Here is a 56,365-nt window from a genome sequence, read left to right as displayed (position 1 = left end):
GACCACGCGCTGCGCGGGTCCGGCATCGCCGCCCTCGCCGCTCATCGACACGCCCAGATCGTTCGCCACGACCTTGGCACCGGCTGCAGCCATGCCCAGCGCAATACCGCGCCCGATGCCACCACCGGCGCCCGTCACCACCACTACCTTGCCTGCCATCATTCCACTCATTGCTGCCTCCTTGGCTGCCAGTTTTCCGGATTCGGGAACGTACCCGTTCTATTGCATGGCCGCATAAGATAAATTGGCGCCCGAGATTTTGGAATTCATGAATGACAAAAGTGGGCTTCGCGCTCACTGAACCCATGCACTACGACCTGACCGACCTGCGCCTTTTTCTAAACGTCGGTGAAACCGAAAACCTTACCCGCGCTGCGGAACGCACGTTCCTTTCGCTGCCCGCCGCCAGTTCGCGCATCAAGCAGCTCGAGGAAGCGTTCCAGACCCAACTCCTGATCCGTCAGGTCAAAGGCGTGCGGCTGACGCCGGCCGGCGATGAACTGCTGCGCCACGCGCGTGAAGTGTTCCGCCAGCTGGAATGCCTGCATTCGGACCTGCGGCCCTATGCCAAGGGCGTCAAGGGCCGCGTGCGGCTGCTGGCCAATACCACGGCCACCAATTCCTTCCTGGCCAACGCGCTTTCGCATTTCCTGTCCGAAAACCCGGACGTGGACGTCGAGCTTGAAGAACACCTGTCGGCCGATATCGTGTCGGCCATCGGCAGCGGTGCTGCGGACCTTGGCATCGTGGCCGGAGAGGTTGCCACCGCGGACCTCGACACCATGCAGTTGTGCAGCGACGAGCTGATCGTGATCGCGCCGGTCAATCACCCGCTGCCCGCGTTCAAGGCGCTGCATTTTGCCGATCTGCTCGACACCTGCCGCTTCGTCGGCCTGAACCAGTCCTCGGCGATTCAGACGTTTCTGGACCGCATTGCCAGCGGCATGGGCAAGCGCATCAGCCTGCGCATACAGGTGGGCAGCTTCGACGCGGTGTGCCGCATGGTGGAGGCCGGCGCGGGCATCGCCATCGTGCCCAACAGCTGCGCGCGCCGCTACGCCAGCCGCAAGGTGCTGCGCTTCATCCGGCTCGAAGACGACTGGGCCCGGCGCGAACTGCGGCTCGTGCGCCGGCCCGGCCGGGAGTTGCCCCAGTTTGCCGAGACGCTGATCCAGTACCTGGTCGACGCGGCGCGGCAGCCAGTGTAGGCGGCGCCAGCGCACTCTAGAACGTCAATCGGCCTTCACGCCGGCTGCCTTGATGATCGGCGACCACTTGTCGATTTCCGACGACAGCCACGTGCGCAGCCCTTCCGGCGTTTGCTTGTCTTCGGGCACGATCACCGCGCCCAGGTCCTTCATGCGGGCCACCACGGCAGGATCCTTCAGGGCCACACGCAGCGCGCCGTTGAGCTTGTCGATCACGGCGGGCGGGGTGCCCTTGGGCGCATAGATGCCGTGCCACACCTTGACCTCGAAGCCCTTCAGGCCGCCCTCGCGCAGCGTCGGCGTGTTGGGCAGCGCCGCAATGCGCTCGGCCGTGGTCACGCCGTAAAGCTTGACCTTTTCCGCCTTGATATGGGGTAGCGTCTGCGTGGTCTGGTCGCACAGGATATCGACCTGACCACCGAGCAGCGCCGTCATCGCCGGGGCGGTGCCCTGATAGGGAATGGTCTGCAGGTCCACGCCGATTGCCTTCTGGAACAGCATCCCGCAAAGCTGAGAGACCGCGCCGAGGCCGGCATTGGCCAGATTCACCTTGGCCTGGTTCTTCTGGATGTAGCTGACCAGCTCGGCCAGGTTGTTGGCCGGCAGGTCATGACGGCCAAGCAGCGTCATCGGCACGTCCGCCACCTGGCCGACAAACGTGAAATCGGTGAGCGGCTTGTACGGCAGTTTCGAATACAGCGCCGGCGCGGTGGCCATGCCGTTATGGTGGATCAGGATCGTATAGCCATCGGGCGCGGCTTTGGCCACGTACGCGGCGGACACGGTGCCGCCCGCGCCTAGCCGGTTCTCCACCACCACGCTCTGCCCCAGCGATTTCGACATGGCCGCCGCCACCGAGCGCGCCACCACATCCGTAGGCCCACCCGCCGCAAAAGGCACCACCATGGCGATCGGCCGCGACGGATAGGCGTCCGATGCGTGCGCGCGCCCTGGCAAGGCCGTCATGGCGGCCACCGCCAGCGCGGTGCAGGACATCGAGAGCGCGGCGTGGCGAAGACGGGCGGCAATGGGATGGGAAAGCCGGGATGCGGTCATGCGTGGTCTCCTGTTGGCGCGTGTGTCACGCGTCCGGTTATGGGTGGAATCGGCGGGAAATCATTCGGGTTCATCCCGTGATGCGCAGCGTGAAAGCAATCGCCCCGGCGCACAATTCCGATTTGCCGAAGGCTGGACAAGGCGCCAGAAAAGTCGCGGGATAACCCTGAGCCAGGCTGGCGCCACGTCCCTATGCCGGCACGAAAGCCGCGCTTCGGCAAAAGCGAATGTTGCTGCCGCGGCGGCTCGGGAATAATGGCCTCACCCCGACATTCATGGACATTGCCATGCCCGCAGCACAGGACCAAGACCAGATTTACCCGGAAATCCGCGAGGCCGTACGGGACCTCTGCCAGCAATTCGATTCGGCCTATTGGCAACGCATCGAGGAACAGAACGCCTTTCCGGAGCAGTTTGTGCAGGCGCTGACCCAGGCCGGCTGGCTCTCCGCGCTGATCCCGGAGTCCTACGGCGGCTCCGGCCTGCCGCTGACCGCCGCGTCGGTGATCATGGAAACCATCAACCACAGCGGCGGCAACTCCGGCGCATGCCATGGCCAGATGTACGTGATGGGCTGCCTGCTGCGCCACGGCTCCGACGCGCAGAAAGAGCGCTGGCTGCCGGGCATCGCCTCGGGAGAGCTGCGCATGCAGTCGATGGCGGTGACCGAGCCCACCACGGGCACCGACACCACCAAGCTCAAGACCACGGCCGTGCGCAAAGGCGACAAGTACATCATCAACGGGCAGAAGGTGTGGATCTCGCGCGTGCAGCATTCCGACCTGATGCTGCTGCTGGCGCGCACCACACCGCTGGATCAGGTGAAAAGAAAGTCCGAAGGCTTGTCGGTCTTCGTGGTCGATCTGCGCCAGGCCATCGGCAACGGCCTGACCGTGCAGCCGATCCGCAACATGGTCAATCACGAGACCAACGAGCTGTTCTTCGACAACCTGGAAATTCCCGCGGAAAACCTGATCGGCGAGGAAGGCAAAGGGCTCAAGTACATTCTCGACGGGCTCAACGCCGAGCGCATCCTGATCGCCGCCGAGTGCATCGGCGACGGCTACTGGTTTGTCGACCGCGCCAGCAGCTATGCGCGCGAGCGCATCGTATTCGACCGGCCGATCGGCCAGAACCAGGGCGTGCAATTCCCGATCGCGCGCTCGTTCGTCAACGTGGAAGCGGCCAGCCTGATGCGCTACAAGGCCGCGCAATTGTTCGATGCGGGCAAGCCGTGCGGCAAGGAAGCCAACATGGCCAAGCTGCTGGCGGCCGATGCATCGTGGGAAGCAGCCAACGTGTGCCTGCAGACGCATGGCGGCTTCGGCTTCGCCGCCGAATACGACATCGAACGCAAGTTCCGCGAAACGCGCCTCTATCAAGTCGCGCCGATTTCCACCAACCTGATTCTGTCCTACGTGGCCGAGCACGTGCTGGAACTGCCGCGCTCGTTCTGATACGCCCGACATCCCCATGCCCAACGATACCTACCCGACCCGGCAGCTCTGCGACTTCATCGCGCAACTGAAGCTGGACGATGTGCCCGCGCCCGTCATCGAGCGCACCAAGGACCTGTTCCTGGACTGGATCGCCTCGGCCATCGCCGGCAAGGACGCCCCGGCCGTGCGCCGCATCCAGGAGTTTGCCGCCGCGATGGGCCCGAACGGCGGCGATGCGGAAGTGCTGGTGGACCGCCGCCGCACCTCGCCCTACTTTGCTGCGCTGATCAATGGCGCGTCGTCGCACGTGGTGGAACAGGACGACGTGCATAACGGTTCGGTGCTGCATCCGGCCGCGGTGGTATTCCCGGCCGTGATGGCCGCCGCGCAGGCCGAAGGAAAATCCGGCGCCGATGTGCTGCTGGCCTCGATCGCCGGCTACGAAGCAGGCATCCGGATCGGCGAATTCATGGGCCGTTCGCACTATCGCGTGTTCCACACCACGGGCACGGTCGGCACGCTGGCCGCCGCCGCGGCCGTGGCCAAGCTGTTCGGCCTCGATGCGCAAGGCATCAACCAGGCGCTCGGTTCCGCCGGCACCCAAGCGGCCGGCTTGTGGGAATTCCTGCGCGATGCCGCCGATTCCAAACAGCTGCACACGGCGAAGGCCGCGGCCGACGGCCTGCAGTCGGCATGGCTCGCGCGCGCCGGCTTCACCGGTGCGAAACAGATTCTCGAAGGCAAGCAGGGCATGGCCGCCGGAATGTCCAGCGACGCAAACCCGGCCGCGCTGACCGATCGTCTTGGCACGCGTTGGGCCACCGCCGAAACGTCATTCAAGTTCTTCGCCTCGTGCCGCCACACGCATCCGGCGGCCGATGCGCTGAAGGCGCTGATGCAGCGCGAATCGCTGCATGCAGACCAGATCGCTGCGGTGACGGCCCACGTGCACCAGGGCGCCATCGACGTGCTGGGCCCGGTAGTCAATCCCGTCACGATCCATCAGGCCAAGTTTTCGATGGGCACGGTGCTGGGGCTGGTGGCCGTGCACGCCCATGCCGGGCTGGCAGAGTTCGAGCAGCACGCCTTGCAGGACACCCGCATCGCCGCGTTCTGCAATAAGGTCACGATGGTGCTGGACGAGGAAATCAACAACGCATATCCGCGTCAGTGGATTGGCCGCGTGACCGTGCAGACCACCGACGGCCGCACGCTCGAAGCCCGCGTCGACGTGCCGAAGGGCGACCCGGACAACACGCTGTCGCGCCCCGAACTGGAAGCCAAGGCGATCCAGCTGGGTGCATTCCGGCACGGCGCCAGCGAAGCGGAGATGCGCGCCATCATCGCCCGCGTATGGCGGCTGGAGCAGGAACGCGACGTCACCAACTGGCTGCCCGCGGGCCGCTGAACGATCCATGGAATCACGATGAGCACACCCACTCTGGAACAACTGCGCGAATGGATCGGCCGTTCGGAAACGCGCACCGAGACGCTGGCCCCCGAGCCCGTGCACGCGCTGGCCGCCACCTTCGATCTGGACGGCAACGCCATCGCCGCGCAGCCGCTGCCGCCGCTGTGGCACTGGCTGTATTTTCTGCCGCGCGCGCCGCAGCACACACTGGGCCAGGACGGCCATCCGGCGCTGGGCGGATTCCTGCCGCCGGTGCCGCTGCCGCGCCGCATGTGGGCCGGCGGCGAGTTGAGCTTCCAGCGCGGCCTGCGCGTCGGTGAAACCGTGACCAAGACGTCTACCATCACCGATGTACAGCACAAGAGCGGCCGCACCGGCGAGTTGTGGTTCGTGACGGTCACGCACGACTACAGCGTGCAGGGCGAGACGCGCCTCAGCGAGCGGCACGACATCGTCTACCGCGCGATGCCCGAGAAAGGCCAGCCGCAACCGCCGCGCCCGCGTATGGAACACACCGCGCAGTTCGGCCGTGCGCTGCAGGCCGATCCGGTGCTGTTGTTCCGCTTTTCCGCGCTGACTTTCAACGGCCACCGCATCCACTATGACCTCGATTACGTGCGCGATGTGGAGGGCTATCCAGGACTGATCGTGCATGGCCCGTTGCAGGCCATGCTGACGCTCGAATTACTGCGGCAGGAACGGCCCGACGTGCGCGTCAAGCGCTTTGGCTTCCGCGGTCTGGCGCCGCTGTTCCACCAGGACACGGTCACCGTCGGCGGCAGGGACGATCCCGACAACGCTGCGCGCGTGATGCTCTGGACCGGCGACGACGCGGGCGGTCAGGCCATGACCGCCTGGGCCGAAATCGAACGCTAAGCGGTGCAGCGCGCGGGCCGCGGGTGCTCGGCATACCCTCTTCCGACGCGCGACATGCACGCGCCGGAAGAGGCACCGCGCCTCAGATCACCAGTTCGATCAGGAACGGGCCCTTGCGCTGGTTGGCCGTGCGGAACAGGTCGTTGAACGCTTCCATGTTGTCGGCGCGCGCGGCTTCCACGCCCATGCCGTTGGCCAGCTTGACCCAATCCAGGTCGGGATTGCCGAGGTCGAGCATGTCGAGCGCGGTCTTGCCCGGATTGGCGCCCACGCCGGCCAGTTCACCCAGCAGGATCGCGTACTTGCGGTTGGCCAGCAGCACGATGGTGACGTCGAGACGTTCCCGCGCCATGGTCCACAGCGATTGCAGCGTGTACATGCCCGACCCATCGGCCTGCAGCGCCACCACGCGACGATCGGGCGCGGCGATGGCCGCGCCGGTTGCCAGCGGCAAGCCGGCACCGATCGCGCCGCCAGTCAGCTGCAGCCAGTCGTGCGGCGCGGCATGCACGGTGCCTGGATAGAACGCCCGGCCGAAGCTCACGCTCTCTTCCACCACCACAGCGTGCTCGGGCAGCAACGCGGTCAGCGATTGCGCCACGGCTTCGGACGTCACCGCGCCGCGCGCGGTCTCGGCCGGGGCAGATGTCGAACCGGAAGCCGGCAGCGCGGCATTGCGTGCGCCAAGTTCATCGGCCAGTCGCGCCAGCGCTTCGCCCAGATCTTCTTCGGCGCGCGCCAGCACGTGGATCGCCGCATCCTCGGGATACGGCCGCGGCGACTTGCCCGGATAGGCAAAGAACGTGACCGGGGCGGGCGCACCCACCAGGATGACGTTACGAATGCCGGCGAGCTTCTGGCGCGCAGCGTCGCCCGAATACGGAATGCGGTCGACGGCCAGGCGTCCGCGCCCGCGCGACACGCGCGAGTTCGACATCGGCGTAATAAGGCGCGCATCGGTCGCCGCGGCAATGCGATGCGCGTCGGCCAGCGCGGCTTCGCGCAGCGCACTGCCAGCCAGCACGATCAGCGTCGGCTGCCCGCTGCGCAGGATGCGCGCGGCGTTCTGCACCGCGTCGGGCGACACCTTCGGCACGGGCAGGTCTGGCAGACGCGCCGCAACCTTGCCACCGGCATCCCAGCACACGTCGGACGGCAGGATCAGGCTGGCCACGCCGCCCGGTGCCGAACGCGCAGCCTGCACGGCCACCGCGGCATCCGCGCCGACGGAGGCGGCATGCGTCGCGGTGCGCGTCCACACCGAAACCGGCCGCGCCCAGCCTTCGGTGTCGGCGGTCAGCGGCGCATCGAGCGGCCGGTGGTAGGTCGCCTGGTCGCCGATGATATTGACCACCGGCGTCTGCGCACGGCGCGCGTTGTGCAGATTGGCCAGGCCGTTGGCCAGGCCCGGGCCGCAATGCAGCAACGTGGCGGCGGGCTTGTCGGCCATGCGCGCGTAGCCGTCGGCCGCGCCGGTCACCACACCCTCGAACAAACCCAGCACGCAGCGCATGCCGGGAATGCGATCGAGCGCGGCGACAAAGTGCATTTCGCTGGTGCCGGGATTGGCAAAGCAGGTGTCCACGCCGCAGGCAAGCAGTGTCTTGACCAGGCTCTCCGCACCGTTCATCGATTCTTGTGTCTCCATCTTGGGGTTCCGTGTGGTTGGCGGTTGTCAGGAAAGTGGGGCTAGCAGATCGAAATCCAGGCACACGTACTCGGTCGGAAATTCGATCCGCGCGTAATAGACGATCACGTTGTCGACGCAGGCGAAGCGGCGCAGCTCCGCGACGGGCGCGCCCACGGCAAGCTCCAGCGCGCCGGCCGATTGCGCGCCCGCGGCGACGATCGACAGGCGCTGGCGCGCAGCGTTGACCTTGAGGCCCGGAAAGCGATCCAGCACCGGCACCGATGCGCCCTGCCGGAACGCCTCGGGCTCGCGTGCAAAGACGTCGGCGGCGATATAGACCTCGCCGACCGCGAATGGGCGTCCCGCCGAGCGATGCGCGCGCCGCAGAAAGTGATAGGCGGGGGCTGGTTGGCCTTCGCACGGCATGCCCAGATCCTGTGGCAGTGCCACGTCGGCGGTGGATTCCACCATTGCTTCGGTGGAAAGCTGGTCGCCGACGGCGACGGCCTGATCCCAACTGACCGGCAGCGACAGTTGCCGCCGTTCGCGCCCGGCGGCCTTGACGAACGTGCCGCGCCCGCGCGAACGCGCCACAAGCCCTTCGGCATCTAGCTGGGATATCGCGTGATGCATGGTCATGCGCGCCACGCCGTACTGGCGGCATAGCACATCGAGCGACGGAATCCGCTCGCCTAGGCGCCATGCGCCGCTCTCGATCTGGCGGCGAAATATCGTGGCGAGTTGCAGGTAAACCGGCTCGCGGCTGCGGGAAAGTAATGCGGTGGCGTCCAGCATGCACAGGCGCGCTCATGCCGGGCATGAAGCGCGATCTAGGTCGATACCGGACTCTAGTGAAAGTCTAGGTGGCTAGACTACTAGGGTTTACCGCCGCATCGTTCTGTCGTGCAGACAGCACATGGCGTGTATGACGTCTCTCATGGCTGCGCGCGGGTGGTGCGCGACCCCTTCACGCCGCCGCGTAGACCATCGGTGGCGATGCCGCGTCGTTGCGCGCCGGCTCGCTGTCGGCTTGCAGGGCGTGACGCACGGTCGCCTGGATCGATTCGGCCCTGGCCTGCTTGCGCCGCCATGCCGAACGCTTCTTCGACGCGATCTCGGCGATGTCGCGCTGCGGCTGATGCACGGGCACATCGACATTGCCGTCGGGCCGCACCGTACCGTGGTATTCCTGCCAGAAGCCTTCGTAGTCCGCGTGGATCTCGCGCGGCGTACGCCGCTGGCGGCCAACATGATTGGCGCGCGACACCGCGACAATGCGCCGCGCACCGATCTGCCCGGCCAGCGCAAGCAACGCTTCCATCGCCGCATCCTTGGGACGAAGACCGTCGCAGGCCTTGGTGGCCGCGCGAATCCACTCGCGGCTGTCTTCGTTCATCGGTCCCTGCAGGCCGCCGATGAAGATCTCCGGACCGTGCGCGCCACGACGCAGATAGAAGCTCAACTGCGTCAGGCTTGCGCCCGTTGCCGTGTCGATCCAATAGAACGCCAGTTCGCCTTCCTTCGGATTAGGGCCGGAATCTGCCAGGCGCAGCGCGTAGCGCCCATCGGCGAACGCCCAGTCGATACCGCCGGATAGATAGATGCGGTCACACACGCAAACCGGCAGCGCGGCGTGCATGGTGGCGTAGTGCTCCATCACCAGCCGCGCGCGCTCGGCAAAGCCCATGCCCAGCGCGCCAAGCGGCCGGAATGGCTTTTCCAGCACCAACGGGCGCGCGGTCACCACGCGCTGCAGCAGCGCACATGATGCCGCGGCCCGCAGCCATGGCTGCGCGGCGTCGGCTTGCAGCGCCGATAGTGCAACCAGCTTGGCGCGGCGCGGCAACCACTTGCGGCTGCCCGCCGGGTAACAGAACGTTGAAACCGACGCGACCGTCGCCAGATAGCGCACGTAATGCGACGGAAAAAAATCGAAAAGCCCCCCTGCGCGGGCGTGAAGAAGCGCTTGCAGACAAGCGATTGGTCCTGGCACGACTTGATGCTCCCCTGGATGGCGCGCCTGTTCTCTAGTGGAACATGGTCGCGCAGATAACCCTTTTCCGGCATTCGCGCCCGCGGCGCGCCGGCTGGCCTGCCCGTCTTGTCATGTGCGTGGGGATGCGGGCGAGGCTCGTAATATTCCGTAACGCTTTGAAATAATACTGGTTGACACCGGTTGGCAATATGCACGGAATCCCGGATTTCCCGGGCGTTTCCCAGACATTTTTTTTAAATTGTCGACGCGGTTTTGTAACAGGGAACGGATATGCCAGTACGTCTGCGGCCGCAACGCCTACATGAGGGGTTGACAATGGGGAATCTACCAAGGACGCAGCAGGATCCCGTCATATCGGCCTGAGCACAGACAAAAAAACGGCGGAGCCGAAGCTCCGCCGCCGTCCGTCACGCGTGTCCGCGCATGACGCGTGTGTGGACCCGATCGCCGGCGTGACGCCGGCTTGCCGATCGGGCCCGATACGCCGGGTTACCAGCGCGTATCGCGCTCCCAGGCCTTCATTTCTTCCTCAGCCCGTTCCTTGGTATAGCCATAGCGTTCCTGAATCCGGCCCGCCAGTTGGTCGCGCTTGCCGTTGATGACAGTGATGTCGTCGTCGGTCAGCTTGCCCCATTTTTCCTTGATCTTGCCCTTCGCCTGATCCCACTTGCCTTCGATCTGATCCCAGTTCATATGTGGCTCCTGATTTCGGGTGAGTGCTGGTCCACGCGGTGCGCAGACCAGCCGGTGCATTACCTATATCGAGATCGTGCTGCGCACGGATCCCATTACTTGGCGTACTTGGCCTTTACGTTGGCCTGGCACTTGTCCTTGGCATCGCCGGACATTGCGTCGCACTTTTCCTTGTCGGCCTTGTAGGCGGCGTCGACCGTGTCCTTGCGCGCGTCGGCGCGGGCTTCGGCCACATCGGTGCTGGTGCCGGTGGCGGCAGCCTTTTCGACCTTGGCGGAGCCCAGAGCGCGTTCATGCGAAGCCTTGGCTTCCTTCACGCACACGTCCTTGTCGTTGCCCTTCTTGTCATCGCACATTTCCTTGGCCACGTCATAGTCGCGGTCGGCCTTGGTCTTCATGGCTTTGGCATGGGCCTTCTCGGTGCCGTCGCGCTTGGCTTCGGCGTTGGCCTTGGCCACGTCGCGGTCGCGCTTGGCTTCTGCCTTGCACACGTCCTTGGCGTTACCGGACATGCCGTCGCACTTGGCGGCGGCCGTCTTGTAGTCGGCGTCGGCCTGCTTCACGGCAGCGTCGTAGTCGGCCTTGGAACCGGCCTGCGCGTAGGCGAAGCCCGCCGGCGCTGCTACCATCATCGAACACACTGCGGCGGTCAGCCATTTCTTTGCGATCATGTCGTGCTCCTTCTCTTGAAGTGGATTATGGTCAGGCCCGCGACTGCCGGCTTGCCCTTCACAAGCCGGTTTGCGTTGTGGCCTTGCTGTAGTTGAAGGTTACGTTTTTGCCCCTGACCCGAGCAGAAGACCCCTGCTGAAACATTCGTAAGACAATTCCCACAACGTCACTTTTTGTCCCGGCAGGTGCGTCGAACTGTGCGCCCCAATGAAAAAGGGCCGGCAATCACGCCGGCCCCGAGCAGGACCCCACCGCAAAAAATCGCACGGTCGATAAAGCCGCCGCTACGGCTGGCGTACGCCACCGCACCACGGCCGCACCGTAACGCGCAATCAGTTCGATACGGAATCGAGTCCCGTGTCGCGCACCACTGGCTGTGCCGCCGGCGACGCGAGATAGTCGAGCAGCGCCTTGGCCTGCGCTGGATGTGCGGCATGGATCGGCACACCGCCGGCAAAGCGCGTGACCGACTGCACTTCTTCGGGAATCCGCCCAACAAACGTCACGCCCTTCACGGGCAACAGTTCCGCCACCTGCTGAAAGCCGATTTCGTACTGGCCATCGGCCACCACCGATGCCACGGGAATTTTCTGGATCTTGCGCGCCTTGGCAGCGAGCGCATCGGGCTCGCCCAGCTTCTTGAACAGTTCACGCTCCACATAGACGCCGCTGGCGCTATCTGAATAGGCGATCGATTTCGCCTGCGTCAGCGTGCGGCGCAGCGCGTCGACGGTGCGAATGTCTGGCACGGTCGCCCCCGCGCGCACCACCATGCCGATCCGCGAATCGGCCAGCTCAACCCGCGATCTGGCATCGACCACGCCCTTGCGAATCAGATCGTCCAGCGCATAGCCGACCATGATGACCACATCGGCCGGCTCGCCGCGCGCCAGGCGATTGGGGATGGCCTCGGGCGACTGCCCCATCGACGGCCCATGCTCGGTGGCGAGCTTGTTGCCGGTCTCATCGGCGAAGCGCGGCGCCAACGTCTGATACGCCGCGGTGAAACCGCCTGAAATCATGACGTGGACAGCATCGTCCTGCGCGAACGCCGTCGACGCCAGCAAGGATGCCGCGACGGCCCCCGCCACCACCCAGTTTTTTGTCATCGTTTGGATCTCCCGTGTCCCGCCGGAGCGACGCCCGGCCCCGCACGACTATAGATAGCGCCACGCGGTGCAGCCAAGTCATATTGAGTGAATGCGCCTTCACTGACCGTGAAGTGAAAGCCGCGCGCCGTGTGATGGCGTAGAGCTGGCCGTGGCGTTCGCAGCCGATTTCGTCGTGCGGCAGCGCTGAGCCAGGCCGCGCCCGCCGCCGGCTCACGCGCCGTCAGTAAATTTGCGCAGCAAGCGCACGAAATCGGCGAATTCTTCCGCGCTGAAATGGCGCAGGCGATGGTTGAGCACATCGGGCGCGATCTGCGGCAACTGCATGGCGATGTCCCGCCCCTTGTCGGTCAGCACCAGATGCACGACGCGCCGGTCCTCGGCGCTGCGCTGGCGCTGCAGCAAGTCCTTTCTTTCCAGCTTGTCGAGCATGCGGGTCATCAGCCCGGTGTCGATGCCCAGCAGCTTGCTGATCTCCAGCGGCGTGCTTGCCGCGCCGCGCGCCAGCGACAGCAGGACGCCCATCTGCTGCGCGGTGATATCGAGATGACGCAACGCCGCATCCATCTCCATCAGCAGGCCGCTGCGCGCACGGTTCAGATGGAAACCGACACTTTGCGTGAGCTCGAAGTTTTCGCGTGTGTAGTGTTTCACGGCATCTCTGGCAGATCGTGACATCGCAATGTATCGGATGCATCCGGAAATGAAAAGCGGGTGATCTGCCGCACGCCGTGGCGCGTGCAAGAATCCGGTTGGCCGCCAAGCACCGGCGGCCCTACACTGGCGTCCATGAATTCCCGCACCGATCCCGATTCCGCACGCGACGCCCTGACCTCGTATTTCTGGAGCACGCTGGCCGATGACACGCTGCGCAGCCGAAGCGTCAGCGATATCGTGCTGAGCGGCACGCTCGACATCCCCGCCGCAAGCGCGCGGCTAAACGCCGACTGGGCGCGCGAAATAGCCACCCATCTTGCGCTGGGCCCCGGCGACGTCGAGCAAATGCCGCTGGCGCGCGCGCGTGCGCGCTGGCCCGAGTATTCGCGCTGCGTGAAAGCGGCGTCCGATTGGGCGGCCGCGCGTGGGCTGCCCAATCTGCTGGCTGGCAGCGACGTTGCGTTGATGGCGTGTCGCGGCGCGCGCTATCACCACGACGGCGAACAGTACGGCGAATCGGCGTTCTGCAATCTCTTCGTCAGCGAAGACAAAGGGCAAGTGGTGCATTTTCCGGCACTGGATCTGCGCATTCCGCTGACGCGCGGCACGGTACTGATTTTCGACACCTGCCAGCCGCACGCGGTGATTCCGCGCGACGGCACGGGTTTCCATGCCGGCGACTTTCCGGTCGATCAGGATGGCACGCAGCTATTTCTGACGTGGGAGCTTCCCGTCGAAGACCCGCGCGTCGCGCAGGCGTTGCGGATCGCATTCGACGTCGAACCGCCCGCGCATGACGACGCCGGCCTGCTGCGCGGCGGCGCGCCGGCCAGCGTGGACCCGGAATCCGGTTGCTGGCGCGACGCGGCGCGCGAAGGCGCATGAAGCATGCATACCGCCAGAAATGAGACCTGCCACGCACCGGCGTGTCGACCGGCACGTGACCTGCGGCCCGGCTGATTTCGGCGGCTGATTTCGACGACTTACCGCGCAGGCGGCAGCATCGACACCGACGCAGCAGGCGTGGTGGCCGGCCCGGCCGCGGGAGCGGCGGGTGCGGGCGTAGCGGCGGGTGCACCCGATGCGCCGCTGGCCTTGCCGTCGCCGCCGTCCTTGCCTGCCGCGCGCTGGGCGTTGCCCTCAGCCACCTCGAACTTCGCCACGTTCGGATCCTGCTCCGTGGCATCGGAGATGGCGACGATCTTGCGGTCGAAGATGTTGACGCCCGTGAACACGACCACATCGCCAAGACGCGGCGTGAAGGCGATGTATTCGCCTTCGTCGAGCACGAGGTTGCCTTTGACCTTCAACGGCTGCTTGACGAAGGCGTACTGGCCGCCCACGTACATCCACTTGGCGGGATCGCGCAAGGTCTTGCCAGCCACGTCGCGCAACATCACGTCGACGCTGCGCCTGAGCGACTGCTCCAGGGCCTGCTTCAGCGGCTGGCCTGAATCGCTGAGCCAGCCGTTGTCGCCGGCGAATGGCCGCGCCTGCGCGCTGGCCGAGATATAGCGGCTGCTCCAGACTTGCGCACCGGTCGCGTCCTTGAGCGTGGTCTTCACCACCACGTAGGGACGCACGTCGGTGTCGTTCACATAGCTGAGCACCACGAATGGCAGCAGCGTCAGTTGCGGCGTGCCCGCGATACCCGGGCCAAACTTCAGCTTGCTTTGCGCGTCCGCGGCGATACCGTCCTTCACGAGCTGCTCGGTGGCCGACACCAGATCGTGACTGCCCAGCGCTTTGTCGTCGCCCAGCATCGACTTGCCTCGCTCGGCGTTGATCGCGCTACCCACAAGTACGCCTAGTGGCCCGAACAGCATCGACGCACGCGCCAACGTGTGGAGGGTCGTCCGGAAGTGGGGTATGTCGCCGCGACGCAACGCTGTGCAGCGGAGCTGAACAAGGCTCGTAAGATCCAGCCGGCAAAAACGTATGGCGACGGGGGATCGATCCACCGCCACTGGCAAGGGCACCGCGCTAGCGGTCTTCGCCAGCCGCCATGACCGCTTCCGCCGCATCGTCGTCGGCGTTGGCCACGGAGCGATCGGGCATCCAGGCGCGACCGCGCGTGCGATCGATCACGGGCAAGCGCTGCTGGATCGCGGCCTTGGCCAGCATGTGCGCGCTGATCGGCGCTGTCAGGAACAGGAACGCCGTCACCAGGATCTCGTGCAGACTCAGGCCGCTGCCGCGCGTGCTGAAATAGACCACCGAAGCCAGCACCACGCCGCCGACGCCAAGCGTGGTGGATTTGGTCGGTCCATGCAGGCGCATGTAGAAGTCGGGCAGGCGTGCCAGACCGATGGCGCCAATCAGCGTGAAGGCACTGCCGATCAGCAGCAGCGCACATACGATGGTTTCGGCTACGGGATGCATGTCCATGCTCCTACTTCAGCTCGATGATGTCGCCGCGCTGCAGGTATTTGGTCAGCGCCACGGTGCCGATAAAGCCGGTCACCGCGATCAGCAGTGCGATCTCGAAGAACAGCGTCGAATCGATCACCATGCCGTACAGCACCAGCAGCGCGATCGCGTTGATCGACAGCGTGTCGAGCGCAATGATGCGGTCGGGCAGGCCCGGCCCGCGCAGCAGGCGGTACAGCGTCAGCACAAAGGCAAGGCCCAGCATCGTCAGTGCAATCGGAATCACGACGGCAAGCATACGAATATCTCCTTCAATGGCGCTTCATAGCGCGACTTGATCGTGTCGACCAGCGCCGCTTCATCGCGCAAATGCAGCACGTGGATCAGCAGCGTGCGACGGTCGTCGCTCAATTCAGCGCATAGCGTGCCAGGACTGAGCGATACGATGCTGATCAGCGCGGTCAGCGCCATCTCGTGCTCCACGTCCAGCGGCAACTGGATAAAGGCCGGACGCAGGCGCCCGATTGGCCCCAGAACAAGCATCGCCACCTCGATATTGGCGTGCACGATATCGAACAGCACATGCGCGGCCAGCCGCGCCATCAGGTCCGGGCGACGCAGCGATACGGGACGCAGCCACAGCCGCTGCCCCACCATCAGCGCGATGCCCCACCCGAGCAGCGCGCCCAGCAGCAGTTGCGCGACCGAGAGATCGTTGACCAGCAGCAGCCAGATAATCAACAGCACCAGGCTCAGCCACGGATGCGGGAACCATCGTTTCAGCATCGCTCAGTCTCCCCTGCCCGATTGCGCCGCGTCGCCAGCCCCGGCATGGTCCGCACTGCCCACGTGGCCCGCTCCGAGCACAGCCTTGCGATAGGCGGCGATATCGAACAACTGGCCCACGGTGGCGTCGAGATAGCGTTCCATCGGCTTGGCAAACACCACCAACGCCACGTTGCCAGCCAGCAGCAACACCACGCATGCCAGTTTCCATCTGCGCAGCACCAGCCGGCGCGTGGGAGAACGCACGCCGTGATAAACGTGCGGCGCGCTCCAGACCTGCCGGCTGCCCGTGCGGCTCACTGCGATCAGCAACAGCAGGCTCGATACCAGCACCGCCGGCCACAACACCGGCGCCAGGGGGCCGACGGTGGCGCGCAGCAGCATCGCCTTGCCCAGAAATCCCGAGAGCGGCGGCAAACCGGCCGCGGCCACAGCCGCCACCATGAACAGCGCGCCTTCGAGCCGAATGCCGGGACGCCGCCCCGCCGCGCGATCCGCCGCGACGGAATCGGCCGCTGCCGCGGCGGCGGCCCGCGCGGCGCGACTGTCGGGCTCGCCTTGCGTATCGAGTGCTTCCGACAACAGGAACAAGGCGGCCGTGCACAACGTGGTGCTCTGCAGGTAGTACAGCGCAGCGCTCCACGCCGGCGCACTTTGCACGCTGATGCCCGCCAGCAGCAGACCGACGGAGGTCAGCACCAGATACGCGGTCAGCACCCGGACCTCGCGCGCGCCCAGCGTGCCGATTGCGCCGATCGCCAAGGTGGCGAGCGCCATCCACCAGAGCCAGTCGTGCATGAAGCCCGCCAGCGGCCCGGCGTCCAGCGCAAAGATCAGCGCCTGCGTGCGCACGATCGCGTACAGGCCTACCTTGGTCATGATCGCGAACAGCGCCGCCACCGCGCCCGTGGCGCCCGCATAGGCACGCGGCAGCCAAAAGTACAGCGGAAATGCCGCCGCCTTGAGCAGGAACACCAGTTGCAGCATGGTTCCGGCCGCGGCCACCAGGTGCGCCACATCGGCATCAAGCGTGCCGAGCCGGGCGCCCATATCGACCATGTTCAGCGTGCCCGTCACGCCGTACAACACGCCGATTGCGATCAGGAAGAAGCTTGACCCGACCAGATTGATCAGCACGTAATGCAGGCCCGGCACGATGCGCCGCTCGCCGCCGCCATGGACCAGCAGCGCATACGAGGCGATCAGCAGGATCTCGAAGAAGACGAACAGGTTGAACAGATCCCCCGCCAGAAACGCGCCATTCAGGCCCATCAGCTGGAACTGGAACAGCGCATCGAAATGCCGGCCCAGGCGCGCGTCGCCACAACTGGCATAGACCGAGGTGGCCAATGCCAGCACGGCGGTCAAGGTCAGCATCAGCGCGCCAAGACGGTCCAGCTGGAAGACGATGCCGAACGGCGCCGGCCAGTTGCCCATCGCAGCCACCGGAATGACGCCGCTATCAGCCACGCGAAGCAGCACGATGGCCAGTGGCAGCAACGCCAGGGCGGCAGCAATCGACAAGCTGCGCTGCCGGCGTTGCCAGCGCGCCGGCATCATCGCCAGCAGCGCCCCGGCAAACATCGGCACCAGTACCGGCAGCAACAGCAAATGCGTCACCGTCATGCGCGCTCCTTCGCCGTGCCTGCACCGGGCTCCGCGCCGTCAACGTGATCGCTGCCGGACTGGCCCAGCGAGCGCAACGACAGCACGACGGCGAACGCGGTCATCGCAAAACTGATGACGATAGCGGTCAGCACCAACGCCTGCGGCACCGGATCCGCATAGCTTGCGCCGGCGGCAATCACCGGCGGCCGCGCCGTCGCCAGCCGCCCCATCGACAGCAAAAACAGCGTCACCGCATACGAAAGCAGCGTCAGTCCAAGCACCAGCGTAAAGGTGCGCGGACGCAGCAGCAGATAAATGCCGCAAGCGGCGAGCACGCCAATGGCAATGGCGAAAGCGGCTTCCATCACCGGTCCTCCTGCGATTCGGCCACGCGCGCGGCAATGCGTTTGTCGCGCACGCCAAGGTGCGACACGATCAGCAGCGTAGTGCCGACCACCGTGAAATAGACGCCAAGGTCGAACACCATCGCCGTGGCCAGTTCGATCTCGCCGATCCACGGGAGATGGAAATGCCCGAACGCGGTGGTCAGGAACGGATAGCCGAACAACCAGCTGCCCGCACCGGTCAGGCCCGCCACCAAGATGCCCGCGCCTGCCAGCACCCGATAGTTGACCGTGATGCGCGCTTCGGTCCATAGCACGCCGCTGGCCACGTATTGAAGCAACAGCGCGATCGACGTCACCAGCGCCGCGACGAAGCCGCCGCCGGGCAGGTTGTGCCCACGCAGCAGGATGAACACCGCCACCAGCATCGTGAGCGGCAGCATCAGGCGCGCCAGGATCGACAACAACAGCGGATGGCTCTGACTAGCCCATGGCGCTCCGTTGGGATCGAGATCGGGCGCAGCCAGCCGCAAACCCTTGAGCATCGCCTGCACGCCGAGCCCGGCCACCAGCAACACGCAGATCTCGCCGAAGGTGTCGAAGCCGCGGAAATCGACGAGGATCACGTTGACGATGTTATGACCGCCGCCGCCACTGAGCGCATTTTCGACAAAGAAATCGCCAATCGACGCATAGGGGCGCGTCATCACCGCGAATGCCGCACCGGCCGCCAATGCGCCGCCGGCCACCGCCAGGGCGACGTCGCGCACGCGGCGCACGACGCCCACGCGCTCGCCCGCATCGACGGGCAGGAAATACAACCCCAGCACCAGCAGCAGGATCGTCACCACTTCCACCGAGATCTGCGTCAGCGCCAGATCTGGCGCGGAAAAGCGCGTAAACAGCAAGGCCACCATCAAGCCGCAGGTACTGAGCAGCGCGAGCGCCACCACGCGGCGACGGCGGTTGAACACCACCAGCAGCGCGCCCAGCGACAGGATGGCCAGCGCCAGCGCCGTCATCGCATCGAGCGGCGACTGCGGCAGCGGTCCGCGCAGCGCGCGCACCGCGTCGGCGCCTTGCAGTGCGCCCGCCCCGAGCAGATACCAGCCCGGCAGCAGCACCATCGCTGCGAGCAGCATGGCCACGTACCGCTGCAGCGAACCGTTTTCCATCCACGCGGTAAAACGGCGCGCCAGCCACGTCATGGCCTGCATCACGTCCTCGAAACGGTCGCGCGCATTGAGGATCGCCAGCGTGGCGTGGTGGCGATGAAACGCCTCGCGCCGGAAGCGGAACAGCAAGGCGCCCGCGACCATCGACACCAGGCTCATCAGCAACGGCAGGTTCACGCCATGCCAGAGGCTCAGGCTGTATGCGGGCGGCGGTCCGTTCAGCGTGGCACGCGCGGTGACATCGAGCAGCGCACCGACCGTGACGTTGGGCACCAGACCCACCACCAGGCAGATCACCACCAGGATCTCCACCGGCAGTTTCATCAGGCGCGGCGGCTCATGCGGCGGATAGTTGGGCAGGTCGTTCGGGGTGCCGTCGAAGAACACGCCGTAGATGAAGCGCAGCGAATAGGCGACGCTAAGCGCGCCGGCCAGCGTCGCCATCGCCGGGACCATCCAGTTGAAATGGCCGAACAGTCCCTGCGCCAGCGTTTCGCCGAAGAACATTTCCTTGCTCAGGAAGCCGTTCAGCAGCGGCACGCCAGCCATCGACAGCGACGCCACGATCGCCAGCGCGCCGGTGTGCGGCATATAGCGCCACAACCCATGCAGGCGCGTCAGGTCGCGCGTGCCGGTTTCATGGTCGATGATGCCCGCCGCCATGAACAGCGACGCCTTGAACACCGCGTGGTTGATGATGTGGAACAGCGCCGCCACCGTGCTCAGTTGCGTGTCGAGCCCGAACAGCAGCGTGATGAGGCCCAGATGGCTGATGGTGGAATACGCCAAAAGCCCCTTGAGGTCACGCTGCAGCAACGCCATGCCCGCGCCACCCACCAGCGTGATCAGACCCGACAGGCTGACCAGGTAGAACCACCAGTCGGTGCCGTCCAGCACCGGATACAGCCGCGCCAGCAGAAACACACCGGCCTTGACCATCGTGGCCGAATGCAGATACGCCGAAACCGGCGTGGGCGCCGACATCGCGTGCGGCAACCAGAAGAAGAACGGAAACTGGGCGGACTTGGTAAACGCGCCGACCAGCACCAGCACCAGCATCAGGGGATACAGCGGATGGCGCTGCACCGCGCCCGCCTGCGCCAGGATGTCGTTCAATTCCAGGCTGCCGCAGATATGTCCGAGCAGCAGCACTGCGGCCAGCAACGCCAGGCCGCCCGCGCCCGTCACGGTCAGCGCCATGCGCGCGCCCTTGCGCGCGTCTGAACGATACGACCAGAAGCCGATCAGCAGGAACGATACGATGCTGGTCATCTCCCAGAACATCAGCATCAGCAGCAGGTTCCCGGACAACACCACGCCAAGCATCGCGCCCATGAACAGCATCAGCAGCGTGAAGAATCGCACCGTCGACGCCACGCGCGGCAGGTAATAGCGCGCGTAAACGATCACCAGCAGACCGATGCCGGCGATTAGCAGGGCAAACGTGAAGGCCAGCCCGTCGAGCCGTAAACTCAGGTGCAGCCCGATCGCATCGAGCCAGTCGTGGCGCCAGCCCAGGACCTGGCCCGCCGCAACGGTCGGCCAGCTTGCCGCCAGCAGGCCCAGCGCACCGAGCGCCGCTGCGGCGGCCAGCGCAAAGGCCACGGTGCTGCCGGCGCGCTTGCAGAACTGGATCAGCATGGCGCCCGCGAACGGCAGCGCCACCAGCGCAATCATCAGCATGCGCGGCCCTCGGCGGGCGTTGGCGCGGCAAGTAGCGCGGGGAGGTGCGCAGATATGGGCGCCGAACGCGGCGCAGGCATGGTTTCGGTTGCGCGCGGTGCACGGCCGCGGCACGTGCACCTGCGCCATCCATCGGTGGCGAATAGGGCAATCGTCATCGGAACTCCTTCGCGCGTCATTGACGCCGGCGGGCGGTACAGGGGTAGCGGACGGAACGACCCGAGCGGGTCGCGGCGCACATCACCGCCATTTTGCCGCAGCAGACTGTGGAGAGCCAGTAACTATTTTGCCCCTGGAGGCGATGTCCAATGTGCGGCGCAGCATCGAGACCCAGCGGGGCGGCTACATCCGCAGCGGACCCGGGCAGGCCTTGAGGCCGATCCAGATCACGCCGATGACGATATTGACGGGCACGCTGAGGGTGCCGGGCACATAGAAAATCACGGACAGCGTCGGCGCCCGCATCAGCACTTCGACCGCGCAGCCCAGCCCGTAGAACAGCACGCCGCACCAGAGCCAGCGCCGCATATAGGTAAGTAGCCAGTGCGCGCGCGACTGATTGAAGCGCCACGCCGCGGCGCGCGCCATCAGATCGCCGCGGCTGGCATCCTTGAACAGCCAGTCGAAAAAGAAATAGCGATACAGCAGCGTGCGAAAGGCAAGCTCTTGCATGGTTAGGTATATCCAGGCACCGACACAACGCCGGGCAGCCCCGGGTGGCGGTGGAAGACGATTCCGCAATCACCGTGCCCGACCTGCCTGCACGCGCGCGAGGCGATCGGGGGCATGAATTACTGTAGTTGCTGGATACGCGCGGAGTAACTTTTTCGCGGCGGCATTGCAAAAAAAGGGGCACGCCGCACGCCCCCTTGCGCAGCGTCGGGCGTGGAGCCCGACAAGCGCGGCGCGCATGCCCCATTCTGGCGCACGCCGCGCCCAAGGTGACTTAAGGCGACGGCGGCTGTGCGAGGCGGCGAGCCCGGGCGCCGGGCGGGCGCTCAAGTTGCCGCCCCGGAAAGCCGTAGAATCCTCCGGTTACGATCTGGAGAATTCTTTCGATGCACAAGGCATTCCTGTTCGGCGCCATGCTGTTGGCCGCCGCCGCCAACGCCCAAACCGCCGCCAGCGCCCCGGCCGCCGCCAATATCGCCGCGCCGCTCGGGCTGGAACTGGGCAAGACCAAATGCGCGCGCATGACGCCCGGCCCGGGTCACGAAAAGGCCGGCACGGCGCAATGGGCCGGTGGCGATGCCATCGAGATCAAGCGCCTGGACCGCTTCAACCTGCCAGGGCTGAGCCGCGTGATCGTCAATTGCGATGCGCAGGATAACGTGGCGCTGATCACCATGACATTCGAGCGCAGCGCGCTCGACGAGGTCAGCAGCAAGCTCGACGCGCGCTACACATCCCGGCGCAAGACCGACGCCAACGCCGAAAACGCCTACGCCGAATGGACCGCGGCAAACGGCAGCCTGGAGCTCCTCTACGCGCGCGACGGCAAGCAATTCACCGTTGCCTACTGGAGCAAAGGCGCCAAGGCGAAATACTTCGCCTATAACGCCGGCAGCAGCAACAGCAACAGCAGCACCGGCAACGCCGGCGCCACCGGCAAGCCCACCGCAGCCGCGCCGCAAAAGCAGCCTGCCGCGCTGTAGGCGGTGCAGGTGGCGTAGGCGCTTCATCGCCGGCGCCAGCATTTGCGCCGGCAGGCAGCCGCTCCGCCGCAGTTTCGTGCGATCGCCGTCCCGCCGCGCCGCTATCGCTTCAACAAAGCCCACCTTAAACAAATGCAAATTGCCTGCGTGGCGGGCGTGGCGCACAGTCTCCTCCCATAACAGCCTGATATAGAAACAGGAGGAGACCATGCGACGCATCATGCTAGCCGGCGCCATTCTGGCGCTGGTCCACGGGGCGGCATTTGCCGACAGTTATCCATCGCGGCCGGTGCGGCTGCTGGTCGGCTACGCGCCGGGCGGACCGGTGGATACCGCCGCGCGTATCTATGCGGACTATCTGGGCCGCGTGCTCAAGCAACCGGTGATCGTGGACAACCGCGCCGGCGCCAGCGGCGCCATTGCCGCCGGCATGACCGTCAACGCCAAGCCCGACGGCTACACGCTCTACTTCGTCGCCAGCCCAACCATGACGATGACGCCGCTGGTGCAGAAGTCGGTCACCTTCAGGCCCGCGCAGGATTTCACGTACGTCGGCCTGATCACCGACTACACCAACGTACTGCTGATCAACAAGGACTTCCCGGCGCGCAACGTCGATGAGCTGGTGTCGTATGCGCGCAAGCATCCGGGCGATGTCAGCTTTGGTTCGGCCGGCGTTGGCGCGTCGAATCATCTGTCGGCCGAACTGCTGGCGCAGATGACCGGCGTAAAGATGCTGCACGTGCCCTACAAGGGCAACGCGCCCGCCATGGCCGACGTCATCAGCGGCAAGGTGACGTTCATGTTCGACATCACTGGCACCGCCATCGGCCATATCCAGGGCGGCAAGGTGCGCGCGCTGGCCGTCACTTCGCGCACGCGCAACGCGGCATTGCCGACCGTGCCGACGCTGGTGGAATCGGGACTCAAGCAGTACGACATCACCGGCTGGTATGGTCTGATCGGACCGCTGGGCATGCCCGCCGACGTGACTGACCGGCTGGTGAAGGCGCAGCAAGCCGTCGGCAACGACCCGGCATTCCGCACGCGCATGACCGATGGCGGCTACGATCTCAACATCACCGGCCCCGCGCCGCTGCAAGACCGCATCAAGAAGGAACTTGCGCTGTGGGGCAACGTGGTGAAGACGGCCAATATCGCAGTCGAATGACGGGCCTCACGGCCACGCCGTGCGCACGGCCAAGATGCCGGTCACGCGCTTTCGCCACGGCGAAGCGCCGCTTTCCCAATCACGAATTGCCGCCGCGCCGCGCACACCCATACACTGCGACGTATCGTGCGGGACCGGTCGCCGGTCCCCTCTTTCAAACTGCACAAGGACGTGAGCGAGATGCCGCAGGACCGAGAGATCGCGCAGCGGATTAGCGATATTCCCCGCCATTGGGCCACGCATGCGCCGGACAACGTCGCCGTGGTCGACGGCGAACGCACCGAGACCTTTGCGCAGCTGTGGGCCAGCATTGGCCTGGCGCAGCGCTACCTGGAGGATCAGGGCGTCGGCGCGGGCGACCGCGTGATGATCGTCGGCGAGAATTGCATCGCGCTAATCGCGCTGATCTTTGCGCTGTCGGAACGCGGCGCATGGCCGGTGGCGACCAATGCACGGATGACCGCGCGCGAGATCGAGGAGATCCGCGCGCACTGCACGCCGCGCCTGATGCTGTTCACGCACGCGGCGTCGCCGGACGCGCTGCGGCATGGCCTGCGCTACCGTGCGCGCGAGATCGCCCCGCCCGGTTTGGGCCCGTTGATGGCCGCCGACGTCGATACATCGAGCCAGCCCGAATCCGCGGACCTCGCGCGCGACGTCGCGGCGCTGATCTACACGTCGGGCACCACGGGACAACCCAAGGGCGTGATGGTCACGCATCGCGGCCTGCTCCATTACGCGCGCGTCACCGCCGAGACGCGCCGCATGGCGCCAGACGATTGCGCCTTCGCGGTCATGCCCATATCCCACATCTTCGGCCTGGCGACATTGCTGCTGGCCACATTCCAGGCCGGCGGCAGCCTGCATCTGGTGGCCCGCTTCAACGCCGCCGAAGCATGCGAAGCGCTACAGCGCAACGAAATCTCGATCCTGCAAGGCGTGCCGGCAATGTTCAGCCGCATCCTCGCGCATCTGCAAAAGACTGGCCGCACCACGCTGCATCCGCCGCGACTGCGATATCTCTACACCGGCGGCGGCCCGCTCGAACCGGCGCTCAAGCGCAATGTCGAGGCGATGTTCGGCCAGCCGCTTCATCATGGCTACGGCATGACCGAATATGCGGGATCGCTGTTCATCACGCGCATGGATCGTCCGCGCAGGGATTGTTCCGCCGGCGAGATCGTCGAAGGCGCGCAGTTGCGCGTGGTTGGGCCCAACGGCGAAACGCTGCCGCCCGGTACACCCGGCGAGCTATGGGTCAAGGGCCCGGGCGTGATGCGCGGCTACTATCGCGCGCCCGCGCAGACCGCGGAGGCGCTGCGACCGGACGGCTGGCTGAACACCGGCGACATCGGCCGCATCGGCCCGGACGGCGCGTTATTCATCGTTGGCAGAACGCGCGATCTGATCATCCGCTCGGGCTTCAACGTCTACCCGATCGAAGTGGAATCGGTGATCAATTCGCATCCGTCGGTGCGGCTTTCCGCCGTCGTAGGAAATGCCACAGCCGACGGCAACGAGGAAATCATCGCGTTTGTGGAATTGCGCGAAGGCGAAAAATTCGACGAAGCGGCGCTGCACGGCTTCCTGGCCGAACGGCTCTCTCCGTACAAGCGCCCCGCACACATCGTGCGCGTGCTGGCGATACCCACCACGGCCAGCGGCAAGCTCCACAAGCATCAACTGCGCGGCATGATCGCGGAACTGGTCTAGCGCACGACAGCGATCTGCTCAGGCCGGGTTGCCCGTGCCATCGGCCACCAGCAGGTCCACCAGCTTGCGCGCGAATACCGGCAGCGCGTCCAGATCCGCCACGCAGATCTGCAGCTTGCGCTCCGCCCAGTCGTCGTCGATCTGCACGATGTTCAACGCCATGGTCTGCGCATGGCGGCGCGCCGTGCTTTCCGGCAGCACGCCGATGCCCACGTTGGCCTCGATCATGCGGGCCGCGGTCTCGAAATTGCTGACCTGGATCCGCCACCGCAGCGTGCGCTGCAGATCGGACGCGGCGCGCTTCAGAAAGTTGTGGATGGCGCTTTCTTCGGCCAGGCCGATGAAGTCGTAGTCGAGCGTATCGACAAAACGCACGCGCCTGCGCTGCGCCAGCGGATGACTGAGCGCGGTGGCCAGCACCAGCCGGTCGCGCCGGTACGGCATGACCTCGAGCCCTTCCATATTGACGCCGCTGGCCGCGATGCCGATATCGACCATGCCTTCCTGCACGGCCCGGACGATATCCGGACTGAGCCGCTCGCGGATATCCACTGTCACGTCGGGATGGTTGACAAGATACGTGCGCAACACCCCGGGCAGGAATTCACTCATCGCGGTGGTATTGGCAAACACGCGCACGTGCCCTTTGATACCGGATGCGTACTCCTGCAAGTCGCCGCTCAGTTGTTCGATCTGGCGCAGCACGCGGCGCGCGTGCGCCAGCAGCGTCTCGCCGGCCGGCGTCACCTTCACGCCCTGGCTGCTGCGGCTCAACAGCTTGACGCCCACCTGCTCTTCCAGGTTCTTGATGCGCGTGCTGGCGGCGGGTAACGACAGGTGGCAACGTTCTGCACCGCGGGTCAGGCTGCTGGCTTCCGCAATATGCGTGAAAAGGTTCAGATCAACCAGATCAAAGCGCATGACGTTGTCTCCAAAGTAGTCGGCGATTATCTCCCGAACGCCACCACCTTTTCCATTCTGGCAATTACGGGGGCCTTCACTGCAAGCGAATGCCGGTTTCAAAACATGCAAATAGCCGCGTGCCCGCGCTTCGTTCAAGCTGTGGCGGCAACCTTGAACGGAGACGACGGAATGGCGGAAGAACAAACCTTGCTGGTCGATATCGTGGATGGCATCGCCACGCTCACACTCAATCGGCCGCAACAAAAGAACGCGCTGAACCTGCCCATGCGCGATGCGCTGCGCGGCGCCGTGCAGCAGATCCGCGCCGACCGGAGCGTGCGCGCGGTGGTGCTACGCGGCGCGGGCACGGATTTCTGTTCGGGCGGCGATATCCGCGCGATGAACGTGACCGACGCAGATGCGGGGCGCGATCGCATGGACGATATCCACGGCTGGATTGCCACGCTGATGGATCTTGACCGGCCCGTGGTGGCGGCCGTCGATGGCGTGGCGTATGGCGCCGGATTCAGCCTGGCCCTGCTGGCCGATTTCATCGTGGCCTCGCCGCGTGCACGCTTCTGCATGCCGTTCATGAAAGTTGGACTGGTGCCCGATTGCGCCGCGCTATATACGTTGCCGCGCGTGGTGGGCATGGCTCGTGCGCGCGATCTGGTGTTCAGCGCGCGCGAAATGGGCGCACAGGAAGCGCAGCAGATCGGCGCGGTGTTCGAGATCGTGGCACAGGACCGGCTTCACGACCGCGCCAGGCAGCTCGCGCACGGATTGGCCGGCGCCTCGCCCACCGCGTTTGCCTTGGCCAAGCGCGCCCTGAACCAGTCGCTGAGCAGCGATGTGCGCGCCATGCTGGAAATGGAAGCTCTGGGCCAGGGCATTGCGTTTACCACCAGCTATCACCGCGAAGCCGTGCGTCGCTTCAAGGGGAAGGAGCCGCCATTGTTCCAATGGCCGGCGGCGCTGGACGATTGATGCATACGCCGGCCCGGTAAGGCCGGCTACGCGCCGCGCAATTCAGCCGGCGGTGATGCCGGCAGTCTGGATCACCTTCTTCCACTTGACGATTTCGCTGTGCAGCCGCTGGCGCATCTGATCCTGCGTGCCGGGGTCCGCCTCGGCACCGGCCTGCAGCAGGCGCTGGCGCACGCCCGCATCGTTCATGGCGACGTTGAAATCCGCGTTGATTCTGTCCAGCAGCGGCTGCGGTGTCTGGGCCGGTGCGAACAGCGCGGCCCACGAATACGCCTCGTAGCCGGGCAAGCCCGATTCCGCCACGGTTGGCACATCGGGCAGCATGCCGGAACGCTTGCGGCTGGCCACGCCCAGCACCTTGATGCGGCCGGACTTGATGTGTTGCAGCGCGGTCGGTGCGTCGCTGAACATCAACTGCACCTGGCCGCCCAGCAGATCGCTCATGGCCGGGCCGCTGCCCTTGTACGGGATGTGCTGCAGCCGGGTGCCGGCTTCCATGTTGAAGAGCTCGCCGGCCAGATGCGTGCCGCCGCCGTTGCCCGACGATCCATAGGCCAACGGCCGCTCGCTCTTTTTGGCGTAGGCAATCAATTCCTTGATGTTGTTGGCGGGCACCGAGGGATGTGCCACCACGAATACCGGGAACATCGCCGCGAAGCTGATCGGGGCGAAGTCCTTTTCGATGTCATAGGGCAGCTTGCCCATCAGCGAAGGATTGACCGCGTGGTGGATGGAGCCGAGGAACAGCCCGTAGCCGTCCGGCGCTTCCTTGGCGGCGAGCGCCGCGCCGATGGTGCCGCCCGCGCCGGCGCGGTTGTCGATCACGATGGGCGTCTTCCACATTTCCCCAAGCTTCTGGCTGAAGATGCGCGCCGTGCTGTCGACCGGACCACCGGGCGGAAACGGCACGATCAGCCGCACCGGCTTGCTGGGCCACGCGTCGGCCGCCAGGGCCGCAAACGGTTGCGCCGCCATGCCGAGCAGGCCCGCCGCCAGCAGGCGCCGCCGCATCAGGGAAGGCGAATCGGGTGCGTCGGGCGCGAAAGTACGGGGAAAATGCATGCGGAGTCTCCTTGTGGCTTACCTCGAGGCGGCCTGTTCCTGCAGCACGCGCTTGAGAATCTTGCCGTTGTTATTGGTGGGCAATTCGGACAGCGCCACGATGCGCGCGGGCCGCTTGTAAGGGGCCAGACGCGTGCGCAAATGGCTTTGCAATGCGCTCAATTCCAGCGCCGCGCCGGGGCGCAATTCCACAAAGGCGACGATTTCCTCGTTGCCATCGCCTTCGGGGCATCCCACCACGGCCGAGCGCTGGATGCTGGGATGGGTGTTCAGTGCGGTTTCGACCTCGGCCGGATACACGTTGAAGCCCGAGCGGATGATCATTTCCTTTAAGCGGCCGACCACAAACAGCGCGCCATCGGCATGCATTTCCCCGAGGTCGCCGCTGGCATACCAGCCGCCTTCGCGCATCACCGCCGCCGTGGCGGCCGGGTCGCGGAAATAACCGGGCATCAGGCCGCGCCCGCGCAACCACAGTTCGCCGCGCTGTCCCAACGGCAGCGGCTGCCCGGTGGCCGCGTCGGTCACCTGCACCTCGGCTTCGGCCACCGCATAACCGGCACTGGTATCGGCGCGCTGCTCGTCGAGCCGTGTGACATGCACGGATCCCGCATACTCGGATAGCCCGTAGCCATGGTGCAGCGTGAGCCCAAACGTGGCCTCGACGCGCTGCTTGAGCGCCAGGTCCAGCGGGCCAGCGCCGGTGTAGAGATAACGCAATGCCGGGGCCACGGGCCGCTCGATACCCTGCTCCTGCAAATACGCGAGCAGACGCGAGAACAACGTGGGCGGCCCCTGCAGTTGCGACACGCCGTGACGAGCCAGCGCGTCGAGTAGATCGGCGGGATCGAACTGCGGACGCATCACCAGTTGCGCACCGGCCAGCAGCGAACTCAATAGCACCGTGCCCAGGCCGAAGATGTGCGTCATCGGCACAAACGCATAGCTGCGATCCGCGGGACAGAGAGCGCGCGCGTCGCGCGTCACGCGGGCAAAGTGGATCAGCGCGTCGTGCGTCAGCATTACACCCTTGGGCGTGCCCGTGGTGCCGGAGGTAAAGATCAGCGCCGCGACCTCGTCGCGCAACGGCTGCGCTTCGGGCCGGGCGTCGCTGCGCACCGCGCCGTGCTCCATGCCGGGCAGCGCCGATGGCGATGCGTGGAAACGGCGCGCATGCGCGTCGGCGGCGCGCGACGCCGCGGCGGTGAAATAGATCACTCGGGCGTCGGCCTTGTCGGCGAATGCGTCGATCTCCGCCGGCGCCATGCGCGCGTTGACGCCGCACGACCACGCGCCCACGCGGCTGCAGGCCAGGATCAGCGCGGCATGCTCGGGACAGTTCTCCGCCACCACCATGACGCGATCGCCGGGACGCACGTCCAGCGCCAACAACTCCGCCTGCGCCGTGTCGGTCAGCGCGCCAAGCTCGGCAAAGGTCACGCTGCGGCCATCCGGCAGATGGATGAACGGTTGATCGGGCGCTTCGCTCAGCCAGTGGTCGAGCAGATGATGGATCCGCGTAGTCACGAGTCTTGCCGTCCTTTGCAATGCCGATAAGGTCTGCGCAGCATGACCGCAAAGTTTTTGGCGCGCCATTCGTAAATGGCAAGGGGCGGCTTCGATGCCGCGAAACCGCCTGGCGGGTACCGCATTCCGCATTCTCAAAGGCCGGATTCGGCAATCTCGAACCACCGGCGCACGCCCCCCCATAGAATCGATCCACCGACTGGAGACAGATTCATGGACCTGCGTTTCACAAAAGAAGAAGAAGCCTTCCGCCAGGAAGTGCGCGCCTTTGTCCAGGCCAGCCTGCCGTCCGACATCCGCAACAAGGTGCTGGGCCACCAGCGCGTGGAAAAGGACGATTACGTGCGTTGGCACCGCATCCTGCACGCCCATGGCTGGGGCGCGCCGACGTGGCCCAAGCAATGGGGCGGCACGGGCTGGAATGCGTTGCAGCGCCTGATCTTTGAAATCGAAACGCTGCGCGCCGGCGCGCCACGCATGCTGCCCTTCGGACTGACGATGATCGGCCCGGTGCTGATGAAGTACGCCAGCCCCGCGCATCAGGAGCGCTTTCTGCCGCGCATTCCGGGCGTGGAGGACTTCTGGTGTCAGGGTTATTCCGAACCCGGCGCCGGTTCGGATCTTGCATCGCTGCGCACGCGCGCGGTGCGGCGCGGCGACAAGTTCATTGTCAACGGCCAGAAGACATGGACCACCATGGCGCACTTTGCCGACTGGATCTTCTGTCTGGTGCGCACCGACCCCGAGGCCAAGGCCCAAGAAGGCATCTCGATGCTGCTGATCGACATGAAATCGCCGGGCGTGACGGTGCGGCCGATCAAGACGCTCGATGGCGGGCACGATGTCAACGAGACATGGTTCGAGGATGTCGAGGTGCCGGCGGAAAACCTGCTCGGCGAGGAAAACAAGGGCTGGACCTACGCCAAGTATCTGTTGGGCCACGAGCGCACCGGCATCGCCGGCATCGGCCACTGCTATCGCGAACTGCGCCAGTTGCGGCACTACGCGGCAGAGACCACCGATGGCCGCGGCCGACCGCTGATCGAGGACGCGCGCATGCGCGACAAGATCGCCCGCCTGGAAATGGACCTGCTGGCGCTGGAAATGCTGCTGCTGCGCGTGGCAACGCAGGCGGCCGGTACTCCGGGGCCCGAGGCGTCGCTGGTGAAGATCCGCGGATCCGAGCTGCAGCAGGACATCGCGATGCTGCAAATGGAAGTGGCCGGTCCCAACGGCTGGCCCTATTCGCCCGACTGGCTGGAGCCCGGTGCGCCGCGTCCCGCAGGTGGACCCGCCTGGGCCGCGCCCGCCGCCTCCACCTATTACGACATGCGCAAGACCACCATCTACGGCGGATCGACGGAAGTGCAAAAGAACATCATCTCGAAGATGATCATCGGCTTCTAAGGCAAAGGACGACAGGCATGGATTTCACCTACAGCGAAGAGCAGCAGATGCTGGCTGACAGCTTGCGCCGCTTTGTCGCGTCCGAATACACGTTCGAAAATCGCCGTCGCAACGCGCGCGATCACGGCGCGTTCGACCCGCGCATCTGGTCGGCGCTGGCCGAGATGGGCGTGCTGGGGCTCGGCATTCCGGCCGAACACGGCGGCTTTGGCGAAGGCCCCGCCAGCCAGGTGGTGGTACAGCGCGAACTGGGCCGCGCGCTGGTGCAGGAACCCGTGATTCCCGGCGCTGTCATCGCTGGCGCGGTGCTCTCGCACTTCGCGCCGGCCGCGCTGCAGACGCAGTGGCTACCGGCCATCGCCAATGGCGAGCGGGTCTTCGCGCTGGCGTATCTGGAACCGGCCACACGCTACCGGCTGGACACCGCGCAAGCGGCGGCCACGCCATGCGCCAACCAGGGCTACGTGATCGATGGCGTGAAGTCGACGGTGTGGCACGGCGGCGCGGCCGACATGTATCTCGTCAGCGCCAAGCTCGATGGCGCGCTCGCGCTGTTCGTGGTGCAGCGCGACGCGCCGGGCGTGAGCGTGACGCCGTATCCGACGATCGACCGACTGGTGGGTGCGGACCTCGCCCTGGAGAACGCGCCGGCCACGCTCGTCACGGCCGATGGCCTCGCGGCGCTCGAATTCGGCATCGACCACGGCATCGCCGCGCTATGCGCGGCAGCGGCCGGCGCGATGGAGCGCCTGATCGAAATCACCGCCGAATACCTGGGCGCGCGCAAGCAGTTCGGCAAACCGCTGGCATCGTTCCAGGCGCTGCAGCACCGCATGGCCGAGATGCTGATGCACAAGGAGCTGGCGCTGTCGATGGCCTATGTGGCCGCGCAGGGGCTCGATGCCGCCGATGCGACCGAACGCCGCCGCAAGGTGTCCGCCGCCAAGGTGATTACGGCCAGGGCGGCGCGCTTCGTCGGGCAGCAGGCTGTGCAACTGCACGGCGGCATGGGCATGACAGACGAGCTGGAAGTGGGCGACTATTTCAAGGCGCTGACCATGACAGACGTATTGCTGGGCGATACTGATCTGCACATGGAGCGCTACTGCGGCGCCATGGCAGCCTGACAGCAGCCATCCAATCGGCAGCCGTGCGCAATCGCTCGGCAACAACGCAAACCAGGCCCGCCGGGGCGCGATGACCGCCATCGCGTCACGGCCCGCCTCAACGGAAGATATCGATGACCATCAATGGCAAGGCATACATCGTCGGGGCCTACGAGCACCCGACCCGCAAGGCGCCGGACAAGACCGTGGCGCAGCTTCACGCCGAAAGCGCCAAGGGCGCGCTGGAGGACGCGGGGCTCACGCTGGCCGATGTCGACGGCTATTTCTGCGCCGGCGACGCGCCGGGCCTCGGCATGGTCAACATGGTCGACTATCTGGGCCTCAATGCGCGCCATGTCGATTCCACCGAGATGGGCGGATCGTCCTATATCGCGCACGTGTCGCATGCCGCGCAGGCCATCGCTGCCGGCAAGTGCAATGTGGCGTTGATCACGCTGGCCGGGCGCCCGCGCTCGGAAGGGTCGAGCGGCACGCAGGCGCGCAACTGGGGCGCGAACCTGCCGGACCAGCCCTTCGAGGCGCCCTTCAGCCCGGTAACGGTGAACCTCTATGCAATGGTGGCGCAGCGCCATATGTACGAATTCGGCACCACGCCGGAACAGCTCGCATGGATCAAGGTGGCCGCGTCGCATCACGCGCAGCACAACCCCAACGCCATGCTGCGCGAGCTGGTCACGGTCGAGGACGTGCTCAATTCCCCGATGATCTCGGATCCGCTGCATCGGCTCGATTGCTGCGTGGTGTCGGACGGCGGCGGCGCGCTGATCGTGGCGCGCCCGGAAATCGCCGCCACGCTCAAGCGCCCGAAAATCAAGGTGCTGGGCGCGGGCGAGCATGTCAAGGGCCTGCTGGGCGGCCATGTCGATCTGTCATGGTCGGCAGCGCGCGTATCCGGGGCGGCGGCGTTTGCGGAAGCGGGCGTGACGCCCGCCGATATCCAGTACGCATCGATCTACGACAGCTTCACGATCACCGTGCTGATGCAGCTCGAGGATCTGGGCTTCTGCAAGAAGGGCGAAGGCGGCAAGTTCGTGATGGACGGCAACCTGATTGCCGGCGTCGGCAAGCTGCCGATCAACACCGACGGCGGCGGCCTGTGCAACAACCATCCGGCCAATCGCGGCGGCATCACCAAGGTGATCGAAGCCGTGCGCCAGTTGCGCGGCGAAGCGCACCCCGCCGTGCAGGTCAAGGACTGCGGCCTGGCGCTGGCGCAGGGCACCGGCGGGTACATGGGATCGCGCCATGGCTCCGCCACGCTGATCCTCGAACGTGAATAAGGGATGACAACCATGACCACTCCTTACGTCCCCTCGCCGTTCAAGGCGCCCGACGAACTCCCCGACAACGCCGCCTTCTGGCAGGCCGCGCGCGAAGGCCAGCTGCTGGTGCGCCACTGCAAGGGCTGCGGCAAGCCGCACTGGTATCCGCGTGTGCTGTGCCCGTTCTGCATGGGCGAGACCGAATGGAAATCCGCCAGCGGCTTCGGCGAGATCTATTCGTTCAGCATCACACGCCGCGCCGGCCCCAATCCGTTCTGCATCGCCTATGTGAAGCTGGACGAAGGCGTGACGATGATGACCCACATCGTCGATACCGATCTCGACAGCGTGCGGATCGGCCAGCGCGTGAAGGTGCGCTTTGCCGATTCCGAAGGCGGCCCGCCCGTGCCGGTTTTTGCGCCGGTCTGACGCGGGAGACAGACATGCCGATCAGCTATCAGCATCTGCGCAATCGCGTGTTTGCGCCGGTACGTCAGCGCTACACCGCGCGCGACACCATGCTCTATGCGCTAAGCCTGGGCCTTGGCAACGATCCGATGAACGCACGCGCGCTGCCCTTCGTCTACGAAGGCGCGCCGGGAGGCCTGCGCGCACTGCCGTCTCAGGCGGTGGTGCTCGGCTATCCCGGCTTCTGGGCGCGCGAGCGGGACACCGGCATCGACTGGGTGAAGCTGCTGCACGGCGAACAGCGTCTGCGCCTGCATCGTCCGCTGCCGGCCGAAGCCGAGGTGGTGGGACATAACCGCATCACGCATCTGACCGACAAGGGTGCAGGCAAGGGCGCCGTAATGGTGACGGAACGCCGCCTGGAAACCGCGCAGGGCGAATTGCTGGCCACGGTGCAGCAGATTTCGTTTCTGCGCGGCGACGGCGGCTACAGTCAGCAGGCCGGCGGCCAGCCCAGCGACGAACCGTTGCCCGCGCTGCATCCAACGCCCGAAGACCGCGCACCCGATTTCGTCGACACCCAGCCCACGCGGCCGGAAGCAGCGCTGCTGTATCGGCTGATGGGCGATTTCAATCCGCTGCACGCGGACCCTGCGGTGGCCGCTGCGGCGGGATTCGAGCGGCCCATCCTGCATGGTTTGGCCAGCTACGGGCTGGTGGCCCATGCGCTGCTGCGGCAATGCGCCGATCACGATGCAGCGCGGCTGCGGGCGCTCGATATCCGCTTTACCGCGCCGGTATTCCCGGGCGAAACGCTGGTGACGGAGATCTGGCGCGATCCCGCGCACGCCAACCAGTTTGCGCTGCGCGCGCGTGTGCTGGAACGCGACAAGGTCGTGCTCAGCCACGGCTGGGCGGAAATCGCCTGACCGCCAATCGAACCGATATGACAACGCCATCCGATCCGGCCAACGGCCTGCCGTCCCCCTCATCGCAAACCGGCGCACTGAGCCATCTGCGCGTGCTCGATCTTTCGCGCGTACTGGCCGGGCCCTGGTGCACCCAGAATCTCGCCGACATGGGCGCCGATGTCATCAAGATCGAGAAACCCGGCGAGGGCGACGACACGCGGCGCTGGGGCCCGCCGTACCTGTGCGGCAACGACGGCCCAACCAGCCAGGCCAGCTATTTCGCCGCGTGCAATCGCAACAAGCGCTCGGTGACGGTCGATATCGCCACGCCCGAGGGACAGGCGCTGATCCGCGAACTGGCCGCGCAAAGCGACGTACTGATCGAAAACTACAAGACCGGCGGGCTCAAGCGCTATGGCCTCGATTACGACACGCTCAGCGCACTGAATCCGCGCCTGATCTATTGCTCGATCACCGGCTTCGGCCAGACCGGCCCTTACGCGGCGCGTCCCGGCTATGACCTGCTGGTGCAGGCCATGAGCGGCCTGATGAGCATTACCGGCCAGGCCGACGGCGAGCCTGGCGCGGGACCGGTGCGCGTTGGCGTGGCCGTGATCGACGTGTTCACGGGCATGTACGCCACCACGGCGATCCTTGGCGCGCTGGAAGCGCGGCATCACACTGGGCGCGGCCAGCGCATCGATATCGCGCTGCTCGACGTGGCGATGGCGGTGCTGGCCAACCAGGGCACCGGATATCTGAACGCGGGCACGGTGCCGACGCGCCAGGGCAATACGCATCCCAGCGTGGTGCCGTATCAGGATTTCCCGACGCGCGATGGCGACATGCTGCTGGCCATCGGCAACGATGGGCAGTTTGCGCGCTTCTGCGAAGTGGCCGACGTCGATTGGGCGCGCGATCCACGCTATGCGGCAAACAGCAGCCGCGTGGCCAACCGGCAGACCTTGATCCCGATGATGAGCGACATCACGCGCAAGAAGACCACGCGCGAATGGATCGGCCTGCTGGAGGCGGCATCGGTGCCCTGCGGGCCGATCAACAATATCGCGCAGGCGTTTGCCGACGAGCAGGTCCAGTATCGCGGGCTGCGCGTCGAACAATTCCGCTATGGGTCGTCGGCGGAGGCCAGCAACGACGCCTCGGCCGATCCGGTGAACCGCATCTGCACCACGGCCAGCCCGTTGCGATTGTCGGATACGCCCACCACGCTGCGCCACGCGCCGCCCGCGCTGGGCCAGCATACCGATGAGGTGTTGCGCGACACGCTGCATCTCGGCGCGGGAGAGATCGCGGAACTGCGCGCCAAGGGTGTGCTGTAGCGCCGGGGCGGCAATGCGTCAGGCCATCGAGGCGCGCAGCCAGCCCCAGCACCCCGCCGCCAGGAAGATCGAGCGCGCCGGGGCGAATTAGCGCAGCGCTGCGGCGAATTCGTCGAGCTGCGTGATCACGGTGTTCCAGCCGTCGAAGAAGCCCATCTTCTCGTGCTGGTCGCGTCCCGCTTCGTCCTGATGCATCACCTTGGCCGTGTAGCGGCATCCTGTGCCTTCGTCCTCCATCGTGACGATTGCGGTAAAGCCCAGCCACGGCTTGGCGGGACGCCAGTCCGCTTCGAGCATCGATGAGAACACGATGCGCGATTGCGGCACCACGTCGAGAAAGCTGCCGCGATTGTCGCTGACACCGCCGTCCGGGCCCTTCATGACGGTGTGGAAGGCGCCAACGGCGCGCAGATCGAAGGCATGCACTTCCGTGGTCCACGGCCTGGGGCACCACCACTGCACCAACAGGTCCGGTTCGGACCATGCGCGCCACAGTGCGGCACGCGGTGCGCGCAGGACGCGCGTGATGATCAGATCGCGGGAATCAGCGCTTGCGGCTGCGGCTGCGGTTTGCGTCATCGGTTGTCTCCTGTTGATGAAGGTTTTCGACAAATGCCACCATGCGGTCCGCGCGTGCCTCCCACATGGCGCGTTGCGCGGCAATCCACTGCTCGGCCTCGGACAGCCTGGCCGGCACCAGCTCGCAGGTGCGCGTGCGACCGAGCTTGCTGGTGCGGATCAAGCCGCTGCGCTCCAGCACGCCGATGTGTTTCATGAATGACGGCAGCGCCATGTCGAACGGTGCGGCCAGCACCGACACGGGCTGCGCGCCGCCGACCAACGCAGCGACGATCGCACAGCGCGTGGGATCGGCCAGCGCCTGGAACACTTCGCTGATCTGAGCTTGATAGTTAGCCATTGAGCTAAGTATATGCAGGCATGCTGCGCGCCGCAAGTTTTCACGCGCATGCCGTGTCGGGTGGAAGGGTGTGGGGGTCGAATGAAGGAAGCGCAGACGCAAACTCCGCCAGGCCACCGGCGCTTGCGACGAAAAAAGCCCGCTCGATGGAGCGGGCCGGTAATGCGTTTGCAGCCATTTGCAGCCCGTGACTTCAAGCCGGGCCGCGGTGCCAGGCGCTTACTTCTTCGCGCCGTCCGTGTACGGATCGGCCTTGCCCACGCGGGCGCCGTCCAGATACGGATCGGGCTTGCCGGTCTTGGCGCCGTCCGTGTACGGATCGGTCTTGCGCGGCGCCAGGTCGGTGCGGGTGCTCGACTTCGATTGCACATCGAACTTGTCGGCCTTGCCAGACTTGGCGCCATCCAGATAGGGATCCGGCTTGCCGGTCTTTGCGCCGTCGGTGTACGGATCGACCTTCCTTTGCGCCTGCTGCGCGTGGGCCAATTGCACGGCGCCCAGGGCCGTCAGGGCTGCCACCATCAACGTCGGTACGGTCTTCTTCAGCATCATCATCCTCTCAGGTAAGGGCCAGACATCGCCCAGCATGCCCCGTATCGGCGCGTCGCCTGATCGGATTTGCCCGTCTTTTTTCAATTTGCACAGCCATTCAGCGCGGCGCCCGCTGCGGGCAACGCGCCGAGTCGATCAACTGGCCAGCTTGCATGCGCTGCGTCCAGACGCCGAACCCCAGCGCCAGCACACTGACCGAGGCGCCCAGCGCGCAAACGCCATGCCAGCCACCATGCGCATAGGCCAGCGTGGCGCCCATCGCGCCCAGGCCGCTGCCGGCCGCATAGAACAGCATATAGAGGCCGATCAGCCGACCGTGGGCGTTGGCGTGGGTGCGCACGATCAGGCTTTGGTTGGTCACATGTAGCGCCTGCGCGCCGGCGTCCAGCAGCACGATGCCCAATGCCAGAAGCCACAGCGACGCATCCATGCGCGACAACGGCCACCATGCAAGCAGCAGCAGGACCAGCGCCATCACGGTCACGCGCGGCGCGTAGCCGTCATCGACCCAGCGGCCGGTGCGCGCCGCGGCCAGCGCCCCGGCCACCCCGACCAACCCGAACGCACCGATGACGGTGTGGGCAAGGTGGAACGGCGGCGCGCTGAGGGCAAGCGCCAACGCGCTCCAGAAGATATTCAATACGGCGAACATCAGCAGCGCCAGGATGCCCCTGACCTGCAGTACCGGCTCGGTGCGTAGCAGCCCGAACATCGATGCGATCAGCCGCCAGTACCGGAGCGGCGCGGCGGCGTCGACCAGGCGGGGCAGACGCCGCCACAGCGGCACGGCCACGCACGCCATCAGCAGTGCCGCCAGCAGGTACACGCCACGCCAGCCCGCAAGATCGCTGACCGCCCCGGAAAACGCCCGCGCCGACAGCAACCCGATAAACACCCCACCCTGTGCGATGCCGATCACCCTGCCCTGCTCCCGCGCGGACGCTGCGCTTGCCGCATAGGCCAGCAAGCCCTGTGTCATCGCCGTGCCGAGCAGGCCCACGCCCAGCATGCCCGCCAGCAGCATCGGCGCCGATCGCGCCATGCCGACCAGCACCAGCACACCGACCAGCAACGCAAGCTGAATTCCCATCAGGCGGCGGCGCGGCAAGACATCGCCGAGCGGCACCACCAGCAGCAGCGCCAGCGCGCACCCCACCTGCGTCATCGCGACCACGCCGCCGACCAGTGCGGGCGCCATGGCGAACTCCAGCGCCAGCGCATCGAGCAATGGCTGAGCGTAATAGACGTTGGCCACGCTCAGGCCGCTGGCCACGGCAAACAGCATCAGCAAGCCGCGCGGCATGTCGGCCCGAACCGGTGGGACACTCATCGCAAATACCTCGTCATGTGGTTGCAAAATGAAACTCGTTGAATGCTAGGGCAACAGGTTTTAAAATGCAACCACATCAGAATCACCGAGAAAGCCGATGCCAAGCCAGCCCGAACCCGCAAACCAGCCGTGCCCGGTAGCGCGATCGCTCGACGTGATTGGCGACCGCTGGTCGCTGCTGATCGTTCGGGATGCATTCGATGGCGTGCGCCGCTTCGGCGATTTCCAGCGCAACCTTGGCGTGGCGCGCAATATCCTGGCGGGGCGGCTGCAGAAACTGGTGGAGGCCGGCGTGCTGCAAACCCAGGCGGCGTCCGATGGGTCGGCCTATCAGGAATACGTGCTGACGCCGCGCGGCGAGCGTCTGTTCCCGGTGGTCGTGGCGTTGCGCCAGTGGGGCGAGCGCAATTTGTTCGCCAGTGGCGAGCGCCATTCCGTGCTGGTCGACCGGCGCACGGGCAAACCGGTGGGACGCATGGACCCCATGACCCGCGACGGCACCGTGATCAGGCCGGCCGACACCGAGGTGCGCAAGGTCCGGTAGCGATGGCACGCAGTGCATCGCCGCACGCCAAAAATACTGTCCTTATCTGGCCCAACGTTGTGAGCTTATGGACGGCCGATGCGCCCGCCGGCGCAGCGCCTAGGCGGCAACCGATGCACCGCGCTGGACGGCCGCGACGATCACGTGCGCCTGAATCCTGCCGCTCACCGGGCCATCGCCATGGCGCTGCGCGATTGCCTGCGCCGCGCGCTCGATCGCCACTCGCAGCAGCCCGGCATCGCGCGCCTCGATTTCGCCGCGTAGTGGCGTTCCCAGACAATAAGCCGTAGCGACATCGCGCGCCGAATCCGCGCGGCTGACTTTCTCCAAAGTTTCGATTGCGATGTCGGCAAAGCCGGCGCGGCGCAGATCATCGCGAATCCGCGCAACATCGTGATAGCCGTGCGGCGTGCGGGCGAGGAATCGGGGTGGATCGTCGGCAAACAAGGCGGCAACAGCCTGGGTGACTTCGTCGGCAAACGCGTTGTGCTCGATGCGATCCCAGACATTGAAAACAAGACGGCCGCCGGGCCTGAGCACGCGACGCGCCTCGGCGTAGCCGGCAACGCGGTCGGGAAAGAACATCGCGCCGAACTGGCAGCAGACCGCGTCGAAGGCGCCATCGTCGAACGGCAGGTGCAGCGCATCGGCCTGCCGCCATTCGATCCGACTGTCGGCGCCCTGCCGCGCGGCGGCATAGTCGAGCATCGGCTGGTTGAGATCGGTGACCACATAGCGCGCTCGCGGGCCGAGGCGCGGTGCTAATGCGCGCGTGACCGCGCCGCTGCCGGCAGCCGTTTCGAGCACCGCTTCCGGCGAGCCGGCGGCCACGCGCTGCGCCAGGTCGTCGGCGTAATCCGCGAAGATCAGCGGCACCATCAGCTTGTCGTAAAACCCGGGGATCGAGCCAGCAAAGATCGTGTCGCGCTCAGTCATATTGCCCCCCTGAAAGCCGTTGCGGGCCCCGCGCCGCTGCCCATCGGGCGCGCGGGCCAGCGGCCACGCACCATGGTGAACGCGACGGCCGGCGTCGTCAATTCAGCCATTAAGACGCGCGTTTGTGATGCTATATTCCCCACGCCTGCACGGGCATCCGAGATGCCTTGCGGGTGCCGCCGCTTACGCTCCGCCGAACCGGTTGAAGGCGTCAAAGCCCGTTGAGAAATTCGATTAGCGCTGCGTTGACCACGCCCGGTGCTTCCTGGGGCAGCCAGTGCCCGGCCGCCGCTACAACTTCAGACGTGCGCAGATTTGGCACTGTCTTGGGCATGGCATCGATCATTTCCCGCATGCCGGGCATGACCAGCCCCGTATCTCGTTCGCCCACAAGGTAAAGGGCAGGCACTTCGATGCGCAGCCCCTCGAACGCGGCTTGCATTTCCCAATTTCTGTCCAGATTGCGATAGTAGTTCAGGCCGCCTCGAAAGCCGGAGACTTCGAAGGCGTGCACGAACTCTTCCAGATCGGCGGCCCCAAGCCAATTCGGCAAAGACGGGAAATCATCGAGAGTATCGAGATACGGCTTGTCCCGCGGCACCAACCCGAACGGATTCGGAGTGCTGGCGTCGCGAACGCCGACATCGCCCGAGGCGGAAAAATAGATCTTGCGCAGCGTCGCCCCAACGTCAAGCGCAAGCTCGCGGTCGGCAAGTCCGCATTCGGAAAAGTAATGGGTGTAAAACCACGCCTGCTCGTTCTGCGGAAAGAGGCGACTTGGTGCGCAGGGCGCGCGACCCATCATCGGCACGCCAAGCGCCGCGACACCGCGAAATCGATCGGGCCGTAGCATTGCCGCCTGCCACGCAATAGTTGCGCCCCAATCGTTTCCGACGATCACGGCTTGGCTTTCACCGAGTACGCCAACGAGCGCAACAAGATCGCCGATAACGTCGAGCGTCGTGTATTGCCCGATATCTTCGGGGCACTCGCTTAAGCCGTATCCGCGCAAGTCCGGCGCGACAGCATGAAAACCGGCTTGCGCCAGTGCTGCGAGTTGATGCCGCCACGCATGCGAGGTCTCTGGAAACCCATGGCAAAGTAGCACCAATGGCCCGTTGCCCTGCTCAGCAACATGCAATCGGATGCCATTGGCTTCAATAAAGCGACGACGGTAGGCGGTCATGTGGGCTCGGTCTTATGATCGTTTGCAACACGGATTGCGTTAGCGTAACATCAAACATTACGGAACATCAATAGATCGGTTTTCATGCGACTCGACACCCGACTGGCCCGGCTCCTGCACGTTCTCGTGCACATGCATCTACGCGGTGGTTCGACCACGTCCGACAACATCGCACTGATGCTTCACACCAACCCGGTTGTGGTGCGAAGAACGATGGCAGCGCTGCGGGACGCCGGCTACGTCCAGTCTGCGGGCGGACGAGGGGGCGGGTGGGAACTCGCGCGAGATCCGGAGGATTTCACGGTAAGGGATGTCTTCGAGGCGATCGCCCATACGACGCTTTTCGCACTGGGCCCCGCCGATGACAATCCGGCATGCCCGGTAGAGGCTGCCGTAAATCGCTATCTCAATGACGCCCTTGGTGCCGCGGAAGCGGCGATGCTGCGGATCTTTGGCAAGAAGAGCCTGGCCACAATCGCCCGCGATGTCACTGCATCGACATCGGGAGAATCCAGCGGCCAAGTCCAAGGCCCAGCGAATGGAAAGCTGCGGCAGACTGGGCGTTAACACGACGAATTCGGCTGAATCGCCGGGAACGCCACGACTGCCACTTCAGGCGATGTTGCTGTGCGCATCCGCTCCGAGGTATTGCGTGATGTCGACGTGATCGATCTGCTCCGGCCGCATGAAGCGCTGCGCATAGCGCAGATACACGCCGGAGGTCAGAAACAGCTCGAACAATTCCGGATCGATATGGTGTTGGTCGCGGGCCATTGCCATGATGCGGACCGATTCCGAGAGCGTCTTGGCCGGCTTGTATGGCCGATCGGCCGCGGTAAGCGCTTCGAAGACATCGGCAATCGCCATCATTCTGGCCAGCGGACTCATTTGTTCGCGATGCAGCCGGCGCGGATAGCCGGTGCCATCCATCTTCTCGTGATGGCTGCCGGCGATTTCCGGCACCTGCCGCAGCGCCTTGGGAAACGGCAGTAGCGACAGCATGATCTGCGTCTGCACGATATGGTCCTCGATCTTGAAGCGCTCCTCTGTGCTCAGGGTGCCGCGCCTCACCATCAGGTTGTGCAGCTCGCCCCGGTTGTAGAGATGCCGCGGCGTATCGAGCTTGAAACCCCACGGATTGTCGGCAGGAATCGTGTCGTGTGCGGTGCGCTCGATGATGTGTTCGTCCTTGTCCGCCAGCAGCGGCTCCCATGCGGGCAGCGGCTGCGCCGGCACGCGCGCCTTGCGCGACAGTTCCTCGCGCGAGATGCCGAGCCGGTCGTCCAGCGTGCGTTGCCAAGTGCGCGATGCCACCTGCAGCAGGCGGTCCTTGTGCGCGGCGTCCATGAACTCCGCACCCTGGTTGCAGGTGGCGACAAAAGCGAAGTCGTCGTCCAGCGCCTGGCATGTCTGGTCACACCGGGCCCTGGCGGCGTGCTCGTCTTCGCCCGCTGCAATTGCGCGCAGGTAATCGATTTGCGCATCGCGCTTCAGCACTTCAAAACGCATGCGAATCTCGTGGATGCGATCGTGCAGCGTTTCCAGCTTGGTGGCCTTGTCGATGATGTACTCGGGAGTCGTCACCTTGCCGCAGTCATGCAGCCACGCGGCCACATGCAGCGCCTCTTTTTGCGTATCGGTCATCTGGAACGACTTGTACGGGCCCTCGGTGGCATCGCAAGCAGCGGCCGCCAGCATCTTTGCCAGATGCGGCACACGTTCGCAATGGCCGCCGGTATGCGGGCTCTTGGCGTCGATGGCGCCGGCCAGCAACTTGATGAACGCATCGAACAGCACGCGTTGTGCCTCCGTCAGCGCGCGCACCTCGATGGCGCCCGCGCACAGCCCCGACAGCGTCCTGACGAAGGCAAGCTGGGCCGCTTCCATCGGGGTGTCGCGCAGCAACAGAATCACGCCCTGCAGCTCTTGCTGGCGCGTGACGAGCGGAATCGCCACGGCATGGCTGGCGTCGCCGCACACCAGGCCGGCGGCGCGCAGCGCGTCGATCGGCATGGCGCCGGCCTGCGGCGCCAGCGACACCGCCGCGGAACGGACCAGCGGCGGGGCCTGTTCGATGGTGGTCGGCGGCACGCGGGCCGACGCATCCTCGCCGGCCCGGTCCAGCGCCGCCCCGGTGTTCAGTGCGTCATCATCGGCCAGGTAAAGCACGCCGGCGCGCCCACCCGCGGCGTCGAGCGTCTTGCGCAACAGCAGCGGCAACAGGGTTTCCAGCCGCGATTCGGCCGAGATTGCCGTCGCGATCGCCAGAAAGCGCTGAATGGTCTGCCGCATGCTCTCGGTGGCCGCGGCCAGCGCATTGACTTCCTTGATGCGCGACCGCGCGGCGACCGGATCAAAAAAATCGAACCTGCGGATGGCCTCGACGCCCTCGGCCAGCTTCTGCAGCGGATGCGAAATCCGCCGCGCCGCGAGCCAGATCAGCGGCATCGACAGCAATATGACCAGGGCCGTTGCCGCCAGACTCACCAGCGCGCGTTGCCGCGCATCTTTCAGCAGTTCCGCTTGCGGGATGGCCGACACCAGGAACAGCGGATCGCCGTCGCTTGGCGTCACGCGGTCGATCTGGGTGTACCAGGTCCTGCCGTCAACCGACTCTGTCGCGGCCGCCGAAGCCTTCGCGCCCAGCCTTGCGATACCCGCGGCCACGTGCGTCAGGATTGGGATACGGTAGCGGGCCGCCGAGGCCGGCACGTCAAGCTGGATCGCGTCGGGCGCTGCGTCGGATTCGGGCGGCTTCCGGTCGACCGCAAGGACCTTGCCGCCTGCATCCAGCAGCGCAAGCACCGACCCCGGCGTGGTCTCTTCGCGCGCCAGCATCTGGCCGAGCGAATCGAGCCTGAAATCTCCGCCGACCACAGCCTGCCGGCCCTGGGCCGGCACCGCCAGCGTCGCGCCCGCGTCCTGATCGGCAAAGAACATATAGGGATCGGTGCGGATCAGGCCGCCCGCCGCCATCGCCCGCACGTACCACGGTCGTTGCCGCGGGTCGAACTTGCTCGCGAAATCCGCGTCGTCGGCCTGCCCCACCACTGCCAGGCTCGCATCGAGGAAGATCAGCCGACCCGTTGGTTCTTTGGTGCCTGTCGCCGCCGCATCGACGCTGCGCACGACGTAGGCCGCTGGTTGCGGCGCCCTGAACAGCCGGCGTTCGGCGTCGGTGCGCAGCAGCCGCATGTAGAAGAAGCTGCCATCGGCGTAACCGAGGTACAGCGACTGCAGGATCGGGGACGTCTCGAGCGCGTCGCGAATCAGCGCGAGCCTTTGCAGGCGCTGATCGAGGGACCGCGCATCGGCAAGCGAGCTGTGACTGATGAGCTTGACGGCCATCTGCGCCGGGTTCATCAGTTCCTCCACCTCGTCGAGCGTGTGGCGGCTGATGCGGCGCGTGGCATCGGCAGTGGCGGTTTCCAGCGCCTGCTTGGTCATGACGAAGTTGATGGCGCAGGTCAGCGCCCCGACCACAAGCACCAGGCTCCCGAAAAGCATCCACAGATGGACGTGAAGCGGGAGATCCCTGAGCTTTGGCATTGAATGTCCTTGGTGGGCGTCGCCTGACGCTTCCGGCGCTTGCAATCGTGGCGTTTGTCGGGGAAAGAGATTTATCGATATCCCCGGATATCTTTACGACACTTGCGATCTTAGGATGATTTACCAGCATTTGCGATATCGACAATCGCGCCCGCCGCTGCGGCTGTCGCCGCGACGCGCGCAGCCTTGTCCGCGGAATTGTTTGCTTCCAACAGGAATCGACCCAGTCTGAGAATGCACACACATACAAAATCGGGAAGTAGGCTTGACGTCAATAACGGTTCACGTCGGGCTTTGCCAACAAGCTGCAGTCTGCGTGTGGGGCGACCCAAGGAATTCCGGGACTGGCATCCCACCGCACACTGCAAGCGATCTCAAAGGGGGAGATGACGATGGACGACCATACCCAGATTCTCGTGTGCGGATGCGGTGCGCCTGTACGGATCAGGGAATTGCGCTTCGCGCTGGCCGGTAACCAGGCACGCGACTGGGCGCCCTGCCCGGTCTGCTACCGCAAGCTCTATCAGATGCGTGTGGACGGCGTGGTTTGCGCCGAGCTGGTGTCAGAGCTGGAGTGGGATTAGCCGCCTCGGCGCCGACGCGCAGGTCGACGCCGACGGCCGAATGAAAGCGCACCGCCCACGAGCGTGGCCGGTGTGCCGCGCGCTGCCCGCTTACGGCAGCGCTTATGGCGGCGCTTAAGGCAGCGCTTATGGCAGCGCTTGGCGCCGCGACGTCACGAGCAGCCCGGCAAGGGCGAGCAGTGCGAGCCCGCCGCCGGTGACGACGATGCCTGTCCATCCGAAGTGGATGTACAGCGTGCTGGCCATCGCCGACCCAACTGCTCCGCCCACGAAGATCGCCGTCATATAGAGCGCGTTCAGCCGTCCGCGGCTCGCTGCGTCGAGCGCATAGATCGCACGTTGTCCCAGGACCATATTCATCTGGACGGCAAAGTCGAGCAGGATGCCGGTCGCCGCAAGACCGAAGATCGCCACGCTGCCGCCTGCCATCCCGGGAAGAAAGCTCAGGGCCGCCACGATCAGTGCGGCAAGCGAGGCGAGGCGGCTATGTCCGGCATCGGCAAGGCGGCCGGCAATCGGCGCAGCCACCGCGCCCAGTGCGCCGACCAGGGCAAACAGTCCGATCTGCGATTGCGACAGCCCCAGGCGACCGCCGAGTTCCAGCGGCACGGCTGTCCAGAAAAGGCTAAAGGCGGCAAACAGAAGGCCCTGCAACAGCGCTCTCTGGCGCAGCACCGAATAACGGCCGAACAGATGCCACAGCGAGGCCAGCAGGCTGCCGTAGGTGGCGCGATGTTGCGGCACGCGGCGCGGCAGCGTCGCTGCAATGATGCCCACGGTGAGCAGCGTCATCACTGCCGCGATGACGAACACCCCGCGCCATCCCAGCCATTGCGCGGCCATGCTGGACAACGGGCGCGACAGGAGAATGCCGGACAGCAGGCCGCCCATGATGGTGCCGACGGTGCGCCCGCGCAGCGCTTCTGGCGCCAGATGGGCCGCCAGCGGTATCAGGATCTGCACGCTGACCGAACTGAGCCCGAGCAGCAGCGAAACGAGCAGGAACACCGTGGGTTGCGAAGCCAGCGCGGCGCTCGCCAGGCTGGCCGCGGCCGCCACGCCGCTGACGACCAGCAGGCGGCGGTTTTCGAGCAGATCGGCTAGCGGCACAAGGAAGAACAGCCCGATGGCGTAGCCGATCTGGGTCAGCGACACGATCACGCTGGCGCGCTCGAGCGACATGCCAATGGCCGGCGCAATGAGCTCGATGATCGGCTGCGCGTAGTAAAGATTGGCGACCAGCACGCCGGCGCTAAGGGAAAACAGCGCGACGAGACCTGCGGACATCGGCGCGGCTGCACTGCCTGCAATCGTGGGGGAGGACTGGGAAGACATGACTCCGGACTCCTGTAAGGGGATGCACGGAGGTTAAGGCCCAGGCGACGTTGCGAGAATCGCAACCGCGCGCAACGCAGCGTTGCGCAGGGGGCAAAGCCGTTACGAGCCGCGTGGGGACTGAAGCCCGGTCGGGCCCGGCAGCGTGCCGAGAAAATCGAGAAACGCCGCCACGCGCCGCGATCCACGGTGACTGGGCAGATAAAGCGCCGTAATGGACGACGAGGACTGGTTCGGGGTGACTTCCCAGGCGTCCAGCAACGCAACCAGCCGGCCGTCGGCGATATCGGCCGCTACCAGCCAGTCCGGCAGCAGGCCGATGCCAAGCCCCGACAGCGCGGCGTCGCGCAGCACTTCGATGTTGTTGCTGCGCAGGCTGCCCTGGACGGGCACTACCACCTTTTGCGCATCGTGGCCCGGCGCCGGCGGGCGAAATGTCCAGACCTGCTCGCGGCCGCCGAAGCTGAATCGCAGGCATCGATGATCGACCAGATCGGCCGGCTCGGCCACGGCGGGTTGTGGTTCGAGATAGGACGGGCTGGCAACTACCAGCCGGCGGAAGCGGCCGATCTCGCGCGCGATCACGTCATCGTATGCCGATGCACTGCCCAGCCGCACCGACACATCGATTCGCTGCGCGACGAGATCGACGATCTCGTCTGTCAGTTGCACGTCCAGTTCCAGCTTCGGATAACGGGCCATCCAGTCGCCGAGGTAAGGCGACACGCAGCAGCGTCCGAATGCCACCGGCAGCGAAACACGCAACTGCCCAACCGGCATCTCGCCGCGATCGGCGATCAGCGCATCGGCTTCCTCCACCGCTTCGAGGATGCGGCGGGCATGCTGATAGTAATTGGCCCCGGCTTCCGTCACCGTCACCTGTCGCGTGGACCGGTTCAACAGGACCGCGCCCAGTTCAGTTTCCAAGGCATCGAGCGCGCGCGTCACCGATGACGTGGCCAGCCCCATGCGGCGCGCCGCAGACGAAAAACCCTTGGCGTCCACGGTTTCGACGAACGTCTTCAGCGCGAAAAATTTGTCCATGCTTCGGTGGCGGTTTTTGGGGCCGGCAACGCCGCGCCCCGCTACGGTTGGCAAGCCGCAGCTTACCCCCCGCGCGGCGCCTTCCGCAATCGCCGACACCGATAGCCGGCTAAAGCCGATACCACTGAGCTTGCCGCTTGCCGCCGGGCTAATTGCCGAGCCGGATCCAGGTAGTTTTCAGGTCCTGGTATTTTTCCAGCGCGTGCAGCGACTTGTCGCGACCAAAGCCCGATTGCTTGACGCCGCCGAACGGCACGGTGATATCGCCATCCATGTAGCAGTTGACCCACACCAGCCCGCTGCGCAGCTTGCGCGATACGCGGTGCGCGCGCGACAGGTCGGACGTCCATAAGCCCGCCCCGAGGCCATACGGCGAATCGTTGGCCATGCGCACCACCTCGTCCTCGGTGTCGAACACGGTCACGGCCAGCACTGGTCCGAAGATTTCCTCGCGCACAATGGTCAGCGCCTGCGACGGGCATTCGAAGATCGTCGGCTGCACGAACCAGCCGCCGCTGCCGCCACGGGCAGCCTGTCCGCCCGCGCGCAGCGTCGCACCTTCCCTGCGGCCCGCCTCGATATACGACATCACGCGATCGAACTGGCGCCCATCGACGATCGCGCCCATGGCCGAGGCCGGATCGAGCGGATCTCCCGGCTGCATGGCGGCGGCATGCGCCTGCAGGCGCGTCAGGAAGGCTTCGTAGATGCCGCGCTGCACGTACAGACGCGATCCGGCGATACAGATCTCGCCCTGGTTGTTGAAAATGCCGATGGCGGCGGCCAGCGCGGCGCGCTCAACGTCCGGGCAGTCGTCGAACACGATATGCGGCGACTTGCCGCCGCACTCAAGCCAGACCCGCTTCAGGTTGGACTGCCCGCTGTATTCCATGAAACGCTTGCCGGTGGCGGTCGACCCAGTAAAGGCCAGGCAATCGACATCGGCATGGCGCCCAAGCGCCTGTCCCGCATCGGCGCCCAGCCCCGGCACCACGTTGAACACGCCCCGCGGCACGCCCGCCTGTTCGGCCAGCGCGGCAAGGCGGATCGCCGTCAGCGGCGATTGCTCGGCCGGCTTGAGCACCACGCTGTTGCCCGCAGCCAGCGCGGGAGCCACTTTCCAGCTTGCCATCAGCAGCGGATAGTTCCACGGCACCACGGCGGCCACCACGCCAACCGGCTCGCGCGTGATGGTTGCCAGCACGTTGCTGTCGGTCGGCGCGATCTCGTCATAGACCTTGTCGATGCTCTCCGCGTACCAGGCGTAGGTGCGCGCCGCCTCGGGGATATCGTAGAGCATCGTGTCGGCGATGGGCTTGCCCATGTCGAGCGTTTCCAGCAGCGCCAGTTCATCGCGATGCGTGTCGATCAGCGCGGCCAGCCGCAGCAGGACCGCCTTGCGCTCGCGGCGCGGCATGTCGCGCCACGTACCGGCATCGAAGGCGCGTCGCGCGGCGGCCACGGCGCGGTCCACATCCGCCGCACCGCAAGCCGGTACGCGCGCCAGCAGCGCGCCGGTGGCCGGGTTGATGCAGTCGAATGTCGCGCCATCGGCGGCGTCCGTCCATTGCCCGTCGATATACGCCTGCGCACCGATCTCTAGTGCGGCGGCCTTTACCTGCCAGTCGCGCAGGGTGCCCAGTGCCTCGCTCATTCGTGCTCCTTGCCCGCTTGCGCCAGCATCGCGCCCAGCAGTACGTTGGCGCCGGCTTCCAGGTGTTCGGGCCTGGCGTCTTCCACTTCGTTATGGCTGATCCCGTCCTTGCACGGCACGAAGATCATCGCCGTCGGGGCTACGCCGGCGATATACACCGCGTCATGACCCGCGCCAGTCACGATGTCCTGATGGCTGTAGCCGCGGGCGCGGGCCTCGCTGCGTACATGCGCAACCAGTTCCGGCGCGAAAGGCGTCGGCGCGAAGTACTGCACATCGACGATCTTTACGTCGAGCGCGGCACCCGTGGTGGCGCCCTCCGCCAGCGCTGCACAAGCGTCGCGAAAACGCCTGTCCATCGCCTGCAACTGCTGCGCGTCCTGATGGCGCAGATCGACCGTGAAGGTGACGCTGCCCGGAATCACGTTGCGCGACGCCGGATGCACGTTGACCACGCCCACCGTGCCGCGGCCATGGGGCGCAAAGTCGTGAGCGATGCGGACGACTTCCTGCATCAGGTGCGTGGCGCCATACAGCGCATCGCGGCGCAGCGGCATCGGCGTCGGCCCGGCGTGCGCCTCCATGCCGGTCACGGTCACGTCGTACCAGCGCAGCCCCAACGATCCCGTCACCACGCCGATCACGTTGTCCTCGGCTTCCAGGATCGGGCCCTGCTCGATATGGGCTTCGAAATACGCGCCGACCGGACGGCCGCCCACGGGCAGATCGCCCGCGTAGCCGATCGCGCGGAGTTCGTCGTCGACGCGCTTGCCGGCCGTGTCGACAGCGTTCAGCGCCACCTCCAGCGGAAAGACGCCGGCAAACACGCCGGAGCCCATCATCACCGGCACAAACCGCGTGCCTTCCTCGTTGGTCCAGATCGCCAGTTCCAGCGGCGCCTCGGTCCGCACGCCGTGATCGTTCAGCGTGCGCATCACTTCCAGCCCGGCCAGCACGCCGAAGCAGCCGTCGAACTTGCCGCCGGTGGGCTGGGTGTCGATATGGCTGCCGGTCATCACCGGCGGCAGGCTGTCATCGCGGCCGGCGCGGCGGCCGAAGATATTGCCGACGCGGTCCACGGTCACCGTCAGGCCCGCATCGCGCATCCAACCGGTCACCAGGTCGCGGCCCTGGCCGTCGAGTGCGGTCAGCGCGAGCCGCGCGTTGCCGCCCTTCGGCGTCGCGCCGATCGCGGCCAGATCCATCAGCGACTGCCACAGCCGCTTGCCGTCGATATGCAAAGTCGTCATCGCTTGCTCCCGATGTTCATGCGATGGCCGGCGCGAAGCCAGCCAGGAACGATTCCAGCGCCATGCCGATGGCGTCGACCTCATAGCCGCCCTCCTGCACCACCACGGTTGGCACGCCCAGCGCGTGGATGCGTTCGCCAATGCTGCGATACGCATCGATGCCCACCTGCAGCACGCTGATCGGATCATGGCGGTAGGTGTCGAAACCGAGCGCAAGCACCAGCGCCTGCGGGCGGTAGTCGCGCAGCGCATCGAGCGCACTGTCCAGCGCGGATAGAAAACCCGCATCGGCCGTGCCGTGCGGCAGCGGAAAATTGAGGTTGTAGCCGTAACCCGCGCCGTGGCCACGCTCCGTGGCATAGCCGGTATAGAACGGGTAATACGCGCCCGGATCGGCATGCAGCGAAATCGTCATCACGTCCGAGCGTTGATAGAAAATTTGCTGCGTGCCGTCGCCGTGATGGGCGTCGACGTCCAGCACCGCTACCTTGTCGAAGCGCTCCAGCAGCGTCTGTGCGGCAATGGCCGAGTTGTTGACGTAGCAGAATCCGCTAGCCCGGTCGGCATGTGCGTGATGACCTGACGGCCGGCACAACGCATAGGCCATGCCGTTGCCGTCGTGCGGCGCGCAGACATGCCGCGCCGCGGCCACCGCGCTATGCGCCGAGCGCAGGATCGAGCGCCAGCTGTCCGGTCCCAGCGGGCAGCTCAGGTCGCCCAGGTAATAGCCAGCTTCGGCAATCACGCTGCCGGACGGACAAGGCCCGCGCCGCGTCTTGTCGACCCGGCCGTTGTAGTACGGCGAGAGATTGGGCAGCACCTCGATACCTGGGTCCAGCGTGGGCGACGCCATGGCCATCCAGCGCACGTGCGCAGTGGAAAGGAAATCGAGGTAGGCCGGACTGTGCACGGTTTCCAGCGGCGCACGGCCGTAGTCCGGGGGCGTGGCAAGCTCGATACCGCGGGCATCGAGCGCCCGCTGAAGCGCGGCGGCGCGAGCCGGCACATCGGTCGGCTCGCACAGCCGGCCTGCGCGCATGAACTGCCGAGGCTGGTGCAGCAACTGGTCATCCGAAAAGAAGGCGCGCATTGTGGGATTCACGAAAAGGTTCTGGTGGATGGGCCGGTCAGTGCGATTGCCGCGCCAGCGCGGCCGCGCGGATGCCTGACAGCGTCACGCCGGGCGCGATGCCATCGGGTTCGTAGCGCAGCTCGATCAGCGCCGGGAGGTTTTCGCGCGCGGCAAACTCCAGTGCGCGCGCAAAGGCGGGACCGAATGCCTCATCGTTGTCGACCACCTCGCCATGCCCGCGATACGCGCGGATCAGCTCGCTGAATGCAGGATTGTCGAAGGTCAGCGCAATCGTGCGGCCCGGAAACTCGCGTTCCTGGTGGGCGCGGATCGTGCCCCACATGCCGTTGTTGAACACGAGGATCACGATGCCGAGCCGGTACTGCATGGCCACGCCCAGCTCCTGCAGATTCATCTGGAAGCAGCCATCGCCCGCGTAGCAGACCACCGTGCGATCGGGCCGCTCGAGCTTGGCGGAAATCGCGGCGGGCAGCCCGTACCCCATCGATCCGACGGTTGGCGCCAGGCTGGTGCCCACGCCGTGAAAGCGGTGATAGGTATGCGCAAACAGCGCGTAGTTGCCGGCGCCGACCGTGACGCACGCATCGGCCGGCACGTGGTCGCGCACGTGGCATGCCACGCGGTTCAGGTTCAACGCGCCCGGCGCTGCCTGGGGCGCCTGCCCGGCGCGGAAACTGGCGTGCGCCCCGGCCACCGCCGCGCGCGCCGGCGCCGTGGCGGGCGACAGTTGCGCGACGGCCGCCGCGAACGACACCACGTCGGCCGCGATCGGCAGCGTCGCGCGAAACACGCGGCCCAGCTCGTCGGGGTCGGGGTACACATGCACCAGTTGCTGTTTGGGTAGCGGACTTTCGATCAGCGTGTAGCCCTCGGTCGTCGCCTCGCCCATGCGCGTGCCCACGGCGATCACCAGATCGGCATCGCGGATGCGCTGGCGCAGCGCGTCGGTCATGCCCCAGCCCACATGTCCGGCAAAGTTGGGATGGTCGTTGTCGAAGCATTCAAGCCGACGCCATGCCACGCCGACCGGCAGCGCGAACCGTTCGGCAAACCCCTCGATCTGCCGCAGCGCGGTGGGCGTCCAGCCCGATCCGCCCACCAACAGGAACGGCCGCTGCGCGCCGGCCAGCATCGTGCCCAGCCGATCGATCGACGCCGGCGTGGGCGCGCCGTACGCGCGTTGGTAGCGCGGCATGTCGGGCACGCTGGCCCGCCCCCACAACGTGTCCTCGGGCAATGCCAGCACCACCGGCCCCGGCCGTCCGCTGGTGGCCACCGCATAGGCGCGCGCGATGAATTCCGGAATGCGATCGGTGCGATCGATCTGCGCCACCCACTTCGCCATCTGGCCGAACATGCGCCGGTAATCGATTTCCTGGAACGCCTCGCGCTCGTAGAAATCGTTGCCGACCTGGCCGACGAACAGGATCATCGGCGTGGAGTCCTGGAACGCGGTATGCACAGCGATGCTGGCATTGGTGGCGCCGGGGCCGCGCGTGACGAAGCACACGCCGGGCTCGCCAGTCAGCTTGCCGTAGGCCTCGGCCATGTAGCCCGCGCCGCTTTCCTGGCGGCAGACGATCGGCGCGATGGCGTCGCGGTGCTCATTGAGCGCGTCGATGCAGGGCAGATAGCTTTCGCCGGGCACCAGGAATACGCGCCGCGCGCCGTGGATTCGCAGTTGGTCGACCAGGATCTGGCCGCCGTTGCGCTCGCGCAGCGTACTCATGCGAGGCCTCCACGCTTGATCTCGATTTCAACGAACACGCATTCGCCATCGTGCGCATTGATCACGTTGTGTTCGACACCGGCGGGTCGCGAATATGCCTGGCCGGCCACCAGCTGGCTGGTGACCTCGCCCTGCGGGGTCTGCAGCAGCAGCGCGCCGGTGGTCATCGGCACCACCACGTAGTCATGGCCATGGCGATGGTGTCCGGTTTCGGCGCCCTTCGCGAAGCGCCATTCGGTCACGATCACGCGATCGTTGTCGACCTGGACGGTCGGTACGGCTTGCGGTCGGGTCATGGGTTGGTCCTTGGTCGGCGGATCAGCGGGTCAGTACTTCGGCGAGGATGTCGAGGCCCTCGTCCATCACGGCGTCCTCGATCGTGAGCGGGAACAGGAAGCGGATGACGTTGCCGTACACGCCGCACGACAACAGCAGCAAACCCTTTTCCAGCGCGCGGTTCTGCACGTCGCGCGTGAAGTCGGCGTCGGGGCTGCCGTCGGCGCGCCGGAATTCCACGGCCACCATCGCGCCGATGCCCCGCACCTCGGCGATCTGCGGCACGCGCGGCTTAAGACTGTTGAGCCGCTCCGTCAGGCGTTCGCCCAGCGCGGCGCCACGGGCGATCAGGTTCTCCGACTCCAGCACGTCCAGCACGGCCAGCGCCGACGCCACGGCCAGCGGATTGCCCGCATAGGTGCCGCCCAGCCCGCCCGGCGACGGCGCGTCCATGATTTCGGCTCGGCCGCACACGGCCGACAGCGGCATGCCGCCGGCCAGGCTCTTGGCCATGGTGGTCAGGTCCGGCGCTACGTCGTAGTGCTCCATCGCAAACAGCTTGCCGGTGCGGCCAAAACCAGTCTGCACTTCGTCGGCGATCAGCAGAATGCCGTGCTCGTCGCAGATGGCGCGCAACATGCGCACGAACTCCGGCGGCGCCACATTGAAGCCGCCCTCGCCCTGCACCGGCTCGAAGATCATCGCGGCCACGCGGCGCGGATCGATATCGGCCTTGAACAGATGATCGAGCGCGCGACGCGCGTCGTCGACGCTCACGCCGTGCAGCGCCGACGGATACGGTGCGTGATAGACCTCTCCCGGGAACGGGCCGAAGCCCACCTTGTAAGGCGCCACCTTGCCAGTCAGCGCCATGCCCATCATCGTGCGGCCGTGAAAACCGCCCGAGAAGGCAATCACGCCCGGCCGTCCCGTGGCGGCGCGCGCGATCTTGATGGCGTTCTCGACGGCTTCGGCGCCGGTGGTGAAAAACGCCGTCTTGCGCGCCGAGCGGCCCGGTGCGCGCTGGTTGATTTTCTCGGCCAGCTCGATATAGCTGGCGTACGGCACGATCTGGTAGGCGGTATGCGTGAAGCGGTTCAGTTGTTCCTGCAGCGCGGCCACCAGGCGCGGGTGGCGATGGCCGGTGTTGAGCACGGCGATGCCCGCGGCAAAGTCGATATAGCGCTTGCCTTCGACATCCCAGATCTCGCTGTTCTCGGCGCGTTCGGCGTAGAAATTGCACATCACGCCCACGCCGCGCGGGGTGGCGGCGTCCTTGCGGCGGACCAGTTCTGCGTTCTTCATGTGTATGGCTCCAGTGAATGCGTCAGGGACAAAGGCGTCAGGCGGCGGCGCGGATCAGCGTGGGGTCCCACGACTTGCCCGGAATGGCGTCGATCAGCCTGCGCGTGTAATCGTGTTCGGGGGCGTCAAAAATCTGCGCGGGCGGACCGGACTCCACCACGCGGCCGCGATGCATGACGATGATGTGATGGCAGATCTGCGCGGCAACGCGCAGGTCGTGCGTGATAAAGATAAGCGCGATGTCGAGCTTCTTCTGCAGGTCGGCCAGCAGTTGCAGCACCTGGGCCTGAACCGAAACGTCGAGTGCGGAAACCGATTCGTCGGCGACCAGCAGCTTGGGCTCCAGGGCGAGTGCCCGCGCGATGCCGATGCGCTGGCGCTGCCCACCCGAGAACTGGTTCGGATAGCGATCGAACGCCGAAGGCTCCAGCCCCACCAGTTGCAGCAGTTCTCGCGCGCGCTTGCGTGCATCGTCCAGCGGCACGCCGTTGGCGACCGGGCCGTCGGTGATGATGCGGCCCACCGTGTGGCGTGGATTCAGCGATGCAAACGGATCCTGGAAGATCATCTGCACATCGCGCCGGAACGGTCGGAACTGGCGCTCGGACAGCCGCGCGATGTCCTGGCCGTCGAACAGCATCTGGCCGCCATCGACGCCGGTCAGCCGCAGCAGGCATTTGCCGATGGTGGACTTGCCCGAGCCCGACTCGCCGACGATGCCCAGCGTCTGGCCGCGGCACACCTGGAACGACACGTCGTCCACCGCGTGCGTCACGCGTTTTTTTGAAAACAGCCCGCCGCCCGACACGTAGGTCTTGCGCAGGTTGCGCACCTTGAGCACGGTGGCGCCGGCATCGTGGCCGGCGTCCCTGGCGCGGCCGTGCGGCACGGCG

At 65.9% G+C, this 56,365-nt stretch carries 54 protein-coding genes (2 of these 54 running past the window's edge); 18 read left to right on the top strand and 36 right to left on the bottom strand.

Annotated elements, in window-relative coordinates; translation table 11 throughout:
• A protein-coding gene (locus AC1RKI_RS19815) for an SDR family NAD(P)-dependent oxidoreductase (RefSeq protein ID WP_061956921.1) crosses the window boundary here: on the bottom strand, positions 1-171 show its beginning. Its footprint begins 744 nt before the window's first position; 171 of the gene's 915 nt are visible here — the first part of the coding sequence; the start codon lies at positions 169-171; its stop codon lies off the left edge, out of view.
• Between the two features lie 134 nt (positions 172-305).
• Between AC1RKI_RS19815 and AC1RKI_RS19810 the strand changes: the two genes are divergently transcribed.
• On the top strand, positions 306-1,208 hold the full coding sequence (locus AC1RKI_RS19810; protein WP_244789047.1) for a LysR family transcriptional regulator: 903 nt from the start codon (positions 306-308) through the stop codon (positions 1,206-1,208).
• Positions 1,209-1,232: 24 nt separating this feature from the next.
• On the opposite strand, the gene AC1RKI_RS19805 is transcribed toward AC1RKI_RS19810, so the two are convergent.
• Positions 1,233-2,264, bottom strand: a complete 1,032-nt coding sequence (locus AC1RKI_RS19805; protein WP_423782045.1) for a tripartite tricarboxylate transporter substrate-binding protein — start codon at positions 2,262-2,264, stop codon at positions 1,233-1,235.
• 287 nt (positions 2,265-2,551) lie between these two features.
• Between AC1RKI_RS19805 and AC1RKI_RS19800 the strand changes: the two genes are divergently transcribed.
• Genes AC1RKI_RS19800 through AC1RKI_RS19790 form a run of 3 tightly spaced genes read left to right on the top strand, consistent with a single transcriptional unit; the run spans position 2,552 to position 5,990 of the window.
• Positions 2,552-3,721 carry an acyl-CoA dehydrogenase family protein gene (locus AC1RKI_RS19800; protein ID WP_061956935.1) on the top strand — a complete coding sequence of 390 codons (1,170 nt, stop codon included), beginning with the start codon at positions 2,552-2,554 and terminating at the stop codon, positions 3,719-3,721.
• A gap of 16 nt (positions 3,722-3,737) precedes the next feature.
• Positions 3,738-5,111 (top strand): MmgE/PrpD family protein, encoded by a 1,374-nt coding sequence (locus tag AC1RKI_RS19795; protein ID WP_150981200.1) that lies wholly within the window; start codon positions 3,738-3,740, stop codon positions 5,109-5,111.
• An 18-nt stretch (positions 5,112-5,129) separates the two neighbouring features.
• Positions 5,130-5,990 carry an HTD2 family dehydratase gene (locus AC1RKI_RS19790; RefSeq protein WP_492796735.1) on the top strand — a complete coding sequence of 287 codons (861 nt, stop codon included), beginning with the start codon at positions 5,130-5,132 and terminating at the stop codon, positions 5,988-5,990.
• Between the two features lie 82 nt (positions 5,991-6,072).
• Here the strand turns inward: AC1RKI_RS19790 and AC1RKI_RS19785 are convergent, their stop codons facing one another.
• From AC1RKI_RS19785 to AC1RKI_RS19755, 7 genes are all read right to left on the bottom strand, one after another.
• Entirely contained in the window at positions 6,073-7,620 is a 1,548-nt protein-coding gene (locus tag AC1RKI_RS19785) for an acetolactate synthase large subunit (RefSeq protein ID WP_492796774.1), read from the bottom strand.
• Positions 7,621-7,665: 45 nt separating this feature from the next.
• Positions 7,666-8,415, bottom strand: coding sequence for a GntR family transcriptional regulator (locus tag AC1RKI_RS19780; RefSeq protein WP_061956918.1), 750 nt, complete (start codon positions 8,413-8,415; stop codon positions 7,666-7,668).
• A gap of 172 nt (positions 8,416-8,587) precedes the next feature.
• Complete coding sequence (locus tag AC1RKI_RS19775) at positions 8,588-9,613, bottom strand: VirK/YbjX family protein (protein WP_492796733.1); 1,026 nt, start codon at positions 9,611-9,613, stop codon at positions 8,588-8,590.
• Between the two features lie 492 nt (positions 9,614-10,105).
• Positions 10,106-10,309: a CsbD family protein gene (locus AC1RKI_RS19770; RefSeq protein ID WP_061956917.1), complete on the bottom strand. Its 204-nt coding sequence runs from the start codon at positions 10,307-10,309 to the stop codon at positions 10,106-10,108.
• 95 nt (positions 10,310-10,404) lie between these two features.
• Positions 10,405-10,977 carry a hypothetical protein gene (locus AC1RKI_RS19765; protein ID WP_150981255.1) on the bottom strand — a complete coding sequence of 191 codons (573 nt, stop codon included), beginning with the start codon at positions 10,975-10,977 and terminating at the stop codon, positions 10,405-10,407.
• Positions 10,978-11,313: 336 nt separating this feature from the next.
• Positions 11,314-12,090, bottom strand: a complete 777-nt coding sequence (locus tag AC1RKI_RS19760; protein ID WP_061956916.1) for a substrate-binding domain-containing protein — start codon at positions 12,088-12,090, stop codon at positions 11,314-11,316.
• A 213-nt stretch (positions 12,091-12,303) separates the two neighbouring features.
• Positions 12,304-12,744, bottom strand: coding sequence for a MarR family winged helix-turn-helix transcriptional regulator (locus tag AC1RKI_RS19755; RefSeq protein ID WP_061956915.1), 441 nt, complete (start codon positions 12,742-12,744; stop codon positions 12,304-12,306).
• 135 nt (positions 12,745-12,879) lie between these two features.
• On the opposite strand from AC1RKI_RS19755, the gene AC1RKI_RS19750 reads away from it, so the two are divergent.
• Positions 12,880-13,632, top strand: coding sequence for a hypothetical protein (locus tag AC1RKI_RS19750; protein WP_492796730.1), 753 nt, complete (start codon positions 12,880-12,882; stop codon positions 13,630-13,632).
• A gap of 98 nt (positions 13,633-13,730) precedes the next feature.
• On the opposite strand, the gene AC1RKI_RS19745 is transcribed toward AC1RKI_RS19750, so the two are convergent.
• From AC1RKI_RS19745 to AC1RKI_RS19710, 8 genes are all read right to left on the bottom strand, one after another.
• A complete protein-coding gene (locus AC1RKI_RS19745) occupies positions 13,731-14,573 on the bottom strand; it encodes a hypothetical protein (protein ID WP_492796728.1) in 843 nt (280 codons plus the stop codon).
• A gap of 157 nt (positions 14,574-14,730) precedes the next feature.
• Positions 14,731-15,135 carry a Na+/H+ antiporter subunit G gene (locus AC1RKI_RS19740; RefSeq protein ID WP_407648884.1) on the bottom strand — a complete coding sequence of 135 codons (405 nt, stop codon included), beginning with the start codon at positions 15,133-15,135 and terminating at the stop codon, positions 14,731-14,733.
• Between the two features lie 4 nt (positions 15,136-15,139).
• On the bottom strand, positions 15,140-15,415 hold the full coding sequence (locus tag AC1RKI_RS19735; RefSeq protein WP_061956913.1) for a K+/H+ antiporter subunit F: 276 nt from the start codon (positions 15,413-15,415) through the stop codon (positions 15,140-15,142).
• Positions 15,400-15,903 carry a Na+/H+ antiporter subunit E gene (locus tag AC1RKI_RS19730; RefSeq protein ID WP_492796725.1) on the bottom strand — a complete coding sequence of 168 codons (504 nt, stop codon included), beginning with the start codon at positions 15,901-15,903 and terminating at the stop codon, positions 15,400-15,402. Before AC1RKI_RS19730 ends, AC1RKI_RS19735 begins: the two co-directional genes overlap by 16 nt.
• 3 nt (positions 15,904-15,906) lie before the next feature.
• The gene (locus AC1RKI_RS19725; protein ID WP_492796772.1) at positions 15,907-17,523 is read right to left on the bottom strand and encodes a monovalent cation/H+ antiporter subunit D; all 1,617 of its coding nucleotides are present in this window, start codon (positions 17,521-17,523) and stop codon (positions 15,907-15,909) included.
• Positions 17,524-17,525: 2 nt separating this feature from the next.
• Positions 17,526-17,876 (bottom strand): Na+/H+ antiporter subunit C, encoded by a 351-nt coding sequence (locus AC1RKI_RS19720; RefSeq protein WP_227460265.1) that lies wholly within the window; start codon positions 17,874-17,876, stop codon positions 17,526-17,528.
• Positions 17,876-20,713 carry a monovalent cation/H+ antiporter subunit A gene (locus AC1RKI_RS19715; protein ID WP_084003982.1) on the bottom strand — a complete coding sequence of 946 codons (2,838 nt, stop codon included), beginning with the start codon at positions 20,711-20,713 and terminating at the stop codon, positions 17,876-17,878. The genes AC1RKI_RS19720 and AC1RKI_RS19715 overlap by 1 nt, the downstream gene beginning before the upstream one ends.
• Before the next feature lie 342 nt (positions 20,714-21,055).
• Entirely contained in the window at positions 21,056-21,385 is a 330-nt protein-coding gene (locus AC1RKI_RS19710; RefSeq protein WP_492796723.1) for a hypothetical protein, read from the bottom strand.
• 386 nt (positions 21,386-21,771) lie between these two features.
• Between AC1RKI_RS19710 and AC1RKI_RS19705 the strand changes: the two genes are divergently transcribed.
• From AC1RKI_RS19705 to AC1RKI_RS19695, 3 genes are all read left to right on the top strand, one after another.
• Positions 21,772-22,368 (top strand): hypothetical protein, encoded by a 597-nt coding sequence (locus tag AC1RKI_RS19705; protein WP_341248583.1) that lies wholly within the window; start codon positions 21,772-21,774, stop codon positions 22,366-22,368.
• Between the two features lie 208 nt (positions 22,369-22,576).
• Positions 22,577-23,539 carry a Bug family tripartite tricarboxylate transporter substrate binding protein gene (locus tag AC1RKI_RS19700; protein WP_061956907.1) on the top strand — a complete coding sequence of 321 codons (963 nt, stop codon included), beginning with the start codon at positions 22,577-22,579 and terminating at the stop codon, positions 23,537-23,539.
• Positions 23,540-23,719: 180 nt separating this feature from the next.
• The gene (locus tag AC1RKI_RS19695; RefSeq protein WP_492796720.1) at positions 23,720-25,252 is read left to right on the top strand and encodes a class I adenylate-forming enzyme family protein; all 1,533 of its coding nucleotides are present in this window, start codon (positions 23,720-23,722) and stop codon (positions 25,250-25,252) included.
• An 18-nt stretch (positions 25,253-25,270) separates the two neighbouring features.
• Here AC1RKI_RS19695 and AC1RKI_RS19690 read toward each other — a convergent pair whose 3' ends face one another.
• On the bottom strand, positions 25,271-26,173 hold the full coding sequence (locus AC1RKI_RS19690) for a LysR family transcriptional regulator (RefSeq protein WP_061956905.1): 903 nt from the start codon (positions 26,171-26,173) through the stop codon (positions 25,271-25,273).
• Positions 26,174-26,344: 171 nt separating this feature from the next.
• Here AC1RKI_RS19690 and AC1RKI_RS19685 point away from each other — a divergent pair, with 171 nt between their 5' ends.
• Complete coding sequence (locus AC1RKI_RS19685; RefSeq protein WP_492796718.1) at positions 26,345-27,142, top strand: enoyl-CoA hydratase/isomerase family protein; 798 nt, start codon at positions 26,345-26,347, stop codon at positions 27,140-27,142.
• A 42-nt stretch (positions 27,143-27,184) separates the two neighbouring features.
• Here AC1RKI_RS19685 and AC1RKI_RS19680 read toward each other — a convergent pair whose 3' ends face one another.
• On the bottom strand, positions 27,185-28,204 hold the full coding sequence (locus tag AC1RKI_RS19680; protein ID WP_061956903.1) for a tripartite tricarboxylate transporter substrate binding protein: 1,020 nt from the start codon (positions 28,202-28,204) through the stop codon (positions 27,185-27,187).
• 18 nt (positions 28,205-28,222) lie between these two features.
• Positions 28,223-29,731 carry a class I adenylate-forming enzyme family protein gene (locus tag AC1RKI_RS19675; RefSeq protein ID WP_492796715.1) on the bottom strand — a complete coding sequence of 503 codons (1,509 nt, stop codon included), beginning with the start codon at positions 29,729-29,731 and terminating at the stop codon, positions 28,223-28,225.
• Positions 29,732-29,944: 213 nt separating this feature from the next.
• On the opposite strand from AC1RKI_RS19675, the gene AC1RKI_RS19670 reads away from it, so the two are divergent.
• The 6 genes from AC1RKI_RS19670 (at position 29,945) to AC1RKI_RS19645 (ending at position 36,186) form a co-directional block, all read left to right on the top strand.
• Positions 29,945-31,138, top strand: coding sequence for an acyl-CoA dehydrogenase family protein (locus tag AC1RKI_RS19670; protein WP_227460272.1), 1,194 nt, complete (start codon positions 29,945-29,947; stop codon positions 31,136-31,138).
• Between the two features lie 17 nt (positions 31,139-31,155).
• Complete coding sequence (locus tag AC1RKI_RS19665; RefSeq protein WP_492796713.1) at positions 31,156-32,265, top strand: acyl-CoA dehydrogenase family protein; 1,110 nt, start codon at positions 31,156-31,158, stop codon at positions 32,263-32,265.
• Positions 32,266-32,378: 113 nt separating this feature from the next.
• Positions 32,379-33,545 (top strand): thiolase family protein, encoded by a 1,167-nt coding sequence (locus tag AC1RKI_RS19660; RefSeq protein WP_150981213.1) that lies wholly within the window; start codon positions 32,379-32,381, stop codon positions 33,543-33,545.
• Between the two features lie 12 nt (positions 33,546-33,557).
• Entirely contained in the window at positions 33,558-33,956 is a 399-nt protein-coding gene (locus tag AC1RKI_RS19655; RefSeq protein ID WP_061956898.1) for a Zn-ribbon domain-containing OB-fold protein, read from the top strand.
• A gap of 14 nt (positions 33,957-33,970) precedes the next feature.
• Complete coding sequence (locus AC1RKI_RS19650; protein WP_492796710.1) at positions 33,971-34,864, top strand: MaoC family dehydratase; 894 nt, start codon at positions 33,971-33,973, stop codon at positions 34,862-34,864.
• 17 nt (positions 34,865-34,881) lie between these two features.
• Positions 34,882-36,186, top strand: a complete 1,305-nt coding sequence (locus tag AC1RKI_RS19645; protein WP_492796708.1) for a CaiB/BaiF CoA transferase family protein — start codon at positions 34,882-34,884, stop codon at positions 36,184-36,186.
• An 87-nt stretch (positions 36,187-36,273) separates the two neighbouring features.
• Here AC1RKI_RS19645 and AC1RKI_RS19640 read toward each other — a convergent pair whose 3' ends face one another.
• The 4 genes from AC1RKI_RS19640 to AC1RKI_RS19625 form a co-directional block, all read right to left on the bottom strand.
• On the bottom strand, positions 36,274-36,765 hold the full coding sequence (locus AC1RKI_RS19640; protein WP_492796706.1) for an SRPBCC family protein: 492 nt from the start codon (positions 36,763-36,765) through the stop codon (positions 36,274-36,276).
• Positions 36,731-37,105 (bottom strand): ArsR/SmtB family transcription factor, encoded by a 375-nt coding sequence (locus AC1RKI_RS19635; protein ID WP_061956894.1) that lies wholly within the window; start codon positions 37,103-37,105, stop codon positions 36,731-36,733. Before AC1RKI_RS19635 ends, AC1RKI_RS19640 begins: the two co-directional genes overlap by 35 nt.
• 219 nt (positions 37,106-37,324) lie before the next feature.
• Positions 37,325-37,654 carry a hypothetical protein gene (locus AC1RKI_RS19630; protein WP_061956928.1) on the bottom strand — a complete coding sequence of 110 codons (330 nt, stop codon included), beginning with the start codon at positions 37,652-37,654 and terminating at the stop codon, positions 37,325-37,327.
• Positions 37,655-37,754: 100 nt separating this feature from the next.
• Positions 37,755-38,987 (bottom strand): MFS transporter, encoded by a 1,233-nt coding sequence (locus AC1RKI_RS19625; RefSeq protein ID WP_492796703.1) that lies wholly within the window; start codon positions 38,985-38,987, stop codon positions 37,755-37,757.
• A gap of 97 nt (positions 38,988-39,084) precedes the next feature.
• On the opposite strand from AC1RKI_RS19625, the gene AC1RKI_RS19620 reads away from it, so the two are divergent.
• Complete coding sequence (locus AC1RKI_RS19620) at positions 39,085-39,531, top strand: winged helix-turn-helix transcriptional regulator (protein WP_150981216.1); 447 nt, start codon at positions 39,085-39,087, stop codon at positions 39,529-39,531.
• A 99-nt stretch (positions 39,532-39,630) separates the two neighbouring features.
• Here AC1RKI_RS19620 and AC1RKI_RS19615 read toward each other — a convergent pair whose 3' ends face one another.
• Together AC1RKI_RS19615 and AC1RKI_RS19610 are read right to left on the bottom strand one after the other, a co-directional pair.
• Positions 39,631-40,467: a class I SAM-dependent methyltransferase gene (locus AC1RKI_RS19615; RefSeq protein WP_492796701.1), complete on the bottom strand. Its 837-nt coding sequence runs from the start codon at positions 40,465-40,467 to the stop codon at positions 39,631-39,633.
• Between the two features lie 211 nt (positions 40,468-40,678).
• Positions 40,679-41,653: an alpha/beta fold hydrolase gene (locus AC1RKI_RS19610; RefSeq protein ID WP_492796699.1), complete on the bottom strand. Its 975-nt coding sequence runs from the start codon at positions 41,651-41,653 to the stop codon at positions 40,679-40,681.
• Positions 41,654-41,737: 84 nt separating this feature from the next.
• On the opposite strand from AC1RKI_RS19610, the gene AC1RKI_RS19605 reads away from it, so the two are divergent.
• Positions 41,738-42,220, top strand: coding sequence for an RrF2 family transcriptional regulator (locus tag AC1RKI_RS19605; protein ID WP_150981218.1), 483 nt, complete (start codon positions 41,738-41,740; stop codon positions 42,218-42,220).
• A 45-nt stretch (positions 42,221-42,265) separates the two neighbouring features.
• Here the strand turns inward: AC1RKI_RS19605 and AC1RKI_RS19600 are convergent, their stop codons facing one another.
• Positions 42,266-45,202, bottom strand: a complete 2,937-nt coding sequence (locus tag AC1RKI_RS19600) for an HD domain-containing phosphohydrolase (protein ID WP_492796697.1) — start codon at positions 45,200-45,202, stop codon at positions 42,266-42,268.
• 392 nt (positions 45,203-45,594) lie between these two features.
• On the opposite strand from AC1RKI_RS19600, the gene AC1RKI_RS19595 reads away from it, so the two are divergent.
• Complete coding sequence (locus tag AC1RKI_RS19595) at positions 45,595-45,786, top strand: hypothetical protein (protein WP_061956927.1); 192 nt, start codon at positions 45,595-45,597, stop codon at positions 45,784-45,786.
• Between the two features lie 126 nt (positions 45,787-45,912).
• On the opposite strand, the gene AC1RKI_RS19590 is transcribed toward AC1RKI_RS19595, so the two are convergent.
• The 9 genes from AC1RKI_RS19590 to AC1RKI_RS19550 form a co-directional block, all read right to left on the bottom strand.
• The gene (locus AC1RKI_RS19590; RefSeq protein WP_492796695.1) at positions 45,913-47,121 is read right to left on the bottom strand and encodes an MFS transporter; all 1,209 of its coding nucleotides are present in this window, start codon (positions 47,119-47,121) and stop codon (positions 45,913-45,915) included.
• A 102-nt stretch (positions 47,122-47,223) separates the two neighbouring features.
• The gene (locus tag AC1RKI_RS19585) at positions 47,224-48,165 is read right to left on the bottom strand and encodes a LysR family transcriptional regulator (protein ID WP_492796693.1); all 942 of its coding nucleotides are present in this window, start codon (positions 48,163-48,165) and stop codon (positions 47,224-47,226) included.
• Between the two features lie 148 nt (positions 48,166-48,313).
• Complete coding sequence (locus tag AC1RKI_RS19580) at positions 48,314-49,819, bottom strand: aldehyde dehydrogenase (RefSeq protein ID WP_492796691.1); 1,506 nt, start codon at positions 49,817-49,819, stop codon at positions 48,314-48,316.
• Entirely contained in the window at positions 49,816-51,069 is a 1,254-nt protein-coding gene (locus tag AC1RKI_RS19575) for a Zn-dependent hydrolase (protein ID WP_492796689.1), read from the bottom strand. Before AC1RKI_RS19575 ends, AC1RKI_RS19580 begins: the two co-directional genes overlap by 4 nt.
• Before the next feature lie 16 nt (positions 51,070-51,085).
• Positions 51,086-52,159, bottom strand: coding sequence for a histone deacetylase family protein (locus AC1RKI_RS19570; protein WP_061956883.1), 1,074 nt, complete (start codon positions 52,157-52,159; stop codon positions 51,086-51,088).
• 37 nt (positions 52,160-52,196) lie between these two features.
• Complete coding sequence (locus tag AC1RKI_RS19565) at positions 52,197-53,891, bottom strand: thiamine pyrophosphate-binding protein (protein ID WP_492796687.1); 1,695 nt, start codon at positions 53,889-53,891, stop codon at positions 52,197-52,199.
• Positions 53,888-54,187 carry a cupin domain-containing protein gene (locus tag AC1RKI_RS19560; protein ID WP_061956881.1) on the bottom strand — a complete coding sequence of 100 codons (300 nt, stop codon included), beginning with the start codon at positions 54,185-54,187 and terminating at the stop codon, positions 53,888-53,890. The genes AC1RKI_RS19565 and AC1RKI_RS19560 overlap by 4 nt, the downstream gene beginning before the upstream one ends.
• 22 nt (positions 54,188-54,209) lie before the next feature.
• Complete coding sequence (gene gabT / locus AC1RKI_RS19555) at positions 54,210-55,472, bottom strand: 4-aminobutyrate--2-oxoglutarate transaminase (RefSeq protein WP_061956880.1); 1,263 nt, start codon at positions 55,470-55,472, stop codon at positions 54,210-54,212.
• A 37-nt stretch (positions 55,473-55,509) separates the two neighbouring features.
• A protein-coding gene (locus AC1RKI_RS19550) for an ABC transporter ATP-binding protein (protein WP_061956879.1) crosses the window boundary here: on the bottom strand, positions 55,510-56,365 show its 3' portion. It continues 797 nt past the right edge of the window; the window shows 856 of its 1,653 coding nt (coding positions 798-1,653); its start codon lies beyond the right edge, outside the window — the gene reads right to left on this strand; the stop codon is at positions 55,510-55,512.

It is taken from the genome of Cupriavidus sp. GW822-FHT06G04, from assembly GCF_058799075.1.
The sequence above is the reverse complement of the archived record's forward strand: the minus strand, read 5'-3'. Positions and strand labels throughout refer to the sequence as shown.

Coding starts and splice junctions, on each gene's coding strand:
- AC1RKI_RS19800 (WP_061956935.1), top strand. CDS start 2,552: ATGCCCGCAGCACAGGACCAAGACCAGATTTACCCGGAAATCCGCGAG.
- AC1RKI_RS19565 (WP_492796687.1), bottom strand. CDS start 53,891: ATGAGTACGCTGCGCGAGCGCAACGGCGGCCAGATCCTGGTCGACCAA.
- AC1RKI_RS19585 (WP_492796693.1), bottom strand. CDS start 48,165: ATGGACAAATTTTTCGCGCTGAAGACGTTCGTCGAAACCGTGGACGCC.
- AC1RKI_RS19660 (WP_150981213.1), top strand. CDS start 32,379: ATGACCATCAATGGCAAGGCATACATCGTCGGGGCCTACGAGCACCCG.
- AC1RKI_RS19610 (WP_492796699.1), bottom strand. CDS start 41,653: ATGACCGCCTACCGTCGTCGCTTTATTGAAGCCAATGGCATCCGATTG.
- AC1RKI_RS19650 (WP_492796710.1), top strand. CDS start 33,971: ATGCCGATCAGCTATCAGCATCTGCGCAATCGCGTGTTTGCGCCGGTA.
- AC1RKI_RS19630 (WP_061956928.1), bottom strand. CDS start 37,654: ATGCTGAAGAAGACCGTACCGACGTTGATGGTGGCAGCCCTGACGGCC.
- AC1RKI_RS19605 (WP_150981218.1), top strand. CDS start 41,738: ATGCGACTCGACACCCGACTGGCCCGGCTCCTGCACGTTCTCGTGCAC.
- AC1RKI_RS19730 (WP_492796725.1), bottom strand. CDS start 15,903: ATGCTGAAACGATGGTTCCCGCATCCGTGGCTGAGCCTGGTGCTGTTG.
- AC1RKI_RS19700 (WP_061956907.1), top strand. CDS start 22,577: ATGCGACGCATCATGCTAGCCGGCGCCATTCTGGCGCTGGTCCACGGG.
- AC1RKI_RS19595 (WP_061956927.1), top strand. CDS start 45,595: ATGGACGACCATACCCAGATTCTCGTGTGCGGATGCGGTGCGCCTGTA.
- AC1RKI_RS19740 (WP_407648884.1), bottom strand. CDS start 15,135: ATGGACATGCATCCCGTAGCCGAAACCATCGTATGTGCGCTGCTGCTG.
- AC1RKI_RS19640 (WP_492796706.1), bottom strand. CDS start 36,765: ATGACGCAAACCGCAGCCGCAGCCGCAAGCGCTGATTCCCGCGATCTG.
- AC1RKI_RS19795 (WP_150981200.1), top strand. CDS start 3,738: ATGCCCAACGATACCTACCCGACCCGGCAGCTCTGCGACTTCATCGCG.
- AC1RKI_RS19720 (WP_227460265.1), bottom strand. CDS start 17,876: ATGGAAGCCGCTTTCGCCATTGCCATTGGCGTGCTCGCCGCTTGCGGC.
- AC1RKI_RS19770 (WP_061956917.1), bottom strand. CDS start 10,309: ATGAACTGGGATCAGATCGAAGGCAAGTGGGATCAGGCGAAGGGCAAG.
- AC1RKI_RS19790 (WP_492796735.1), top strand. CDS start 5,130: ATGAGCACACCCACTCTGGAACAACTGCGCGAATGGATCGGCCGTTCG.
- AC1RKI_RS19620 (WP_150981216.1), top strand. CDS start 39,085: ATGCCAAGCCAGCCCGAACCCGCAAACCAGCCGTGCCCGGTAGCGCGA.
- AC1RKI_RS19695 (WP_492796720.1), top strand. CDS start 23,720: ATGCCGCAGGACCGAGAGATCGCGCAGCGGATTAGCGATATTCCCCGC.
- AC1RKI_RS19635 (WP_061956894.1), bottom strand. CDS start 37,105: ATGGCTAACTATCAAGCTCAGATCAGCGAAGTGTTCCAGGCGCTGGCC.
- AC1RKI_RS19710 (WP_492796723.1), bottom strand. CDS start 21,385: ATGCAAGAGCTTGCCTTTCGCACGCTGCTGTATCGCTATTTCTTTTTC.
- AC1RKI_RS19780 (WP_061956918.1), bottom strand. CDS start 8,415: ATGCTGGACGCCACCGCATTACTTTCCCGCAGCCGCGAGCCGGTTTAC.
- AC1RKI_RS19745 (WP_492796728.1), bottom strand. CDS start 14,573: ATGCTGTTCGGGCCACTAGGCGTACTTGTGGGTAGCGCGATCAACGCC.
- AC1RKI_RS19645 (WP_492796708.1), top strand. CDS start 34,882: ATGACAACGCCATCCGATCCGGCCAACGGCCTGCCGTCCCCCTCATCG.
- AC1RKI_RS19705 (WP_341248583.1), top strand. CDS start 21,772: ATGCACAAGGCATTCCTGTTCGGCGCCATGCTGTTGGCCGCCGCCGCC.
- AC1RKI_RS19580 (WP_492796691.1), bottom strand. CDS start 49,819: ATGAGCGAGGCACTGGGCACCCTGCGCGACTGGCAGGTAAAGGCCGCC.
- AC1RKI_RS19560 (WP_061956881.1), bottom strand. CDS start 54,187: ATGACCCGACCGCAAGCCGTACCGACCGTCCAGGTCGACAACGATCGC.
- AC1RKI_RS19680 (WP_061956903.1), bottom strand. CDS start 28,204: ATGCATTTTCCCCGTACTTTCGCGCCCGACGCACCCGATTCGCCTTCC.
- AC1RKI_RS19785 (WP_492796774.1), bottom strand. CDS start 7,620: ATGAACGGTGCGGAGAGCCTGGTCAAGACACTGCTTGCCTGCGGCGTG.
- AC1RKI_RS19805 (WP_423782045.1), bottom strand. CDS start 2,264: ATGACCGCATCCCGGCTTTCCCATCCCATTGCCGCCCGTCTTCGCCAC.
- AC1RKI_RS19615 (WP_492796701.1), bottom strand. CDS start 40,467: ATGACTGAGCGCGACACGATCTTTGCTGGCTCGATCCCCGGGTTTTAC.
- AC1RKI_RS19600 (WP_492796697.1), bottom strand. CDS start 45,202: ATGCCAAAGCTCAGGGATCTCCCGCTTCACGTCCATCTGTGGATGCTT.
- AC1RKI_RS19670 (WP_227460272.1), top strand. CDS start 29,945: ATGGACCTGCGTTTCACAAAAGAAGAAGAAGCCTTCCGCCAGGAAGTG.
- AC1RKI_RS19625 (WP_492796703.1), bottom strand. CDS start 38,987: ATGAGTGTCCCACCGGTTCGGGCCGACATGCCGCGCGGCTTGCTGATG.
- AC1RKI_RS19690 (WP_061956905.1), bottom strand. CDS start 26,173: ATGCGCTTTGATCTGGTTGATCTGAACCTTTTCACGCATATTGCGGAA.
- AC1RKI_RS19760 (WP_061956916.1), bottom strand. CDS start 12,090: ATGACAAAAAACTGGGTGGTGGCGGGGGCCGTCGCGGCATCCTTGCTG.
- AC1RKI_RS19715 (WP_084003982.1), bottom strand. CDS start 20,713: ATGCTGATGATTGCGCTGGTGGCGCTGCCGTTCGCGGGCGCCATGCTG.
- AC1RKI_RS19575 (WP_492796689.1), bottom strand. CDS start 51,069: ATGACGACTTTGCATATCGACGGCAAGCGGCTGTGGCAGTCGCTGATG.
- AC1RKI_RS19570 (WP_061956883.1), bottom strand. CDS start 52,159: ATGCGCGCCTTCTTTTCGGATGACCAGTTGCTGCACCAGCCTCGGCAG.
- gabT (WP_061956880.1), bottom strand. CDS start 55,472: ATGAAGAACGCAGAACTGGTCCGCCGCAAGGACGCCGCCACCCCGCGC.
- AC1RKI_RS19655 (WP_061956898.1), top strand. CDS start 33,558: ATGACCACTCCTTACGTCCCCTCGCCGTTCAAGGCGCCCGACGAACTC.
- AC1RKI_RS19810 (WP_244789047.1), top strand. CDS start 306: ATGCACTACGACCTGACCGACCTGCGCCTTTTTCTAAACGTCGGTGAA.
- AC1RKI_RS19590 (WP_492796695.1), bottom strand. CDS start 47,121: ATGTCTTCCCAGTCCTCCCCCACGATTGCAGGCAGTGCAGCCGCGCCG.
- AC1RKI_RS19750 (WP_492796730.1), top strand. CDS start 12,880: ATGAATTCCCGCACCGATCCCGATTCCGCACGCGACGCCCTGACCTCG.
- AC1RKI_RS19735 (WP_061956913.1), bottom strand. CDS start 15,415: ATGCTTGCCGTCGTGATTCCGATTGCACTGACGATGCTGGGCCTTGCC.
- AC1RKI_RS19685 (WP_492796718.1), top strand. CDS start 26,345: ATGGCGGAAGAACAAACCTTGCTGGTCGATATCGTGGATGGCATCGCC.
- AC1RKI_RS19665 (WP_492796713.1), top strand. CDS start 31,156: ATGGATTTCACCTACAGCGAAGAGCAGCAGATGCTGGCTGACAGCTTG.